Origin of the sequence: Anaerolinea thermolimosa, from assembly GCF_001050195.2 — a bacterium.
Lineage (GTDB): Bacteria > Chloroflexota > Anaerolineae > Anaerolineales > Anaerolineaceae > Anaerolinea > Anaerolinea thermolimosa.
In genome coordinates, this window is sequence record NZ_DF967965.1 from 2,602,069 (window position 1) to 2,659,739 (window position 57,671).

Annotated in this window: 48 protein-coding genes; 25 read left to right on the plus strand and 23 right to left on the minus strand. The window is 53.2% G+C overall.

Translation table 11 applies throughout. From position 1 onward, the window contains the following. Nucleotides 1–150: 150 nt before the first annotated feature. From ATHL_RS11890 to ATHL_RS11925, 8 genes are all read left to right on the plus strand, one after another. Nucleotides 151–1,284, plus strand: a complete 1,134-nt coding sequence (locus tag ATHL_RS11890; RefSeq protein ID WP_062193918.1) for a glycosyltransferase family 4 protein — start codon at nt 151–153, stop codon at nt 1,282–1,284. Continuing rightward, nucleotides 1,281–2,402, plus strand: coding sequence for a glycosyltransferase family 4 protein (locus ATHL_RS11895; RefSeq protein ID WP_084001397.1), 1,122 nt, complete (start codon nt 1,281–1,283; stop codon nt 2,400–2,402). The genes ATHL_RS11890 and ATHL_RS11895 overlap by 4 nt, the downstream gene beginning before the upstream one ends. Continuing rightward, nucleotides 2,399–3,592 (plus strand): glycosyltransferase, encoded by a 1,194-nt coding sequence (locus ATHL_RS11900; protein ID WP_062193921.1) that lies wholly within the window; start codon nt 2,399–2,401, stop codon nt 3,590–3,592. Before ATHL_RS11895 ends, ATHL_RS11900 begins: the two co-directional genes overlap by 4 nt. Before the next feature lie 186 nt (nt 3,593–3,778). Continuing rightward, complete coding sequence (locus ATHL_RS11905; protein ID WP_162787690.1) at nt 3,779–4,612, plus strand: ABC transporter permease; 834 nt, start codon at nt 3,779–3,781, stop codon at nt 4,610–4,612. Beyond that, on the plus strand, nt 4,609–5,880 hold the full coding sequence (locus ATHL_RS11910) for an ABC transporter ATP-binding protein (RefSeq protein WP_062193926.1): 1,272 nt from the start codon (nt 4,609–4,611) through the stop codon (nt 5,878–5,880). The genes ATHL_RS11905 and ATHL_RS11910 overlap by 4 nt, the downstream gene beginning before the upstream one ends. 9 nt (nt 5,881–5,889) lie before the next feature. Then, nucleotides 5,890–8,178 carry a glycosyltransferase family 4 protein gene (locus tag ATHL_RS11915; protein ID WP_062193928.1) on the plus strand — a complete coding sequence of 763 codons (2,289 nt, stop codon included), beginning with the start codon at nt 5,890–5,892 and terminating at the stop codon, nt 8,176–8,178. A gap of 15 nt (nt 8,179–8,193) precedes the next feature. Further along, complete coding sequence (locus ATHL_RS11920) at nt 8,194–9,864, plus strand: hypothetical protein (protein WP_062193931.1); 1,671 nt, start codon at nt 8,194–8,196, stop codon at nt 9,862–9,864. After that, entirely contained in the window at nt 9,861–10,832 is a 972-nt protein-coding gene (locus ATHL_RS11925) for a hypothetical protein (RefSeq protein ID WP_162787691.1), read from the plus strand. The genes ATHL_RS11920 and ATHL_RS11925 overlap by 4 nt, the downstream gene beginning before the upstream one ends. 124 nt (nt 10,833–10,956) lie before the next feature. Here the strand turns inward: ATHL_RS11925 and ATHL_RS11930 are convergent, their stop codons facing one another. The 6 genes from ATHL_RS11930 to ATHL_RS11955 form a co-directional block, all read right to left on the minus strand. After that, nucleotides 10,957–12,366, minus strand: a complete 1,410-nt coding sequence (locus tag ATHL_RS11930) for a sugar transferase (RefSeq protein WP_062193937.1) — start codon at nt 12,364–12,366, stop codon at nt 10,957–10,959. A gap of 1 nt (nt 12,367) precedes the next feature. Beyond that, entirely contained in the window at nt 12,368–13,024 is a 657-nt protein-coding gene (locus tag ATHL_RS11935; protein ID WP_201797968.1) for a WecB/TagA/CpsF family glycosyltransferase, read from the minus strand. 143 nt (nt 13,025–13,167) lie between these two features. Next, nucleotides 13,168–14,127 (minus strand): glycosyltransferase family 2 protein, encoded by a 960-nt coding sequence (locus ATHL_RS11940; RefSeq protein ID WP_062193942.1) that lies wholly within the window; start codon nt 14,125–14,127, stop codon nt 13,168–13,170. A gap of 4 nt (nt 14,128–14,131) precedes the next feature. Continuing rightward, entirely contained in the window at nt 14,132–15,313 is a 1,182-nt protein-coding gene (locus tag ATHL_RS11945) for a glycosyltransferase (RefSeq protein WP_084001399.1), read from the minus strand. 13 nt (nt 15,314–15,326) lie between these two features. Continuing rightward, nucleotides 15,327–16,817 carry an oligosaccharide flippase family protein gene (locus ATHL_RS11950; RefSeq protein WP_062193948.1) on the minus strand — a complete coding sequence of 497 codons (1,491 nt, stop codon included), beginning with the start codon at nt 16,815–16,817 and terminating at the stop codon, nt 15,327–15,329. Then, nucleotides 16,814–19,096: an O-antigen ligase family protein gene (locus ATHL_RS11955; RefSeq protein ID WP_062193951.1), complete on the minus strand. Its 2,283-nt coding sequence runs from the start codon at nt 19,094–19,096 to the stop codon at nt 16,814–16,816. The genes ATHL_RS11950 and ATHL_RS11955 overlap by 4 nt, the downstream gene beginning before the upstream one ends. 145 nt (nt 19,097–19,241) lie before the next feature. On the opposite strand from ATHL_RS11955, the gene ATHL_RS11960 reads away from it, so the two are divergent. The 6 genes from ATHL_RS11960 (at nt 19,242) to ATHL_RS11985 (ending at nt 26,893) form a co-directional block, all read left to right on the plus strand. Continuing rightward, entirely contained in the window at nt 19,242–21,383 is a 2,142-nt protein-coding gene (locus ATHL_RS11960; protein WP_062193953.1) for a bi-domain-containing oxidoreductase, read from the plus strand. A gap of 23 nt (nt 21,384–21,406) precedes the next feature. Then, nucleotides 21,407–23,395, plus strand: a complete 1,989-nt coding sequence (locus ATHL_RS11965; RefSeq protein WP_062193956.1) for an alginate lyase family protein — start codon at nt 21,407–21,409, stop codon at nt 23,393–23,395. 72 nt (nt 23,396–23,467) lie between these two features. Continuing rightward, nucleotides 23,468–24,025: a D-glycero-alpha-D-manno-heptose-1,7-bisphosphate 7-phosphatase gene (locus ATHL_RS11970; RefSeq protein ID WP_062193958.1), complete on the plus strand. Its 558-nt coding sequence runs from the start codon at nt 23,468–23,470 to the stop codon at nt 24,023–24,025. 232 nt (nt 24,026–24,257) lie between these two features. Beyond that, entirely contained in the window at nt 24,258–25,709 is a 1,452-nt protein-coding gene (locus tag ATHL_RS11975; RefSeq protein ID WP_062193961.1) for a DNRLRE domain-containing protein, read from the plus strand. A gap of 63 nt (nt 25,710–25,772) precedes the next feature. Further along, nucleotides 25,773–26,324 carry a YbhB/YbcL family Raf kinase inhibitor-like protein gene (locus ATHL_RS11980; RefSeq protein WP_084001401.1) on the plus strand — a complete coding sequence of 184 codons (552 nt, stop codon included), beginning with the start codon at nt 25,773–25,775 and terminating at the stop codon, nt 26,322–26,324. Further along, on the plus strand, nt 26,321–26,893 hold the full coding sequence (locus ATHL_RS11985) for an NUDIX hydrolase (protein ID WP_062193964.1): 573 nt from the start codon (nt 26,321–26,323) through the stop codon (nt 26,891–26,893). The genes ATHL_RS11980 and ATHL_RS11985 overlap by 4 nt, the downstream gene beginning before the upstream one ends. 27 nt (nt 26,894–26,920) lie before the next feature. On the opposite strand, the gene ATHL_RS11990 is transcribed toward ATHL_RS11985, so the two are convergent. Next, nucleotides 26,921–28,102 carry an aminotransferase class V-fold PLP-dependent enzyme gene (locus ATHL_RS11990; RefSeq protein WP_062193966.1) on the minus strand — a complete coding sequence of 394 codons (1,182 nt, stop codon included), beginning with the start codon at nt 28,100–28,102 and terminating at the stop codon, nt 26,921–26,923. Between the two features lie 275 nt (nt 28,103–28,377). Between ATHL_RS11990 and ATHL_RS11995 the strand changes: the two genes are divergently transcribed. From ATHL_RS11995 to arsB, 3 genes are all read left to right on the plus strand, one after another. After that, on the plus strand, nt 28,378–29,772 hold the full coding sequence (locus ATHL_RS11995) for a sodium-dependent transporter (protein ID WP_062193969.1): 1,395 nt from the start codon (nt 28,378–28,380) through the stop codon (nt 29,770–29,772). Between the two features lie 184 nt (nt 29,773–29,956). Next, the gene (locus ATHL_RS12000) at nt 29,957–30,388 is read left to right on the plus strand and encodes an ArsR/SmtB family transcription factor (protein WP_162787692.1); all 432 of its coding nucleotides are present in this window, start codon (nt 29,957–29,959) and stop codon (nt 30,386–30,388) included. A 55-nt stretch (nt 30,389–30,443) separates the two neighbouring features. After that, the gene (arsB, locus tag ATHL_RS12005) at nt 30,444–31,535 is read left to right on the plus strand and encodes an ACR3 family arsenite efflux transporter (protein ID WP_062193974.1); all 1,092 of its coding nucleotides are present in this window, start codon (nt 30,444–30,446) and stop codon (nt 31,533–31,535) included. Nucleotides 31,536–31,665: 130 nt separating this feature from the next. Here the strand turns inward: arsB and ATHL_RS12010 are convergent, their stop codons facing one another. The 3 genes from ATHL_RS12010 to ATHL_RS12020 form a co-directional block, all read right to left on the minus strand. Further along, the gene (locus ATHL_RS12010) at nt 31,666–31,869 is read right to left on the minus strand and encodes a 4Fe-4S dicluster domain-containing protein (RefSeq protein ID WP_062193977.1); all 204 of its coding nucleotides are present in this window, start codon (nt 31,867–31,869) and stop codon (nt 31,666–31,668) included. A 48-nt stretch (nt 31,870–31,917) separates the two neighbouring features. Continuing rightward, nucleotides 31,918–33,249 carry a permease gene (locus ATHL_RS12015; RefSeq protein ID WP_062194110.1) on the minus strand — a complete coding sequence of 444 codons (1,332 nt, stop codon included), beginning with the start codon at nt 33,247–33,249 and terminating at the stop codon, nt 31,918–31,920. 92 nt (nt 33,250–33,341) lie between these two features. Next, nucleotides 33,342–33,584 carry a thioredoxin family protein gene (locus tag ATHL_RS12020; protein WP_062193980.1) on the minus strand — a complete coding sequence of 81 codons (243 nt, stop codon included), beginning with the start codon at nt 33,582–33,584 and terminating at the stop codon, nt 33,342–33,344. A gap of 357 nt (nt 33,585–33,941) precedes the next feature. Here ATHL_RS12020 and ATHL_RS12025 point away from each other — a divergent pair, with 357 nt between their 5' ends. From ATHL_RS12025 to pgmB, 4 genes are all read left to right on the plus strand, one after another. Further along, complete coding sequence (locus ATHL_RS12025) at nt 33,942–36,854, plus strand: insulinase family protein (RefSeq protein WP_201797970.1); 2,913 nt, start codon at nt 33,942–33,944, stop codon at nt 36,852–36,854. Nucleotides 36,855–36,953: 99 nt separating this feature from the next. Then, on the plus strand, nt 36,954–38,000 hold the full coding sequence (locus ATHL_RS12030) for a LacI family DNA-binding transcriptional regulator (RefSeq protein ID WP_062193986.1): 1,047 nt from the start codon (nt 36,954–36,956) through the stop codon (nt 37,998–38,000). A 37-nt stretch (nt 38,001–38,037) separates the two neighbouring features. Next, nucleotides 38,038–40,260 (plus strand): glycoside hydrolase family 65 protein, encoded by a 2,223-nt coding sequence (locus ATHL_RS12035; RefSeq protein WP_062193989.1) that lies wholly within the window; start codon nt 38,038–38,040, stop codon nt 40,258–40,260. Then, on the plus strand, nt 40,238–40,882 hold the full coding sequence (gene pgmB, locus ATHL_RS12040; RefSeq protein ID WP_062193992.1) for a beta-phosphoglucomutase: 645 nt from the start codon (nt 40,238–40,240) through the stop codon (nt 40,880–40,882). Before ATHL_RS12035 ends, pgmB begins: the two co-directional genes overlap by 23 nt. Nucleotides 40,883–40,962: 80 nt before the next feature. Here pgmB and ATHL_RS12045 read toward each other — a convergent pair whose 3' ends face one another. From ATHL_RS12045 to ATHL_RS12095, 11 genes are all read right to left on the minus strand, one after another. Next, on the minus strand, nt 40,963–43,518 hold the full coding sequence (locus tag ATHL_RS12045; protein WP_062193995.1) for an ABC transporter permease: 2,556 nt from the start codon (nt 43,516–43,518) through the stop codon (nt 40,963–40,965). After that, entirely contained in the window at nt 43,515–44,255 is a 741-nt protein-coding gene (locus ATHL_RS12050; protein WP_201797971.1) for an ABC transporter ATP-binding protein, read from the minus strand. The genes ATHL_RS12045 and ATHL_RS12050 overlap by 4 nt, the downstream gene beginning before the upstream one ends. 48 nt (nt 44,256–44,303) lie before the next feature. Next, nucleotides 44,304–45,032, minus strand: a complete 729-nt coding sequence (locus ATHL_RS12055; protein ID WP_201797972.1) for an ABC transporter ATP-binding protein — start codon at nt 45,030–45,032, stop codon at nt 44,304–44,306. A 65-nt stretch (nt 45,033–45,097) separates the two neighbouring features. Continuing rightward, nucleotides 45,098–45,688 carry a helix-turn-helix transcriptional regulator gene (locus ATHL_RS12060; RefSeq protein ID WP_062194002.1) on the minus strand — a complete coding sequence of 197 codons (591 nt, stop codon included), beginning with the start codon at nt 45,686–45,688 and terminating at the stop codon, nt 45,098–45,100. Between the two features lie 86 nt (nt 45,689–45,774). Continuing rightward, entirely contained in the window at nt 45,775–46,824 is a 1,050-nt protein-coding gene (locus ATHL_RS12065; protein WP_062194005.1) for a phospholipase D-like domain-containing protein, read from the minus strand. A gap of 34 nt (nt 46,825–46,858) precedes the next feature. Next, entirely contained in the window at nt 46,859–47,398 is a 540-nt protein-coding gene (locus ATHL_RS12070; protein ID WP_062194008.1) for a hypothetical protein, read from the minus strand. Continuing rightward, complete coding sequence (locus tag ATHL_RS12075) at nt 47,395–48,429, minus strand: hypothetical protein (protein ID WP_062194011.1); 1,035 nt, start codon at nt 48,427–48,429, stop codon at nt 47,395–47,397. Before ATHL_RS12075 ends, ATHL_RS12070 begins: the two co-directional genes overlap by 4 nt. After that, nucleotides 48,426–49,229 (minus strand): TFIIB-type zinc ribbon-containing protein, encoded by an 804-nt coding sequence (locus tag ATHL_RS12080; RefSeq protein WP_162787693.1) that lies wholly within the window; start codon nt 49,227–49,229, stop codon nt 48,426–48,428. Before ATHL_RS12080 ends, ATHL_RS12075 begins: the two co-directional genes overlap by 4 nt. Before the next feature lie 198 nt (nt 49,230–49,427). Beyond that, nucleotides 49,428–49,937 (minus strand): Hsp20/alpha crystallin family protein, encoded by a 510-nt coding sequence (locus tag ATHL_RS12085; RefSeq protein ID WP_062194016.1) that lies wholly within the window; start codon nt 49,935–49,937, stop codon nt 49,428–49,430. A 58-nt stretch (nt 49,938–49,995) separates the two neighbouring features. Continuing rightward, nucleotides 49,996–50,406, minus strand: a complete 411-nt coding sequence (locus tag ATHL_RS12090) for an Hsp20/alpha crystallin family protein (protein ID WP_062194019.1) — start codon at nt 50,404–50,406, stop codon at nt 49,996–49,998. A 24-nt stretch (nt 50,407–50,430) separates the two neighbouring features. Next, nucleotides 50,431–50,871, minus strand: a complete 441-nt coding sequence (locus tag ATHL_RS12095) for an Hsp20/alpha crystallin family protein (RefSeq protein ID WP_062194022.1) — start codon at nt 50,869–50,871, stop codon at nt 50,431–50,433. A gap of 183 nt (nt 50,872–51,054) precedes the next feature. Between ATHL_RS12095 and ATHL_RS12100 the strand changes: the two genes are divergently transcribed. From ATHL_RS12100 to ATHL_RS12115, 4 genes are all read left to right on the plus strand, one after another. Continuing rightward, nucleotides 51,055–51,759 (plus strand): glycosyltransferase family 2 protein, encoded by a 705-nt coding sequence (locus ATHL_RS12100; RefSeq protein WP_062194026.1) that lies wholly within the window; start codon nt 51,055–51,057, stop codon nt 51,757–51,759. Further along, nucleotides 51,756–52,637: a class I SAM-dependent methyltransferase gene (locus tag ATHL_RS12105; RefSeq protein ID WP_062194027.1), complete on the plus strand. Its 882-nt coding sequence runs from the start codon at nt 51,756–51,758 to the stop codon at nt 52,635–52,637. The genes ATHL_RS12100 and ATHL_RS12105 overlap by 4 nt, the downstream gene beginning before the upstream one ends. A gap of 87 nt (nt 52,638–52,724) precedes the next feature. Beyond that, nucleotides 52,725–53,180: a peptidylprolyl isomerase gene (locus ATHL_RS12110; RefSeq protein WP_062194029.1), complete on the plus strand. Its 456-nt coding sequence runs from the start codon at nt 52,725–52,727 to the stop codon at nt 53,178–53,180. A gap of 34 nt (nt 53,181–53,214) precedes the next feature. Then, entirely contained in the window at nt 53,215–53,730 is a 516-nt protein-coding gene (locus ATHL_RS12115) for a hypothetical protein (RefSeq protein ID WP_062194032.1), read from the plus strand. Between the two features lie 53 nt (nt 53,731–53,783). Here the strand turns inward: ATHL_RS12115 and ATHL_RS12120 are convergent, their stop codons facing one another. Both ATHL_RS12120 and ATHL_RS12125 read right to left on the minus strand, forming a co-directional pair. Beyond that, nucleotides 53,784–54,716: a CPBP family intramembrane glutamic endopeptidase gene (locus tag ATHL_RS12120; RefSeq protein WP_062194034.1), complete on the minus strand. Its 933-nt coding sequence runs from the start codon at nt 54,714–54,716 to the stop codon at nt 53,784–53,786. Nucleotides 54,717–54,821: 105 nt separating this feature from the next. Then, nucleotides 54,822–57,527, minus strand: coding sequence for a valine--tRNA ligase (locus ATHL_RS12125; protein ID WP_062194038.1), 2,706 nt, complete (start codon nt 57,525–57,527; stop codon nt 54,822–54,824). Nucleotides 57,528–57,671 lie beyond the last annotated feature (144 nt).

The window sequence follows — 57,671 nt, forward strand, 5'->3', positions numbered from 1 at the left end:
TGATGGCGTAACCCTGGTAATTCGCCAGGGGGCAGCCCTCATTCCTGTTCCTTCACCATTGTTTTACCAATACTGGAACGATCACAGAAGGTAGTTTATAACAAAAAACCTAACACACATCCCTAACATCTGTTTGATATAATAACTTTTGTGCCTCAGAAAAAGATACTGATTTGTCGTTCTAACCCGGTTGCACCCGATCCTCGAGTAGAAAAAGAAGCAAAAGCATTAGTACATGCTGGCTATTCAGTGGATATTCTGGCATGGGACCGTACTGCTATTCAGCCAATGGTAGAAAAACGCAGCGGGTTTACCATCTATCGAATCCCTATCTGCGCTCGTTATGCTGCAGGAATTTTAAATTTACCCCATTTATTACGCTGGCAGATAGCGCTAACCGGTTGGCTCATTCAACACGCCCGAAATTATACTATTATTCATGCCTGCGATTTCGACACTATATTACCCGTCCTCCGGATAGGACGCCTGTTTAATAAAGTGATCGTTTATGACATTTTTGACTTTTACGCTGATCATCTGCGCCGTACACCCAATTGGATCAAGAACTGGATTCGGCACCAGGACCTGCGCGCCATCGATCAGGCAGATGCAGTCATCTTGTGCGACGACATTCGCCTTGAGCAAATTTCCGGTTCTAAACCACGTCGTTTGGAAGTGATTTACAACAGCCCTGAGGACGAGAAAGCCTTCCTACCAGCCTATCAACCATCCCCAGAGGGGTTATTACATATAAGTTATGTGGGGTTAATGCACCTGGAGCGCATGCTCTTGGAGATGCTGGAAATCCTTCGCCATCACCCCCAATGGACACTGGATATGGCAGGATTTGGCGGGGATGAGCCGGTCATTCTGGAAAAACTGCATACTTTACCTAACGTTGTATGGCATGGGCGAGTATCTTACCGTCAGGCGTTAGAGCTTTCACACCGCGCTGACGTACTATTTGCACTTTATGATCCCATGGTGATCAATAATCGTTATGCGAGCCCGAATAAGCTATTTGAAGCTATGATGCTGGGAAAGCCTATCATTGTAGCAGAAGGCACAAACGTCGATCGAATCGTAAAAGAGTGGGGAATGGGCCTCGTTATTCCCTATGGAGACATGGAAGCGTTAGACAAAGCCCTGACTCGCCTCTCCCAAGATACCCTTTTACGAAACCGCATGGGTAAAGCTGCACGTCGAGCCTACGAAACACATTTTGATTGGAAAATAATGAAACAGCGCCTGATTAAGTTGTATGAGGAATTAAACGGCGCATGAAGATTCTATTGGTCGCCAACACCGATTGGTTTTTATACAACTACCGCTTGAATTTTGCCCGCTTTCTACGCGAGCAGGGACACGAGGTAGCATTGGTCTCGCCCAATGGACAGTACGCATCTGCCTTGCAGGGAGCCGGTTTCCGCTGGGTGTGCTGGGAGGTGGGCAGGCAGTCCCTGACGCCATGGAAGGAACTGGGTGCCTTATTGCGACTGGTGAAAATTTATCGAGAGGAACGCCCGGATGTGGTCAACCACCTGACCATCAAACCCGTTTTATACGGAGGGTTTGCCGCTAAACTGGTGGGTGTGCCGCGGGTGGTGAGTAACATCACTGGCAGGGGGTATGTGCTGGTTTCGGAAGAACGCAAAGCGCGCCTTTTACGCCCATTGGTGTTGACATTGTACCGCTTTATCCTGCAATCCGCCCGTCAGCAGGCTCTGTTCGAAAATGATTCGGATCGTAATTTTTTCATTAAACAGGGCTTGATTCGCCCAGAGCGGGCTCACCTTCTCACGGGGTTGGGTGTAGACATAGAGCGTTTCCACCCCGTGGTTCATAATCACAAAGTGCCATTAGTGCTATTTGCCGGGCGTTTCCTGCGAGAGAAAGGGGTAGAAGAACTGGTGGAGGCAGGAAAGATCCTGCGTCAGCGTGGAGTGTCATTTCGCCTGGTGCTGACAGGCGATGTAGATCCGGGAAATCCGCTTTCACTGGAACAGGAGACAGTGCAAACATGGGTCAATACTGGTCTAGCAGAGTGGTGGGGCTTTCAATCAAAAATGGAAGACATTTATGCTCAAGCGGATGTATTTGTGTTCCCTTCCTTTTACGGTGAAGGCTTGCCCTCTGCCCTGATGGAAGCCGCCGCCTGCGGCTTGCCCATCGTCGCCAGCGACCTACCCGGATGCCGCGCCGCCGTAGAGGATGGCGTGAATGGCTTTATCGTCCCCGTGCGGGATGTTGAGTCACTGGCAAACCGTCTGGAAGACCTGTTGCGCTCCGAAGACCTGCGCCGTGAAATGGGGACTGCCTCTCGGCAAATTGCCCTGCAACGCTTCAATCAGAACGCGGTCAACCGTCAGATTCTGGCAGTGATGGAGGGGGAAGAAGGATGAGCCGTCTCCCTGTGATCGCCGGAGAGTCTTTGGTTTGCCCACCTCTGGTGCTGGTCAAAACTCTGTGGTGGCGCGCCAAACAAACCCTGCACGCCCTGCGTTCCCCCCGGCAGGTACAACATATCCGGCACTACCTGATAGAGTGGGCTGATGAAAAGCGGGTGTGGGTGTTTGCTCCCGGACTTTCCTGGCAAAAGCAACTCTTCCAGCGCCCTCAGCAACTGGCAAAAGCCCTGGCAGATCTGGGCGAACGGGTCATTTACCTGGAACCGGAGTGGGCGTGGCATGGAAAACCTCTGGTGATACCTCTGGGAGAAAATCTTCTGCTGTGCTGTGCGCCGCCGCAGGCGCTTTCTGGACTGGAACGCCCCTGGCTGTACCTCTTACCGTGGAGTTACTCGCCCGCCTTTGCCCTGCGCGGTACCCGACTGATCTATGATATCGTGGACGACTTTTCCACTTTCGAGCAGGTGCATCCCTGCCTTCTGGCGCATCAGCACCGTCAGCGCATTACCCGCGCCGAGGTGGTGCTGGTCACGGCACGGCGTCTGCGGGATGCCTTTCAAGCCGAACGGGACGACCTCATCCTTTGCCCCAACGGAGTGGATGTGGATTTCTTTGCCTGCAAACCGGAGCACCTTGCGCCGGAAATCGAAGTACTTCGTAAAGAGGGCAAGCCCATTATCGGCTACATCGGCGCGCTGGCGGAGTGGTTTGATGACAACCTGCTGGAGTCGGTTGCCCGTCTGCGCGCAGATTTGTCTTTCGTGCTCATCGGACCCCAATTGCACGGCGGGCGGGAAAAACGACCCTGGCAGAAATTGCCTAACGTACACTGGCTGGGGGTGCGTCCCTATGAGAGTTTGCCCGGTTACCTCTACGGCTTCCATGCGGTGATGATACCCTTCCGCCTCAACCCGATTACCCACGCCACCTCGCCGCTGAAACTGTTTGAAGCCCTGACGGCGGGCAAGCCGGTGGTGATTACTCCCATGCAGGAAAGTCTCTACGTTCCGCTGGTCTTCCCTGCCAGCACACCGCAGGAATGGAGCGATCAACTGGATCGTGCGCTGGAGCAGGGAGCACAGGAAACATTTCAAAATGCACTGCGTCAGGAAGCCGCGCGGCATACATGGCACAACCGCGCCCGGCAAATCCTGGAAGCGGTGGAGCGCATTTCCTCTCGCTAAAAAGGCCGTCCTCTCATTCTGTCTATGCCTGAGCCTGCTGACGCGAAGGCACCCCTCAACAAACTCGGCGCGCGCTCAAACGCTGGCCTGCCGAAGCGAGTACTTCTCTGCATTGTTCTGAGCAGGAATGAGAATGGTATAATCGCTCTCAACGACACTTTTGAGAACAGGCTGAGAATTTTTTCGTTGAGTAAAGCCCTGACACTGCTGGCTGATCTGGTGAATGTACCGAAAGCGGTGGCGACACTGATTCGCTACCGCGACGCGATCCGCATCCTCACCTGGCGGGATTTTCGCGCACGTTACCGCGGCTCGATCTTCGGTATTCTCTGGGCAGTAGCCCAGCCTTTGTTGATGATGCTGGCATACACGCTGGTCTTTTCCTACTTCCTCAAGGTGCGTTTTGGCTCCAGTGATTCCCCTTTCATCTTTGCAGTGTACCTGCTGTGCGGTCTGGTGCCATGGAACGCCTTTTCCGAGGGCATCAATGCTTCATGCACGTTGATACGCACAAGCCCTAACCTGGTTAAAAAGGTGGTCTTCCCGGTGGAAGTCTTACCGGTCAACCTGACCCTGGTGATGATGATTCAGCAACTCATCGGACTGGCGCTTTTGCTGATCCTGGTGCTGGCAGTTGGGGGAGGCTTGACTCTGTGGGTTCTGTTTCTGCCGTTCTTCCTGTTCTTACAGTTCATGCTTCAAACGGGGCTTTCATGGTTGCTGGCTTCCTTTTCAGTGTTCATCCCCGATTTTCGCCAGGCAACCAGTCTGCTCACCCTGCTGTTGATGTTCATCACCCCTATCTTCTATCCAGAAACGGTTATCCCCGAGCGCTTTCGCTTTCTGGTGACGCTTAACCCTATGGCGCAGATTATCGGTATGTACCGCCGGGTGCTCATGGAAGGTCTGCCGCCCACACTGGAGCAAATCTTCTGGGCGAGCGGGATAAGTTTGCTGTTCTGGATGACGGGGTTTGTCTGGTTCAGCCGCACCAAACACGCCTTTCCGGATTACCTATGAACACTGACGAAGTCCTGCATCTGGAGAACATATCCAAAGCGTATCGCCTGTACAACCGTCAAATCGAGCGGTTAAAAACGCTCTTCCTTACTCCCTTTACTGGTAAGGAATACGCCCGAATCTTCTGGGCACTGCGTGATATCAATCTCTCGGTGCGGCGTGGAGAAGTACTGGGGGTCATCGGAGTCAACGGAAGCGGAAAAAGCACACTCTTGCAGATCATGGCGGGCACGCTGACGCCAACAACGGGACGCCTGGAGCGTCGCGGACGCCTGACAGCTCTGCTGGAACTGGGAGCCGGTTTTCACCCCGAATTTACCGGCAGAGAAAACGTCTACCTCAGCGGGGTGACCCTGGGCATCTCTGAGCAAGAGATGCGTCACCGCTTTGACGAGATTGTGGCGTTTTCAGGCATTGAGGACTTCATTGACCAGCCGGTCAAACTGTATTCGTCGGGCATGTATGTACGCCTGGCGTTCTCCATTGCCACCTGTGTAGACCCGGAAATCCTCGTCGTAGATGAAGCCCTGGCAGTCGGCGATGCCGGCTTTGTGATGAAATGCATGAATCGTATGCGCGACCTGCATGAGAAGGGCACTGCGATTGTACTCGTAACCCACGATGTGCAGACCGTGCGCACACTGTGCGACCGTGCCATGTGGCTTTCGCACGGGGAAATGCGCATGCTAGGCTCTCCTATGGAGGTGACCTCGCAGTACGTTCAGATGCTGTGGGAGGCACAAACACAATCACCCACTCAAATTGACAATACCAGCCCTTTACAGGCAGACGAAAATGGCTGGGTTAACCTAGAGGGACGTTCCGACTTAATCCGATGGGGTAATGGGAGCATGCGTATTGAAGCGTTTCGTGTTAAGACTAGACGGGGCCCCACTTTTATAATGGAAAATGGGGAATTAGTGGAAATTTCCTTACGTTTGCGGGCTCTGGAGAATATACCTGCTGGAGCTAACGGTGCTGGTATCAATTTGCGTAATTTAAAAGGATTAGAAATTATCACTGCCACTACCTATGACGAAGGACAAACCTTTCCTGCTTTACAAAATGGGCAGGTAATGGAGGTATCTTTCCGCTTCGAAAACATTCTTGCTCCAGGTGATTATGGACTGGGGATAAATTTGGAGAATCGGGCGCATTCGAAACCACAGTATTTTGATTTTGTGGAGAATGCTGCTTTTCTTAAAGTAATATCCCAGAAGACTATATTCTCTATAGCATATCCCGCGATTCAAGTTACGATCCATTAGGAATTATGTATGTTAATTAGAAATCTCTTAAGGACGCTTTTTGTGATTTTACAAAAAATCAAGAATAAACTTTTCCAAAAAATTAAGCAATTAATTTTCCTGCTAGATTTGCGACTGAGAAAGCAAATCCCTTTCCCTCATCAATTTTTGATTTTTCCTTCTGAACGTAAACGTGTGCTATTAATATCTCATAAATTTTTTGGTTTTGATGGGAAAGAAATTTATCTGGGTGGAGCTGAGAGATATTTGATTGAGCTTTCCAAAATAATCCGTGAAATAGGTTATGAGCCTGTCATTGTTCAAGCTGGAGATCATGATTGGATGCATTTCTACCAGGGTATTTGGGTAGTTGGTTTGGATACCCATGTCAACCTTTTGGACCCTACTCTTTTTATTAAAGTATTAGAATATTTACAACCCAAGTCTTCTTTAATCATTTATTCCCCCTTTTCTCTATATACACCCCGCTTATCCACCCCTTCAGTTGGGATCAGCCATGGAATTTACTGGGATAGTTACCAAAACCTGATAGGATTATCGTGGAGATTCAGGAAGTTAATCTCATCTATAAAAGGGGTGAAGATACTCGTTTCGGTGGATACCACTACCATAAATTGGATTCGCACCCTAAGTTATCCTTTAGGTAACAAAGTTCGATATGTCCCTAATTTTGTCGATCTGCAATCCTTCTCTCCCAACGAGGCGAATACCCAAGACGATACAATTACAATTTTATATCCTCGACGTTTATATCCTCCTCGGGGATTCTGGCTTGTAGCTGATTGTCTTCCTAATATCCTACAAAAATACCCTCAAGTCAGGTTTGAGTTCGTTGGGCAAGCAGAATTCGAGGAAAAAGTCAAAGTAAATGAATGGCTTCACACTTACCCTGAACAGGTCAAATGGTATTCTTTACCGCCAGATAAAATGCCGCTCGCTTATCAAAGCGCTCACATTGTACTGATACCGACTCTTCATAGCGAAGGCACTTCACTCTCCTGTCTAGAAGCCATGGCCTGTGGTAAAAGTGTGATAGCCACAAATGTAGGGGGACTTCCCGATTTAATTATTAGTGGTTTTAATGGGATATTGATTGAACCTTCTTCTTCTGAGTTACAAAAAGCAATCGAATGTTTGGTTGAAAATCCGGATCTACGCCGGGAATTGGGGAAGAATGCTCGTTTGGTGGCTGAATATTCCTTTAGCTTATCTAGGTGGCAAGATCATTGGCGCTCTATCCTTCTCTCTATGATTCCCCGCCTTGATCTCCCTTCTCAACATACTGGAATAGTTGTTTTCCCTTATTCAGGAATTCCATGGGACAAGATGACCCAGCGACCTCACCATCTCGCAGCTCAACTAACCTCTCACGGATACATTGTTCTTTGGAGTGATCCAGGTGTGCGGATGCTAGAGCCTATTCCTAATCTATTCGTCCTCCCACATAATGGACCGTATCATTGGACATTGTCCAATCCTATCTTATGGATTTATTATCCTTTTAACCTAGATGAGATCAAAAAATACGAAAATTCGCTAGTTGTTTATGATGTGCTAGACGATATTGATATCTATGAGGAAATCGGCCATGAAGTTGCCCAACAAGCACGAGAGAAACAAAAGCGGTTATTGGAACGAGCCGATATAGTGCTTACTTCCTCTCAGGTGTTATGGAGAAGAATTCGTAGATTTCGATCCGATGCTCTATATATACCAAATGGAATTGATCTTCAACACTTTAACCCACAAAACCCACTCCTCTCTCAAGTAACACTTCCCTATTCTCATCCAATTATTGGGTACCATGGAGCGGTGGCGACTTGGTTTGATGCACAACTTCTTGTTGAAGTCGCCCAAATACGCCCTACTTACTCTTTTGTTGTCATTGGCCCGATTTCTGATGATTCTGCACAACAATTACTGGATGCTGTTCCCAATATTCACCTTGTCAAAAGTCTTCCGTATGAAATTCTTCCGGCTTACCTTCTTCATTTTGATGTCGGAATTATTCCCTTCAAGATAAATAATGTTACCCATGCTGTCCGTCCTTTGAAAGCATTAGAGTATCTTTCTATGAAAATTCCAGTAGTAGCAACACCTCTAGAAGAGCTTCAAGGATGGCATGGTGTTTTGACTGCAGCAAATGCTCAGGAATTTGCGCAAAAAATAGATGAGGCATTAACCAATCGTCTTGTTTTAACAGAAAGCGGAGAAGTAAAAAGACTTCTTATCGAATCGAACTGGTCTTATGTGGTCCAACCCCTTATTGATGTTTTAAAAAAGAAATCGAAATCCTAAAGCATATAAAACTCGATGAAAATTCTGATGCGTTTTTTTTCTTTTTTATTCATTACCCTATTCCTCTTCGTTTTTTACTTTCTTTGGGCCTCTGCATTTTCGAAAGATGTTTTTTGGTCTTTAGATGAAGGGGGAAAATACATCTATCTGCAATCCATTTTGCAATGCGGGCAAATTAATACCCCGCTCATCTACCCGGCGCACGCTTTCGATCCCAACCTGGAGCGCGTCCCACTTTACTTTTACATTCTCCGCGATCATCAAATTCATTCCTGGTGGCCTATCGCCTTGCCACTGGTTTCACTGCCTTTCTACAAAGCCTTTGGCTGGCTGGGGCTGTTCCTTCTCCCTGCCGCCGCGGGGACGCTGACAGCCTGGTTGAGCGGCATCCTGGCGCAAAAACTCAGCGGCTCTGTGCGGGTGTGGCGGCTGGCGATTGTACTCACCGGTTTGGCAACGCCGGTGGCATTTTACGCCACACGTTTCTGGGAGCACACCCTGAGCACCGCCGGAGTGCTGGGCGCTCTACTGAACATGCTGGAAGCGGACGAGCATCAACGAGCCCGCTCCGCTGTGCTTGCGGGTATCAGCGGTTCGCTGGCAGTATTCTTTCGCCCGGACTCCGCCTTCCTGCTCATAGGGTTTGGATTGGTATTGCTGGTGCGACGTCCCCGCCTTGCAATCCATACCGTCCTCAGTGCAGTGCTGACTTCTCTGCCATGGATGGTGTTGAACCTGTGGACGGCGGGACACCCGTTCGGTCCGACTTTTGGCAAACTATTGGAAGCCGATGCCTTTTCCGGCTGGCAAAAAGCCGGAGTAAAACTGCTGGCGTATGCCCTGTTTAACCCGCCCCGGGTTGATGCGTTCATCTTTCCCCGCTGGGCGCTTTGGACGGCAAGCCTCTCCCTCCTGGCAGGAGTGGCGCTCGCGTTTTTCCCGCGCCTGCGCTGGCTCTCGCTGACTGCCTTTGGCGGAGTAATTGGGGTTTGCGGGTGGGTAGCATTTCAACCAACCTGGTATCAGGCGGTGCACGGCGCGGTACTGGCAGCGCCGCAGGTGCTTTTCGGGCTGTACTACCTGTTTCGCAAACAGGCATGGAAATCATCTGCTTTCTCTGCCATGCTGGCGGCAAGCTTACTGGTGTACGGGGCGGTGTATCTCTGGCGGGCGTGGGTGGGGGCGGGCGGTTTGCAGTGGGGACCGCGCTACCTGCTCTCATTCTATCCTTTGCTGGTGATTGCGGCTTTGCTGGAATTGCAAGCCTTGAGGCATGCAGAAAACCGCCGCCTGTACTCTGGTGCGCTGGCTTTGTTTGTAGTGGCGTCCCTTATTGGATTAAGCCTTTCGATCCGCGGCTTGCTCACCGCTCGACAACTCACCGAGTGGTACGCGAGGGGGAAAGAAGTGTTGTTGAATCTGGATGCTCCGCTGGTGTTGGAATGGCAGGGCTACGTTATGGATGTTCCTGATCTGTATCTGAGCGGAAAGGTAGTGACTATCCCCGCTCTGCCCGAGCCGCGCCAGCAGTGGGAGACCTTTCTTCGCGGGCAGGGGTACAATCATTATTACTCCGGCACCTTGTTGACGGTGGATAATGCTCCTCTGGAAGTAATTGCCGAACGCCTGAAAGAGCATCCTTCAGGGGTGGTGATTACCCGCGTGGACCTGACGGGGAGGCCATGACAAAAAGACACTCTTCTTCTGCTATGGGGCTGATTATTCTCTCGCTGGCGCTGGCGCTGGGGTACATGTATTACCTCAATATCGAGAAGAACACCCTGGATATGCGCCTTGATTTGCACCGTCAGATTGTTCAAGGAAGCGCGCCCTCGCCTTACCAGTACCGCGTGCTGGTGCCTTTCCTTGCCGAGGGACTCTTTCGGGTGGAACGGCTCTTCTTTCCCGACTACCGCGCGTTTGCGCTTTCCTACATTGTACTTAACGTTGGGGCGCTTTTCCTGTGGCTGTGGGCGGGTTTTCGTCTGCTGAGGGTCTGGTATTGCACCGAGTACGCACTCATCGGCACACTGTTTGTGGCGGCAGTGACGCCGCTGACCTTCTACGACCATTACTTTCAACCCTGGTCGTTCTGGGAAGCGTTTTTCTATCTTCTGGCACTGTTCCTTATGGTAAAGGGATATTGGGGTTGGCTGGCGGGAGTAGTTTTGCTGGCGTCGCTTAACCGCGAAACGGCGGTGCTGATTCTGCCGGCTTTTGCCCTCACCGTGCTGGCGGGAGAGCGCCTGCTCAACCTGCGCGGATGGCAATGGACATGCACCGGCTGGCTGGTGCTGTACTCCCTGCTCTGGGGCGGGGTGCTTTTATTACTGCGCTGGTTGCGTCCTGGTATGCCTCATGTGGAAACGTTGGCACAGATATGGCAATTCAATATCCAGCCCGCTCATTTGTTCAGGGCGGGGGTCCACTGGGGGCTCTTCCTGGGGGGATTCTGGTTGCTGGCGTTCCTGGCTTACCGCCGCGCGCCGCTGTTTCTTCAACGAGTGGCATGGGTACTAGGCATTCATCTGCCATTGATCCTGGTATGGGGTTACTGGCAGGAAGTACGGATGTTGTTACCCCATATCTTCGTATTTGTCGGTTTGGGGCTGGCAGCGTTCCCTGAGGCGCTCAACCCTTCCCCCAATCTCTAGCACCTGTCGCCGCAACAGAAAGCTCAGTCTGGCCATTACTTGCTCATAAATCAAAACCCATTTATCTCTTCATTTCACGGGCAGCCAATCTATCTTTCCACTCCCATCTTTCAAAAGCCAATATTCAATACGCTCCCTTGCCTTGCAAAACCACCCACACCGTACGGGCCAAAATTTTCAGATCCAACCAGAGGGAATAGTTCTGCACATAATAGAGGTCTTCATCGGTATGCAGGTGCATGGGTTTATCACTGCGCCCGTTGACCTGCCACCAGCCGGTGATTCCCTGAGGAACCGTAAAACGCCGTCTTTGCCAGAGATCATACCGCTCAACCAGTTCCGGCATCTCTGGCCGTGGACCCACCAGACTCATTTCTCCGCGCAACACATTAAACAACTGAGGGAGTTCATCCAGGCTGGATCGCCGCAGGAAGCGCCCCACCCGGGTTACGCGCGGATCATCCGGCCGTTTATGGAGAATATGGCCTTCATCGTCCCTCCAGATTACCTGAGCCTGGAGTTTATCTGCACCTTGAACCATGGTACGGAATTTCATCATCCAGAATATCCGTCCATTCTCTCCTACCCGCCGCGCCCGATACAAGACCGGCCCGGGGCTATCCAATCGGATCAGCAGAGCAATCAGGCCCATCAAGGGTAAAGCGAATAGTAATAATAGAAGCGTTACTCCCAAATCAAAAGCACGCTTCACCATGCGCTGATATTCATTCAAAGCCGGAGCACGTAAATCAAGCATGGGTATTCCCGCAAATTCTTCAACCTTCGCCCGGTGTAACGTCAGCGAAAAATAATCTGGAATGACCCAGACCCTCACAGGCAAATCATGTAAAACATTAACGATCTCAGCCAATCGTTGATGTTCAGATCGGGGAAGGGCGATCACCACATCATCTACTCCATGCTCGATGATCACCCGACGAGACACATCCAGCGAACCAAAAATATCCGCATGATCGGCCTGACGTTGCCAGTCATCATCAAGAAATCCGACTACTCTCAAGCCAAGGGCGCTGTTGTCGCGTATATTCTTCTCCAATTCTCGGCCAGTTTCTCCAGCTCCCAAAATTAATACCTGGCGTATCCGAGAGTGTATGCCATTTTTTCTAAATACCACCCGTGCAAGCAACCGCCAGCTCAACAGCCAGCTATATGCAGTTCCAGTGGCCATCAGGAATAAAAATCTTGAGACCTCACGGTACGTCAGGTAAAGAATTCCGGCCAGAGAAAAAGTAGCCAGTAATGATCCAAGCGTCAGGCCAGCGAATTCATCGGTAAAGCGAAAATTTTTTCGTCCATCATACACAGAAAACAACAGCAAAACACCTGCCCACAACAAAGGAAAAATTCCATAGAGACTCCAGGGCAACCTGACAGGCTCCAGAACTTTGAGGAAAGGTAAATAACCTGTCAGCGGTTCGCGCAACTCAGCAGCCAGAAAAAGCGCCGCATCCACAAGCATCATATCCAGAACGATGGAAAAGAGGGCAAAGTTGACAGAAAAGCGCCGGAACATGTTACAGTCTCTCGTGCCTAAACTCATCTTCCGGGTGTTTTGGGAGAATCCCCAAAATTTGGAGGAGAACCAGAATTGTAAATGAAGGAATGATATAAAAATACCGCTTCCATAATCGCTTAGGTTCGGTTAATAATCTAAACAACCATTCGAGTCCCGAGCGTTGCATCCACAGAGGAGCCTGAGGTTTCACCCCTGCATGGAAATCAAACGCGGCTCCCACTCCTATCATGACTGGAGTTGTAATTTCAGGGCGGTGTGCCGCCATCCACAGATCTTGTTTTGGGGTACCCAATCCAACCCAAAGAATATCCGCATTGGAGGCGTTAATTCGCTCCACAGCCCAATGATCCTCCTCCTCACTTAAAGGTCGAAAAGGCGGGGATTCCATTCCAGCCACTTTAAGTTCCGGAAATCGCCTTTTTAAATTACGAACCAGCCTCTCAGGTACTCCCTCGGCTCCGCCATAAAAATAATGAGACCAACCTGTTTTCATAGAGCGTTCGCACACTGCCAAAAGCAAATCAGGCCCATAAACCCGTGAGACCTGAGAGTATCCCTTGAAGCGCAGAAACCAGACTAATGGCATCCCATCGGGTGTCACTAAACCAGCCTGGTTTAGAGCTTTTTTTACCTCTCGATTCTTCCAGGCTTCCATCACTCCATGCACACCAGTGGCACAAATGTAGTGCGGTTCTCGCTTCTGAATCCAGGTTTCAATTTCATGAAGAGCTATCGCTGGGTTAATCGCACAAACATTGACCCCGAGTAAATCCTCACGAGAAATTCCGGGAGCCGGGTCTAGCGAAACCATTCTAATAACTCCTCCCCAGAAACTCGTCTCCGCCTCATAATTTCATGTCGCCATTGCTTTGCATTAGGAATAAGCTGTCTGATTCTGGTAAAGCCCCTTAAAGAAGTCTGCTCGAATAACAACATATATCCTAAAATCTGTAAATCGTACCATAAGATTGGAAGCCAATCTCTCCTCCAACCTTCCGGTGTTTCATTTTTTAGGAGTAAAAGATATCGGTTTTTAACCGCTTCTTGTCTGATCTCACATGCCATACCCTTCCGCCGTCCTGGCCGAAAAGAGCGCCGATGATATCCAATGGCCTTTGGAGTATACATGGCCCGCCAACCTAACAAACGGGCTCTCCACGCAAGATCTACATCCTCCTTATGGGCGAAAAACGTTTCATCAAAGTATTCTCCAAAAACCTTTATGTCTTCAAGCATATCCCGTCGGTATAAGGGTGCAGCCCCATCAACTCCAAACACCTCTGTTTCCAGGTCATACTGCCCCACATCTACCTGCCGATGCCCGCGAAGGTATTGCCTCCTCCTGCGATCCATAAACAGCCCTGTTGTGTCAATCTTATTCATACTATCCGAGTCAACCAGCATCAATTTTCCCCCTGACATCCCAATATTTTTATCTTTGCTGCACATTTCCAGCATACTTTCGATGTAATTTGCCTCTAATCTCACATCAGGGTTGAGAGGAAGATAATACTCCCCACGAGCAAGACGGATAGCCTGGTTGTGCCCTTTACAAAAACCTTCATTCCTGGAATTGACTATTATTTTAGCTTGCGCAAACCTGCTTCGAATTAAGTCCACAGAACCGTCTGTAGAACCGTTATCTACAATAATCAGCTCAAATGGAACAGTTTGCCTTGCTAACCCATCCAGGCAGTCAGGTAAATCTCGTAAGCTATTCCAGGAAACAATGCCGACAGAAACCAGGGAGTATCCCATCTCTCTATCCCATGAGAGCTTCTACCAGTTGCAGAAGTTTTTGTTGTTCTGTTTCTGCGTTTAAAAATCGCCTGGCTTGCATAGCAGCCTGTTTCATCTGGTTAATCTGATTGACCGATAGAGCATTCAGCGCGGCTGCAACTTTTTCTGGCTCTTCTGTTTCTGCAACCACACCACACGAAAATTGATGGATCAGCCTCGCCATTTCTGGCATAGGCCCAACACATACCGGCAGACAGGCAGATAAGTACTCAAAAAATTTATTTGGTAATGAGTACCGTAAACTGTATCCCTTTGAAGGAATGACAAAAATCCCCATATCATATTGGTTCAGTACCTCAGCCAAATCGCTTGGCGGAACGAAATCTCGAAAGAAAACCCTACCGGGGGCAATCTGTTTTGCGATTTTTTCTAGAAACCGACGATATTGAACATTCCCTCCCAGGAGAAATGTCAAGGTAAATCGCCGATCAAGGTATCCAACAATTTCGATCATTCTTTCAAGCTGTCGCTCCGGTGAGGCATAACCATGATGGACCAATTTCACTTCGTTTTCCAATGTAGGTTTAAAAGAAACACGTTCATTCAGTTTCGGAGCATTCATAACTACAATGGGATTGATACCAAATTCGTTATGATAACGATGAGCAACTGAAGGGTTAACTACAATCGTAGCATCAGCCTCAGATAGGTATCTTTGAAATTGATATTCAATCATAGGTTGATACAGGTGTTTCAGCCAGCCTCGATCTGTAAACTCATCCAGAGCGTACTCATGTAAGTCCAGAATGATTTTTGAGGACCGTTTTGTTTTATACTGTGAGGCAACTGGCATTGACCACCAGTTATTGGCGAGCACCAGATCCACATCGAGACTATTTAAAATTTCGAGGGCTTTTCGATGTCCTGGACGATACCAATACCAATACTCATATCCCCAACGCGGTAAAAATCGGCCAATTGAAAGAAAAAATGCCGTCATTAATACTCTCGGCAACTTTGGAGCCGAAAGAGAGCCGACTATATGGATTGCACTCGCAGGTAAAGCTTCAATTTCTTGTTGCGAACCATAGGCTATCACATGCATAGGAGATCTACATCCGAGTGTCTGAATTTGTCTTAAAACTCGGGAATGAATTTGTAAATCGATACTTCCTAAGGACAAAAAAGCTATCTTTTTTTTCATATTTTCCTGGTTCCTACGGCTTCCGCTCGGTGATATTAAAACGAAACAGCCAGAGAATTCTTTTAATCATCGCTTTCCGGTTTTCTTTACCCAGCAAAAACACCCCAAGAGTGATCATTACAGGAACCCAGATCACAATACTGAAAAAATAAGCCGTTCCTTCCAACCGCAAGAGGAACAAAGCGGTCAACATTATCACCCCTAAAAAATACAGAATAAGGCCTCCTGTTATTCCCGATGATATCCCGCGCTTTTTCATAAAAAAGCCCATCATTCCAGCCAGAAGTGTAAAGGAAAGAATATAAGCATACATTGCACCTTCAATCTCCCACCAGGGTATAAACAGGCGAGAAAGCCCGGTAAAAATAAAACCCCAGAGAAGGTTGAATACCGTCAGAGACCAAATATATCCCTTTCCGGTTAGAATAGCCGAAAAAATCGACGTAGTCATTGCCATTGGAATAGAAGCAATGGAATAAAGGAAAACAGCATAAGCTGCCGCGAGGTAATGGGTTCCAAAAAGAGCAGGAATCAAAGCTCTAGCTATCACACCTATTACCATTCCAACCACAAAACTCAGAAACCAGCTTATTTGAAGGTAGTTTTGGAATTCCTCTCTTTTTCCCTCAGATTCGGAAGACATGATTGGCAAGAGAGGAACACTCATGGCTACCGGAATAAACAAAACCACCTGTCCCAGTGAGCGAGCAATGTACATCCACCCTACCTGCTCAAGGTGAGACGAATATTTTTTAAGAAGAATATCTCCTACCCAATAAAAACCATACACTGAAATTACAGTCAGAAATAAAGGGAATGCAAATTTTAAAATTTCCTTAATGGTTTCTGCATTTAGTGAAGCCATTTTCTTTCTGAATCCACCAAACCCGATCACTTTCCAGAGTACAAGGAATGAAATGATAAAGGAGATGACTCCTTCTACAAAAAACGCCATAGCAACCCCAATCACTGAAAAGCGATTCACCAAAAGAACCATTAAGCCCAATCCAAGCAACGAATCTATGATTTCCAGCGCGCTTCGTTGATAATAAAGGGAAAATCCTTGAAGCAAAGACATATTAATCGCAAACAGAGATTGAAAAAAAACAGCTCCCCCCATCCAGCGAATGGGTTGGCCAAGCAACGGCTCTTGATAAACCCGGGAAGCAATAAAGTGAGCCAGTAGATACACTCCCGCACCCACCATTAAAGCAAAACAACCCACCAAGAAATAAAGGTTTACAACAAATTTTGTTATATCACTATGCCTGCTCCGTAACGAAGCGATATACTTTGCAGAAGTTGCCGGAAAACCAAAAATCGCTAGATTCAATACAAAATAAAAAAAAGAAAATAACAGTGAAAATAAACCAAAATCCAGGGCAGAGAGCAATCTTGCCACAAGAATAGTGCGAAATAAATTGAGCCCTTTGGCAAAAACAAGGCTAAATAAGGAGATTAATGTCCCGTTGATCATCTGGGATGCAAAGGTTTTGGTGTTCACCGATCCTTCCCCAACTCTTGCCATAAGGTCTCTATAGGTAAATATGGCACCGGTAAATTTTCCCTCTGAAAATATCCTTGGCTGAAATCATCATAGCCAAAAGACAACCACGTTGTAATAAACGCAAGGGCTTTCTCATCACAGCCAGAAGCCTGAGAGAACTTCCCTTCAGCCTCATATACTTTACCAAGAGCTTTATACATTTCTACGGATGGAGGTCCAATAAACAACGCCGTTTGGAGTGCTTTCTCCGCCTTTGTCCATTGACCAAGTCTCATAAAAGCTATTCCCAGGCCAAAATAACCCTGTGCATCATTCAAACCAATGGTCTTTTGAAAATACTCCACTGCGCCAGCCGCATCCCCTGCCTCAATCATCCGCCACCCTTCCCCTTCATAAGGGAACCTCTGGGATTCGCTCTCCACGATCTGATTCCACATCGGAGAAGCAGGCAATACTTCCCATAATGATAAGGAAGGCTGTAAGAGTAAGGCCTGACGATATGCTTTCTGTGCCTCGTCAATCTCGCCCTGGGCTTCGTATAAAGAGCCGACAAGCAACTGAAGCCCTGCCGATCCAGGGGCACGCTTAACAGCCTCATCAAGGCTGGCAAACGCCTCCCGACGGTCACCCGCCCACCATTGCAATACCGCCAGGTTTGCCCAGCCCAATGCAAATTCAGGCTGAGCATAAACCATCTGTTGGACGTCCTGTATCGCTGCCTCCAGCAGAGACGAATTCACAACCGCACCCTGGGCATCAATGGCCAGCTTTGCTTCTGCAATTCCCTTCTGGAAACGATAAAAGCTCAACCCCGGATCTTTTTCCACTGCCTCAGTAAGCTCCTCCTGAGCCAGCGACCAGTGATCAACCCGGACAGCGTCCATAGCTGTCTGATAATGGCTCCAGCCCCTGAGCATATAGATACCCCATCCTGCCGCAATGCCCCAACCTGCCAGCAGTAGCACACCTTGCCAGCATAATTTCTTCCGCGTGTTTCCACTCTGATTATTTGAAGGGGGCATCAGGCTCACCAAAAGCGCGGCCGTCAGATGGTTAATCAAGAAGGTATCCTGAGGTACATCAAACTGACTATGCACAGCTAACCCGACCAGGGCCGCCAGCGCTCCGGCGAGCATGGTTCGTTCTCCCTTTTTCCCGGTTCTCCAGCGGCGCCAGCCACTCCAGACCACCACCATCCCCAAACCCAGAAGGATAAGCAGGCTCAGGAACCCGCTCTCACCCAAAACATCTAAAAAGTACTGGTGGGCATGAGATAACAAAACGCCAGGTGGAATTGAAAAAAATTGCATAAAATATCTTGGAAAGGTTCCCGGCCCCGTGCCCAACCATGGGCGTTGAGCGAACATCTCAATGGCCACATGCCAGATGTAAAAACGCGGGTTCCCCGGTGGGTGGGTTGGATGTTGAGACTGGCGCAGAAAAAGCCCGCCAGCCACACCAGCAAGAGCCATTATTACAATCACCCTGGCCATAAGCTTCCAGCCTGTAATCCTTAATTGCTGCCATGCCCTGGAAATCTTTTCTCGCCGGTCTACTGCGAGAAGTATGCCCAGGGTGATCGTTGCCGCCAGAGCACTCAACCACCCTCCCCGCGAGGATGTAAAATACAGCAAGGCCAGGCACAGGCCAGTATAAACCCCGAGAATCCACCTCAGCCATTTTCTGGGGCTTGCCAGCAGGCGTACCGCCGCCAACGGCCAGAGACAGTTTAAATAAGCCGCAAGAATATTGGCATGCCTAATAGTTGCCTGTATACGAACCGTAGCCGGAGGGATGGGTTGCTCCCACCCCCCGATGGAAAACCATTGCCTGTACCATTCCAGTAATTCCTTAAAACCAAAGACAAGGAAAATCCCCCCTGCTGCAATCGTCATTTGGAGCCAGATTTCTACTCTTTTACCCGCCCTCTCCAGATCGACCATCATATAAAATACAAGCACGCATACCAGCTCATATCCCCAACGTTCCAGACTCACCCGTGGATCTATGGAGGCCAGAGCACTGAAAAGGCATACAATCACCCAGAGAAGTAATGGCCAATCAAGGGGAGTGGATGGAAAAGGTCTCCTTCGTAGAAATCGCCAGACCATCCAGCCCAGCCCCCCCAGAACAATCAGCCAGGTATTGATCCACACCAGGGGATAAAGAATTCTCCCGGAATATTTTCCCCCTGCGAAGGCAAGATAAAATGCAAGAAGGAGTAAACCTGATCGAGTGAGTACCCGGTCCCAGGAAACTTGAGATAGATGCTTCAACGTATTCTCCCGATAACCTCTAGATTAATTCCCATTTTATAGGATTTTCACCTCAGCGCACCTTGCGGTTGGCTTGCACCTCTCCGAATCATGGTCAAATTCTGGCTATAATAGCCATAACCTTGATGGAGGGTAACCCTTTTTCATGAAACAATTAATTCAGAACATTCGCAACGGAAAGGCTGAGGTTGCTGAAGTGCCCTGCCCTGCACCGCGGCGTGGAACTGCCCTGGTGCGTACCGCTGTTTCCCTGGTCTCGGCAGGAACGGAACGTATGGTCGTGGAATTTGCCGAAAAAAACCTCCTGGAAAAAGCACGTTCCCGCCCCGACCTGGTGCGCCAGGCCCTGGAGAAAGCCCGCCGCGAAGGGTTCCTTTCCACCGTGCAATCCATTTTTAATCGCCTTGACCAGCCAATGGCGTTAGGCTATTCCGCCGCCGGTACCATCCTTGCGATCGGTGAAGGGTTGCAGGGCTTCCAGCCCGGCGATCGAGTGGCCTGCGCTGGCGGAGGTTATGCCGTCCATGCTGAATATATCGTTGTTCCGCAAAACTTAATGGTAAAGCTCCCCGACCATGTAGGTTTCGAGTCCGCCGCGTTTACCACCCTTGGAGCCATCGCCCTGCATGGTTTCCGGCTGGCTTCTCCCCAGGTTGGAGAGTCGATCGCCGTCATTGGGCTCGGGTTGCTCGGTCTGCTGACTTGCAGCATTGCCCGTGCCGCTGGCTGCCAGGTGTTCGGGGTAGATCGGGCCTCAGAGCGCGTGGCCCTGGCAGAAAAGCTCGGAACTCCCGCCTCCCTGCGTGAAAACGCCGAAGCCACCGCAAGGACTTTCACCAGAGGACGCGGTTTCGACGTCGTGCTCATCTGCGCGGATACTCCTTCCAGCGATCCTGTCGAGCTGGCCGGTGAGATTGCCCGTGACCGGGGGAGAGTGGTAGCCATTGGGAATGTGGGCCTGAATATTCCCCGAAAATTGTATTACCAGCGAGAACTCACCTTTCAGGTTTCTCGATCGTATGGGCCGGGGCGGTACGACCCCGTCTACGAAGAGAAAGGGCAGGATTATCCCATCGGCTATGTGCGTTGGAGTGAGGGACGTAACCTGGAAGCCATTGTCGATCTCATGTCCACAGGCCGCCTCGACCCGCACCCGCTGATCACCCATCGCTTTCCCATCGATGAAGCCCCCGCAGCTTACGAACTGATCACCGGCCGGAAGCGCGAACCTTTTCTGGGGGTACTGCTCACCTACCCGACCGCTGAGGGCACTCACCCGCAACGAAGGGTGGATCTCCGGCCAGGCTCATCGCTTCCCGTAGCACGTCCAACAGTGGGCGTACTGGGGGCGGGGAATTATGCCATGGCCGTCTTTTTACCGATCCTTCAAAAAGCGGGAGGCATCGAATTGGCCGGCATTGCCTCGGCCTCAGGCCTTTCTGCACGTCATGCAGCTCAAAAGTTCGGCTTCCGGTTTGCCGCCTCTGACGAAAGCGAAATCCTCGATCGCCCTGAAATCAATACCGTGGTTGTGCTCACCCCGCATCATCGCCATGCCGATCAGGTGCTTCACGCTCTCCGCGCCGGGAAACACGTTTACTGTGAAAAACCCCTCGCATTAAGGCAGCAAGCGCTGGACGAAATTGAAACTGTATTACAGGCAGATGGAACCCCTCGATTAATGGTTGGCTTCAACCGGCGTTTTGCTCCACTCGCAGGGCAACTCCACGCCGCCCTGCAGCGCCGGAGCGAACCCCTTATGGCCCATTATCGGGTCAATGCTGGCTTCCTCCCCGCCACCCATTGGACACAGGACCCGGAAACAGGCGGTGGACGCATGGTCGGTGAAGGGTGCCACTTTATCGACTTCCTCACCTTCCTCGTCGGTCAGCCTCCGGTCAGCCTTGAAGTTCGCGCCTTGCCCGATGCCGGAGTGTATCATCAAGACAACGCATTGGTTACCCTGACTTTTCCTGATGGTTCTATTGGAACACTGGCCTACCTGGCCAATGGAGACCGCGCTGTTCCCAAAGAGCGCCTTGAAGTCTTTTGCGGTGGCATGGTCGCCATTCTGGACGATTTTCGCCAGCTTGAAATCACCTCCAAGGGCAAACGTACCGTTACCCGTTTACCCTTCGGCCAGGACAAGGGGCATCGAGCTGCCTGGAGCGCATTTATGGAGAGTATCCGCACCGGTGGCCTCCCTCCCATTCCTTACGATCAACTCCTGGCGGTTAGCCGTGCCGCCATTCAGGCACAGTCAAAGTTATCCGGAGCGCAGAACTGATTTTTCCTCAGAGAGTACCCTCCGTGAATGGATTTCAGTCCGCGGTGAAATACCTTAAGGTTGCCCGTGTACTCGGGCTCCGCGCAATTGGATGGTACCTGGTTTATCAGGCCGGGCTGCGCAGTGGGCATTATCGCCGTTCTACTCCCTCAAAGAGGGAGACTCGTACTCTCTCCCTGCGTCCGGCCTGGCCTCTTCCGCCTGTTGAACTGGTTAAAGGGGTCCTGGGAGACGCTGGCTGTTCCGATCTCCTGGCCGAAGCGGACGAAATTACAGAGGGGCGCATACGGCTCTTTGGAGGGCCATCCGTGAACATAGACCTCGCCCCACCCTCTCCTCTGCACCACTGGACGGATTACGAACAGCGAAAGGCCTCTCCCGGCGCTGAAGACGTGAAGCTCATCTGGGAGCCCGCCCGATTCGGTTTTGCCTACACCCTTGGGAGGGCCTACCATATCACTCATGATGAGCGTTATGCTGAAGCCTTCTGGACCTTTTTTGAAGCTTTCGATCAGGCTAACCCGCCCAACCTGGGGCCGAATTGGGTTTCGGCCCAGGAAGTGGCCTTACGGCTGCTGGCCCTGGCATTTGCCAGCACAGTGTTTTCTACCTCACCCCACAGCACCTCTGCCCGGCAAGTACGGCTTGCCCAGTCGGTAGCCGAACACGCCAGCCGCATCCCTCATACCCTTCCCTATGCGCGCGCTCAGCAGAACAACCATCACCTGAGCGAAGCCCTTGGCCTCTATATGGCAGGGGTAGTTCTTCTAGACCATCCTCTGGCCGCTCGCTGTCGAGAACTGGGCTGGCGTGAGCTCAACCAGGCTTTGCAGAGTCAGATCGAACCTGACGGCACCTACACGCAACATTCTACCAATTACCACCGCCTGATGCTCCAGGCAGCCCTGCTGGCAGATACCATCCGGCGTTCGCAACAGCGAGCCTGGCCTTCTCTGACTCTCCAACGCCTGCAGGCAGCCTCTGGCTGGCTGTACCATCATCTCGACCTTCTCAGCGGGCGCGTGCCTAATCTGGGGCACAACGATGGCGCATACATCCTCCCGCTTGCCTCTGGCGGCTTCTCGGACTTTCGTCCGACGATCCAGGCGTGCGCCCGGGCTTTCGGTTCCCCACTGCTCCTCCCCCCTGGCCCCTGGGACGAGCTTTCCCTCTGGCTTGGTTTAGAGAATGCCCACCCGGCAGAGCCAGCCACCCCATATGTTTCCCCGCCCTCGCCCATGCCCAGGCTCACCCATCCCGGTGGGAAGGGCTGGGCCAGCCTGCGTGCAGTGCACCTGAAAAACCGTCCATCTCATGCCGATCAGCTCCATGTAGAGATCTGGTTTGAAGGCGAAAACCTGGCCATGGATGCCGGAACGTACCGCTATAACGCCCTCCCACCCTGGGACAACGCCCTGGCCTGTACAGCTGTCCACAACACCGTCACCGTGGATGACATTGATCAGATGACCCGCGCCGGTAAATTCCTCTGGGTCGATCTGGCTCAGGCAAAATATACCGCTCTTTCTCCGCAATCCATCTGTGCCGAACAGGACGGCTATCACCGGCTGGGAATCCGGCATCGTCGTGAAATCTTCAGCACAGAAGGGGGATGGATGATTCATGATGACCTTCTGCCATCCCCTTCTGGAACCCCCCATCGGCACCGCTTTACCCTGCACTGGTTGTTACCTGACTGGCCCTGTGAAATGCCTTCTCAGAATGCGCTTACCCTGTATGGAAAATCCTTTCTTTTGACCGTGCAGGTCACAGTCACCTCCCCCGTGCAAAATCCCGGAGAAGAACCTTTACTGCAACTGATTCGCGCCAGCGAAAGCCTGGTCGGCCCACCCTCTCCAGCACCCATCTTTGGCTGGGTTTCGCCAACGTACAATCTGCGCCAGCCAGCCCTCAGCTTACGATTAAGCCTGAATGCTATGGCTCCGGTGCATTTCACCACCTCCTTCATCATCCAGAATCAACCCACGGCCTCTGCCCGGAGGTCAGGATGAAACCATCGAGACCGCGTGCAACAGAAAGTGGGATTTTCTATCCGCCCCATATGAATACGATATAATGTTTTTATGCACAGGGGATTGTTCCTTGATCGTGATGGGGTCATTATCGAAAACCGTGAAGAGTATGTGCGTTCCTGGGAAGATGTTGAAATTTACCCCCAGGCTCTGGAGGCCCTTGCAAGCCTCTCATCCACTCCCCTCAAAGTCGTCATCGTCACCAACCAGGCCGCCATCGGCAAAGGCCTGCTCACAATCCACAAAGCGGAAGAGATTAATCACCGGTTGATTGAGATTATTCGCGCTGCGGGCGGCGTGGTAGATGGCCTGTATCTTTGCCCGCACACCGCAGAAGACCACTGTACCTGTCGAAAACCACAACCTGGGCTCATCCTCCAGGCCGCCCGCGAATTGGGAATTGATCTGAGCCGCTCGGCGCTCATTGGAGATGCGCTCACCGATCTTCAGGCTGGCCAGGCGGCCGGCATTCCACAGTTAGCGCTCGTACGCACCGGACGCGGCGCCGCACAGGAGCCACTGGTACGCTCCAATGGATTCCCAAACGTCTCAGTCTTTGACCACCTTAAAGCGGCGGTGCATTTTTTACTTCCAACCCTGAGCGATTAATCCCCCCTCTCTCCTTTCCAGGCCGCAACTTTTCCACCCCTTTTTCGACCAAGAGAATAGAACTCACTTAACGGGTGAAGCTTTCTGAGATTTTCCGAGATAGCCGGACGAAATCCTTAATCGGTACCCAATAATTGCTTGCGCAACGGTTGTTTTTCCCTGTGCCATAACCAACCGCATCCCTCCCAGCCACAGGAAAGCATCCTGAGGTTCAAGCCTGGAGTGTTTGCGGATGTTCAAAAGAAGGAAATCTCTGTTCTGGTGCCTGCTGGCAGCTCTCTTTATTCCCTCTCAAATTGTGCTGGCCGTTGCCGGGCAGCAAGGGAGCGGCGGGTACTACAATTACCTGCCGGCTATCATGAATCGCTACGTGCAACCCTATTCGGTGCGCGTCAACGTACCCTATTTTTCAGGCAACGCCTCTGATCATTTTTCAGAAGCCGCAATCTTCTGGTTTGGCAAAGTCACACCATCGGAAAATTATGCCGATATCCGTTTTGCCTATGATCAAACCAAACTTTGGGTTTACGTGGCCGTTTTCGATCAGTATCTCTGGTACAACCCCTCTCAATCGAACCCTTCTACCCTCACCGACTGGGACGCCATCACCCTCTTAATCAATCTGAACGGCAACACGGGGAACTTTCCTGATACCAGCTCCTACCGCTTCATTGGCGCAATGAGCTGGACGAGCGATTATTCCGAACCCCGCTACCAGGCCGCTTATCAGGGAAACGGAACGGGATGGTCTCTGGCCTCGATTATTTTCAAAACCCGCCCTGGCTATCGAAGCCCCTTCAATGACAATACTAAGAGCGGGCGCGGATGGGCCATGACTTTTGAAATTCCCTTCTCCAGTCTGGGCTTTCCCGGGAAGCCCCCCGATGGCACCCTGTGGGGCGTGGGTGTGCAAATGCACGATCGAGACTCTCAGGCCGGGCCACCTCAACCCGTCAAGAACTGGCCCGATTTCATGCAACGAGACACCCCCTCAACCTGGGCGCAGCTCCGCTTTGGCCTGCCAGCGTACGGCGCCCAGCCCGGCAGTCCCGCCGGTACAACCCTCATTCGCGAAGACGCATCCAGAGGCATTAACGTTCCAGATGCCGGTGTAGGAGGAACGCTCGGTAACCTTTGCCCGGGGGATGACAACTTTATCTGGAATCAATGGGGGAACCTCAATTTTGGATCGGGAACGGGCGTCAACATCCAGAACCAGTCAGACGTAGCCGACTGGCCCTGCTTTTCAAAGTATTACATCACCTTCCCCCTTAACGCCGTTCCATCGGGGAAGACCATCCTCTCAGCAAAACTGATCCTGCATCAATGGGGAGGGTCGGATGGAACACCCAAACCGGTAGCCTCGTTGATTCAGGTATTTACGGTTAAAGATGACTGGGGCGAGGGAAGTATCACCTGGAACAATGCCCCCCCTCCGCTTGAAAACGTGAGCCAGGCCTGGGTTGATGTGTATTTCATGCCAACCAACGCCTGGCCCGGGGCTGCCCGCGTGTGGGATGTAACCTACGCCGCCTCCCGTGCTTATGATACCGGGCAACCCCTGCGGCTAGCTCTCTATGAGGCCGACAGTAACTACCATTCGGGGAAACACTTCACCACCTCCGATGCAGAGAGCTGGAACATTGAAGGCCGGCCAGCACTGGAAATTAAATGGGGGAACTGATACACTGGAATATAATCAAAATCAATCGGTGCAGAAACGAGCGACCTTTCTGCCCTGGCACTTATGGTGAAACTGTTCCTCTCGCTTATCCTCGTGCTTGGCATCACGGGCTGTAGTGCAATGGAGACCAGCTCCACAACGCTGCCGTCCATTGAGCTCTCATCGCCTGCTTTTCAGGCGGAGCAGCCCATCCCTCCCCGCTATACCTGTGATGGCGAAGACAGCTCCCCTCCTCTGCAGTGGGGCGATCCTCCCGAAGGCACGCGCTCGTTTGCATTAATCATGGATGACCCCGATGCCCCAGCTGGCACCTGGGTACACTGGGTGGTATACAACCTGCCCGGCGAAGTTCGAGAACTTCCTGAGGGGGCTTCACGCGCACGGGCCAGTGAGTTCTCCCTCCCTCAAGGGGCTGTTCAGGGTAAAACCAGTTTCAACCGCACCGATTACGGCGGCCCTTGCCCTCCTTCCGGGCAGCACCGATATTTCTTCCGTCTTTACGCACTCGATACCACCATAGAGGACGGCATCCTGGATAAAAAAGCCCTCCTGAAGGCCATGGAAGGCCACATCCTGGCTCAGGGAGAACTCATGGGAGTATACCAACGCCAATGATTCCCTGGAAAACCCTTCAAATTCAACCTGTTTTTTCTTCAGACCGCTGGCTTACGGTAGAAGACCGCACCGTTCAGACGCCTGACGGCCAGGTCATTGAGCACTGGCCCTGGGTGATCACTCCAGACTACATCAATGTGCTGGCGGTAACCCCTGATGGCCGGTACCTGGTGTTTCGCCAGGGCAAGTATGGCCTGGAAGGGGATTCCCTGGCCCCCGTCGGAGGGTACCTTGAACCGGGAGAAGACCCGCTCGCCGCGGCACAGCGCGAGTTGCTTGAAGAAACCGGTTACACCGCCCGGCAATGGCACCACCTGGGCCATTTTCTCGTCGATCCAAACCGCGGTGTGGCACGCGGAGACCTCTTCCTGGCCAGCGACGCCTTCCAGGTGGCTCAACCGGTGCCGGATGATCTGGAAGAACAGGAACTCCTTTTACTAAGCCGCGCTGAATTAGAAACCGCCCTGCGCCGGGGGCAATTCAAAGTGCTGGCATGGGCGGCAACGGTGGCTTTTGCCTTGCTGAGCAACCCGCAGGATGAGCAGAGTTTCACCACCAGCCCCGGGTGACCCATTCAACGCGCCAGCCCCGCCTCCTCAGCGCCCCTGTTGCACCTGAGGAAGAAGCTCCTCCAGCCCCCGGCAGAGAGCTTCCACATCTTCCCGGGTGTTATAACCCTGCACCGAAACCCGTACAAACTTATTCCCATTCCACTCAATGAATGGCACTTCTACCTGAAACTCATCGTAAAGGCGATCCTTCAACACCTGGAGGTCAGTTGTTTCAGGCAGGGGGGCAATGGCCATCTGGTAATAAAGATCAGAATCCAGGGGGTAGAGCGGGCTCTTGCCGACCAGAGCGCAAAGGTGTTCCACCGTCCATCTTAACCGATCGTGGCAGGTTTTTCGCACTTCGCCCCAGCGATATTCTTCCATAAAACGAATCGCTGCCGGAACCGCAAGAGCAGCCGCCGGATCATGAGTGCCTGTCCATTGCAGGTAATCGACCAGCGGTGAACCTGTCCTGTTCCGATAGCCCCAGCTCACCACCAGCGGCTCGATCAACCTCTGCATTTCCGGGCGAGCGTAAAGGAATCCCGCACCTTTCGGGCTGAGCATCCATTTGTGACAGTTCCCGGTGTAAAAATCTGCTCCAATGGCCTCCAGGTCGAGGTCTATCTGCCCGGGTGCATGAGCTCCATCCACGATGGTTAAAACCCCTTGCTGCCGGGCACGGGCACAAATTTCTTTCACCGGCAGGGTAAGCGCAGTGGGAGAGGTGATGTGACTGAGGAAAATTACCCGCGTGCGCGGGGTTACCCCCTCCCAGAACTGATCCAGAAGTTCATCTTTCGAGGCGACTGGAAGACGAAGGGGTTGTCGCACGTACTTCGCCCCCATCCTCTGACAGTAGAACTCCCACGTTGCCTCACAGGCACCGTACTCATGGTCTGTGGCCAGCACCTCATCTCCTGGAGCGAGGTGGAGAGAATGCGCCAGAATATTCACCCCGTGCGTGGCGTTTGGAACCAGAGCCAGGTTATCGGCCCGGGTATGCAGGGCTTCTGCCAGCACCTCTCGAACCTGGCGATCCAGAGCGGGATAATTCCGCCCCAGGAAAAGCACCGGTTGCCGTTCCAATTCTCGCTGCCAGGATTGATAATCCTCAAAAACCGGGCGCGGGCAGGCACCGAAAGAACCATGGTTGAGAAAATGGATGTGAGGATCCAGCAAAAAAAGGGTACGAAGCTGTTCCGGGTCACAGGAAGATGTCATCATAGAACCTCAAGTCATCGGCAAAGATCCATTCAATGATACCAGCCGGAAGCGGGTATTTTCACCTTTGGTGACTTATAACGCCCGCTCAGGTGAAATTTATCCGTTGACTGAGCCACGTCTATTCGATATAACTACCGCGCCTGATGGGGCCTTACCGGTCAATGCCCCATGTCCTGTTGTATTGGCACAGGGAGCGCAAGAAATCCCCGGCAAATGTACCGGGGTTTTTTCTGGCTTCACCAGGGATCAATTTTTCTATGAATAAGGATAGCTTGATGGATACCCTGAAAAACGATAAAAACCTTTCTTCACCTGCCCGGCGCATCGGTTTTACCACCGCACTGGGTACGCTGTTTGCCACCCTCGGATCGGCCATTGGCCTCGGGAATATCTGGAAGTTCCCCTACCTCACCGGTGCCAACGGCGGTGCTGCCTTTATCCTGGTTTATATCATCAGCACACTCCTGGTTGGATTGCCCGTCATGATCGCAGAAATTATGCTGGGACGGTCTGCCCGCGCCGACGCTATCAATACCCTGCGAAAACTCTCTCCGAGCCCTCGTCAGCCCTGGTGGCTGATTGGTGCCGGTGGAGCACTTGCAGCCTTTTTGATTATGGCGTTTTATTCTGAAGTGGCCGGATGGGTGCTGGCATATATCTTCAAAGCCGCCTCCGGTAGCATTCTTTCTACCGATCCGTCTGTGACCTCGCAGGCTTTCCAGTCGCTGGTGACCAACCCATGGCAGGCGCTTCTCTGGCAATGGATCACCCTTGCCCTGGTTGCCGTCATCCTCATCCGCGGTGTTTCCAGAGGGATCGAAGCCACCACCAAACGGCTCATTCCCCTGCTTTTTGCCCTCCTGATCCTGGTCGATATTCGCAGTCTCACCCTTCCTGGCGCATCACAGGGTCTGGCCTTCCTGTTCACTCCCGATTTTTCTCGCCTTACTGCAGCCAGTGTGCTCACGGCCATGGGGCTGGCTTTCTTTAAGCTTTCCATCGGCATGGGCACCATGATCACTTATGGGAGTTATTATGGAGAGGAAGAAAACATTCCTTCCAACACAGCGCGGGTAATGCTCTCTGACCTGGTGGTTTCTATCCTGGCCGGACTGGCGATCTTCCCGGCGGTGTTTGCCTTTGGCTTCAAACCAGAGGCCGGGCCTTCCCTGCTGTTCATTACCATCCCGGCAGTATTCTCAGCCATGCCGCTGGGAAACATCTTCATGGTGCTCTTTTTCATCCTGGCCGCCATCGCAGCCACTGGCGCCATGCTCTCACTGGTCGAGGTACCGGTAGCATTTCTTCATGAACAGGTTGGGCTTTCACGCCGCAATGCCACTTTGCTTACCACCCTTCTGCTGGCACTCGTCGGGGCTACAGCTGCTCTCTCCAACTCAACCCTGGCTCACTGGACTTTCTTCGGAAAAAACCTCTTTGATCTGTATGACTTTATTACCTCAAACCTCCTCATGCCCATTGGGGGTTTCTTCGTGGCCATTTTTGCCGGTTGGGTCTGGGGCACGGGGAAAATCCGCGAAGCACTCAGCAACCACTCCCGGCTTTCCAACCGCTGGGTGGTTAACGCCTTCATCTTTGTCCTTCGGTATATCACACCACTGCTGGTATTGATCATCCTTCTGCGTGGACTGGGTCTCCTTCCAGCCTGAATCCTTGCCTTTCGCCCTGAAAGCCCCCAAAGGATAGCTTGTCCTTCGGGGGCTTTTTAATTTCGCCAGACCTCACTTACCTGGGGTTCCCTGAGGGCTGCTCTTTGTGACGTCTGACAATCCATACCCCAGAAGATGACTTTTCTCGCTTGCTTTATTTCCGTTTTCCTTTATGATTACATTCATGGACGCGAATATATCGTTAGAACCGGTTGCAATTTCTACACTGTCTGTCTTTTTCGATGCCATTGGCCAGCCCACCCGCCTGAAAATCCTCCTCGCCATCGGGAAAGGGGAAGCCTGTGTCTGCCATCTGGAAAGTCGCCTGGGGATACGGCAGGCTGTAATATCTCAGCACCTCATGGTTCTGCGGGATGTTCAGCTTGTCGAAGCTGAACGGAGTGGGCGCAACATTTTTTATCACCTGACCCACCCCGAAATAATCGAACCCATCATCCGCCTCGGAGAAATCCTTGGCATACCGGCCGAAGAATTATTATCGCTCTCCCAGAAGCCCTTCCCGGGCTGTCCATGCCCGCAATGCAACCCTTCTGAGAATCCGCTTCTCTCCTGTGCCAGAAAACCTTCTGAACCAAACCATACCCATTCAAGTTGAGGCCTCTCTTCATTCTTTGACCCGATTTTCCGCTATGAGGAGTAATAAACCAGCTATGGAAGACATCAGTGTAACCAAACGTTTATCCTTTCTGGATCGCTTCCTGACTCTATGGATTTTTCTCGCCATGACGGTCGGGGTAGGATTGGGATACTTCTTGCCAGGGGTAGAAAACTTCATCAATCGCTTTGCCGTAGGAACCACCAACATCCCCATTGCTATCGGCCTGATCCTGATGATGTACCCCCCGCTGGCCAAAGTACACTACGACGAGCTGGGGGATGTTTTTCGAAACTGGAAGGTCCTGGGGCTTTCTCTGCTTCAGAACTGGATTGCAGGCCCTATTCTCATGTTTATCCTGGCCATTCTCTTCTTGCGGGCGTATCCCAGTTATATGGTGGGGCTGATCATGATCGGCCTGGCACGTTGTATTGCCATGGTCATTGTGTGGAACGAGCTGGCCAAAGGCGATACCGAATACGCCGCCGGACTGGTGGCCTTCAACAGCATTTTTCAGGTGCTGTTCTACAGTGTGTACGCTTACGTCTTTATCACTGTGCTCCCGCCGCTCTTCGGGTTGCAGGGGAGCATCGTCGATGTCACCATTGGTGAAATTGCGCGCAGTGTGTTCATTTACCTGGGTATTCCTTTCATTGCAGGCTTTCTGACCAACAGGGTGCTCATTCGCACCATGGGGAAGGACTGGTATTATCAAAGGTTTATTCCGCGCATCAGCCCCATCACACTGGCGGCTCTCCTTTTCACCATTGTGGTAATGTTCAGCCTGAAAGGAAACCTGATCGTTACCATTCCCATGGATGTAGTGCGGATTGCCATCCCACTGCTCCTCTACTTTGTCATCATGTTCCTGATCAGCTTTGTGATGGGCAAGGTGGTTGGAGCCAACTACAAACAGACCACCACCCTGGCCTTTACCGCCGCCAGCAACAACTTTGAGCTGGCCATTGCTGTAGCGGTGGCCGTGTTTGGCATCAATTCTGGTGAGGCCTTTACCGCTGTCATCGGCCCGCTGGTCGAAGTACCGGTGATGATCGGGCTGGTCAATGTTGCCTTCTGGCTCCAGCGGAAATACTTTGGGGTGGAGCGAGCACCTGCCACCGCACCGGCCAGGATTACTCCGGATTAAGCACCATTCACACCTTCAAATCCAGGAGAGGGGCGGCTGACCGCCCCTCTCCTGAATTCTCTATCCTGAGTTTATTCGATCATCCCTCTGCTTTCGCCGGGATCTTTTTCCACTCATGATCCCAACTGCGTCAGGAATATTCAATCGCCTGCCCACAGCAGGCCTGCACACAGGCGCCACACTCATCACATCGTTGCTCATCGATCACAATCTTCCCTCCCAACGGCGCGTCTTCATCCACCTCATAACGAATAGCACCGTTCGGGCAGGCCGGAATTGCCCTGCAGATCTGCTCCTGCGCCGGGCATTTACGTTGATTCACCTTCACAGGCATCTGACACCTCCAAAACCAATCCTTCTCCAGTCCTTCGGGCAGGCAGATTTACAGGCCGGCAACCACCAAACCAAAGATATATCCGGCCAGGGTACTCAAAACTGCCACCAGAGAAACATAGACGGCTGTTTTCTTCCTTCCCATCACCCCGTTCAATACCAGAATGGACTGAAGCGAAAGCTCAGGATCAGCAAGCAAATACGCCAGTAATGGTCCTCGCGCCATCCCCAAATCGAGGAACATACGGGCTACGGGCACCTCTACCAGTGTGGGGAAGTACATGAAAACTCCAAAGAGCACCCCAACCAGGTTTGCCCAGAGGGTATTCTGCCCGGCAATGGTGCGTACCCAGGATTCGGGAAGAATGCCTTTTACCACCCCCGCGGTAAATACACCCACAATCAACAGCGGGAAAATCTGTTTGATAAATTTCCACGTCTCCCAGATCCATCCCGCCAACTCGTCCCGGCTGAAAAAGCGCCTCCCTACCACGCCGATCGCCCCCAGCAGCACCATTTCACCGATCAACCGCCCATTGATCCCGATCATTAATGAGCCGGGCTGTTCACTCGGAGCGGCGATTAAAATGGTGAGCCCAACCAGAATGATCGCCGCATAAGCCCAGGATGAAAACCGTTCAAAGATGGTTTCAAAACCTTTCCACGCCGTTACTGCGATCGCCACCAGCATCACAATGAGCAGAGCGCCCTGCACACTCAGATTCATCGAAGAAAGAGCAGATTTCACGCCCTCCGAAAGGTCAATCGGCAACCGTACACTGGCATAGACATGGGTAAGCAGGCTAACCTGTAACGTGCCCACAATCAACACCCCCACCAGCAACACAAACAGCACCCAAACCGCCGGTCTGACGTGCGCTTCCTGGTCAAAAACCCCGCTTTCCACCATTTCTACCGTTCGAGCCGCTTCTTCTTTACGGAACACCCGGGCCATAATCATTCCAATGACAATCCCAAAACCAATAGAAAGCACCAGCCGTGAAACAGCCACGTCAAAACCAATCGCCGCTCCGGTATAGGTGATCGCCAGGATGTTGATCGCCGGGCCAACAAAAAGAAACGTGATTGCCGGCCCAAGCCCTGCACCGCGTTTCCAGATCCCCGCAAACAGGGGCAAGATGGTGCAGGAACACACCGCCAGGATAAACCCCCCAAAAGCCGAAGCCGGATAACTGATCCATTTTGAAGCCTTTGGCCCAAGGAACCGGGTAACAGCCTCTTTAGGGATCATGGAACTCATAAACCCGGCGAGGATAAAAGCCGGTACCAGACACAGGAGAACATGGGCCGCAAGATAATCTAACAGGCCTGTCCAACCGGACCAGAGCAGGCTTCCCAGATAACTTAAAAAATTGACCATTGACGAAGCTCTCTCATAATAGTTTTGATATCCAAAATCAACCAGCATAAAAAAGAAAGGCGGTGAACCTCCGCCCTTCTGGAACAGCAGGATTAACTGGCCTGCTTAAGCCAGCCTTCAATCTCAACCAGCGCGGGAATCCGTCCGGAAGAAACTACTTTTTCGTTGATCACCAGACCGGGGGTCGCCAGGATAGGGTATTTCATGATCTCCTGGTAATCGGTCACCTTCTCAAACTCCGCCTCCACACCAAGCTTCTCTACCACCTGACGGGTGATGGCTTCCAGACGTTTACAATTGGCACATCCACTCCCAAGAATTTTAATTTTTAACATGCGTCATTTCTCCTTCAATGAATTTTCGTCTCGGATAATGGCTTCTTCCTGCCATCCCGAAGCGCACAAACATATTCGCCGACACGAATATATTATATCCTCCTCCCAATCCCTCCCAAGGCCAGATGTCACTGGTTTTCAATGCATAAAGTAATCATCCCCCTCTTCTGGTCTCTCACGTTCTGGAAACGGTTGAAAATGACTTTCTGTGTACAATCTTCCAGATGAACAGGGCATCTCGTTTTTAAATCGGAGGGAAGGACGGGTACAGACCACCGATACCCGTATTGAGAACTGGTACAATCCATACGCGAGCATTGCATACCATTTGAGCGATTAGAATCCTTACAGGAGTTCATGATGGAAAGAACACATGGTTTTGAATTGATCAAAGAAGAACGCCTGCCCGAAGTCAACAGCCTCGCCCGGCTCTACCGGCACATTCCGACCGGGGCTGAGGTGTTCTCTCTGATCAACGATGATGAGAACAAAGTATTCGGAGTCACCTTCCGCACCCCGCCCCCTGATTCCACCGGCCTACCGCACATCATGGAACATTCGGTGCTGTGCGGATCGAGAAAATACCCCGTCAAAGAGCCCTTCATCGAACTGGCAAAGGGTTCTCTCAATACGTTTCTCAACGCCATGACCTATCCCGATAAAACCTGCTACCCGGTCGCCAGCCAGAATCTGCAGGATTTTTACAACCTGGTTGATGTATACCTCGATGCTGTCTTCCATCCCCTTCTTGATCCGTTTACCCTGCAACAGGAAGGATGGCACATCGAACTGAACACCCCGGACGGGGAAATGACCTACAAAGGGGTGGTATTCAACGAGATGAAAGGCGCCTATTCTTCGCCAGAAGACCTGCTCAACCGTGAAAGCCAGATGCACCTTTACCCGCAATCACCCTACGGGTTAGATTCGGGCGGCGACCCCCGCCACATCCCCGACCTCACCTACGAACAATGGGTTGCCTTCCACCGTCAGATGTATCATCCATCCAACGCTCGCTTTTATTTCTACGGCAACGACGACCCCGAAAAAAGGCTGGAAATTCTGGCGGCTTACCTGAAAGATTACTCCCGTGCTGAGGTCAACACCCAGATTCCGCTCCAGCCGCGCATTGAGCAACCCCGCCGAACAGTGGTCCCTTATGCGGCCTCGGTTGACGAAGAACGTCACCTTCTCACAGTATCCTGGATGCTCCCTCCAAGACCTGACCCGCGGCTTTCCATTGCCTTGATGACCCTGGAACACATCCTCATCGGCACTCCCGCTTCGCCCCTGCGTAAAGCCTTGATCGAATCTGGCCTGGGAGAAGACCTCACCGGCCGCGGCCTCGACCTGAGCCTGCTTCAGCCGCTTTTCTCGGTAGGAATGAAAGGTGTTCCCCGGGAAAACCTCGAGAAAGTGGAGCACCTCATTCTTGAGACCCTCACTACCCTGACCCGCGATGGAATTGATCCCGATACTGTTGCCGCCTCATTGAACACGGTGGAATTTCGCCTGCGCGAATTGAACACCGGACGTTTCCCGCGCGGACTGGCGATCATGCTCGGTGCTCTGGATGCCTGGCTTTACGATGGCGATCCTTTCAGTGCTCTGCGTATTGACCCACCCTTGAAGAAGATCAAAGAAGAACTGGCACAGGGTGCACTTCTCTTTGAAAACCTCATCGATGAGCATCTGGTGAAAAACCTACATCGGGTTACCGTCATTTTACAGCCCGATCCCTCCCTGGCGTCCGGGCTGGAGGCTGCAGAACGGGAACGACTTGCCCGCATACGCGAGGGCCTCTCTCAGGCTGAACTCGCCAGGCTGGTAGAAAATACCCTTGAGCTGCAACGCCGTCAGGAAACCCCCGATCCGCCTGAAGCCCTGGCGTCCATTCCATCTCTCCGGCTGGAAGACCTGGAGCGGCCAGTGAAAACTGTTCCCGGTGAATGGATGGAAGGCACACCTGCCCCCGTCTTTTACCATGACCTCTTCACCAACGGCATCGTTTATCTTGATCTTGCCTTTGATCTTCATACCCTCTCACAGGATCTGCTCCCCCTGGTTCCTCTCTTTGGTCGTGCTCTTACCGAGACCGGTGCTCATGACCAGAGCTTCGTTCAGCTGCTTCAACGCATCGGACGCGCCACGGGTGGAATTCACGCCTACCCCTTTGTATCTGCGGCACAAGGGCGCCCTCAGGCTGAGGCCTGGCTGATGGTACGCGGCAAGGCGATGCTTCCTCAGGCGGGTGAGCTTTTCTCCATTCTCAAAGATATCCTCACAGGTGCTCACCTCGATGACCGTGAGCGCTTCAGACAAATGGTGCTGGAAGAAAAAGCTTCTCTCGAAGCCGGGTTAATACGCGCCGGGCACCGACTGGTGAATACCCGCCTGCGCGCACACTTTGACGAAGCCGGATGGGTGAATGAACAAATGGGTGGAGTGAGTTACCTTCAGTTCCTGCGCGATCTCAGCCAGCAAATCGATCGTGACTGGGCAGAGGTGCAGGCCAGGCTTGAACGCATTCGCCAGCTTCTTGTAAAGCAGGGCGGCGTGGTGGCCAATGTAACCCTCGATGCCGGTGGCTGGCAGCAGGTGCGCCCGGCTCTGATAGACTTTCTGGCTGCTCTCCCCCCCGGCAAAACCCGGCGTGAGGCGTGGCAACAGAGTAACTTTCCTGCCGTTGAAGGCCTGGCCGTTCCCTCACAGGTCAACTTCGTGGGTAAAGCCGGTAATCTGTACACCACCGGCTACCAGTTGGATGGCTCGATTCTGGCCATCCTCAACTACCTCAATGCCACCTGGCTCTGGGAGCGGCTCCGTGTGCGCGGCGGTGCTTATGGTGGGTTTGCTACCTTCGACCATCATTCCGGATACTTCTCATTCCTCTCTTACCGCGACCCCAACCTGCTAGAAACGCTGGTGAATTATGACCAGACGGCTCACTTCCTGAAGGAGCTTTCGCTCTCCGAGGCCGAACTCACCAAGGCCATCATCGGAGCGATTGGCGAACTGGATGCCTATCAGCTTCCTGATGCAAAGGGCTTCACCGCCATCGTGCGGCACCTGCTCGGTGTGACCGATTCGTGGAGACAGGAATTTCGCAATCAGTTGCTCGAAACACGTCCTCAGCACTTCCGGCAACTGGCAGAAGCCCTGGAGATACTCAATCCGAACGGACACATTGCTATTCTGGCCGCGCAGGAGGTGTTACAAAAAGCTTCGGTTGAACATCTGAAGGGGATGCGTATCGCACAAATCCTGTAATAAAGGTGCCAGCCTCTCTTGACAGATGGTGATTAATTCAATACAATCAATGCGAACGTTCGCACGAACGTTCGCATTGACGGATTCATGAGGCACCTCATGCCCTCCTCCCGCCGCGTCACCCTTAAAGAAGTTGCCCGCCAGGCAGGTGTCAGTTATCAGACCGTTTCTAAATTATTGAACGGGCAGGTACGCCTTTTGCCCGAGACAGAAGCTCGGATCCGTGAAGCCGTGGACCGCCTGGGATACCGCCCTCTCTATCCTGCCCGCAGCTTGCGGTCACGCACCAGCCGCACCCTCGGCTACTCCTGGACACCTGCCACCCCTGATTCCCCCAACCAGATTCTCGATCTCTTGCTCCAATCCATGCTCTCGGCAGCCGAAGCAAGTGATTATCACCTTCTCTGCTTCGCTCACCATTTTGATGTGCGGCGTGAACTGGAAACTTATCTGACTCTCTATGAGACTCGTCGAGTAGATGGGTTCATCCTCTCCAGCGTCGAATATGACGACCCGCGTATTCTGTTTCTCCTTGAGCGAGAAATTCCTTTCGTGGCTTTTGGGCGCTCCAACCCGGAACTCCAGTTCCCCTGCATTGATGTCGATGGTTGCGAAGGGTTGCGCATGGTTGTCAATCACCTTTTGGAATCAGGTCACCGTCGTATTGCCGTCCTGGCCTGGCCAGAAACCTCACGGGTTGGCAACAACCGCCTTGAGGGATACCTTCAGGCCATGCATTCAGCCGGTCTTGAACCCGACTCGCTCTGGATCCAACGGGGAGAAGGGCAGGTTGCCTTTGGCGAAGAAGCCACCCGGCGGCTTCTAAACCTCCCTCCAGAAAGACGCCCCACAGCCATTGCCGCGCTGAACGACCTCATGGCCTTTGGCGCTCTGAGAGCCGCACAGCAATCAGGACTCCACGTGGGAAGTGATATTGCCATCGCCGGGTTTGACGATACCCCTGCGGCACGCTATGTCCATCCCCCCTTAACTTCTGTCCGGCAACCCATCTGGCAAATTGGGCAACAATTGATCGCCATGCTTCTGGAGGTTTTAAACCATGCGTATACCTCTCCACCTGAATGTGTCCTCCTGGCTCCCGAATTGATCGTTCGCGCATCCACCTCACCCGAAGCCAGCGAGTAGTCCGATCCATCTCATAGAAATGATGAGGAAACAGAAAATGCAATTGCCTGACCCCGCCTGGTGTATTACGCAAAATTCATGGGAACCTGCCCATCAGCGCCACAGCGAGACCATCTTCACCATCGGAAACGGCTATCTGAGCACACGCGGTGTGTTTGAGGAAGGGTATCCGCGCGAAAGCCGCGCCACATTCCTGCATGGCGTGTTCGACGACGTCCCCATTGTCTTCACCGAGCTTGCCAACATACCTGACTGGCTGGAGCTAACCATTCTGTTAGACGGCGAGCACTATTGCCTCAATATGGGGGAAGTCCTCTTTTTTGAGCGTTCCCTTGACCTGCGCAACGGTTTGCTTACAAGGCGGGTACGCTGGCGCAGTCCTCAGGGGAATATCACCCTGCTGGAGTTTGAACGCTTTGCCTCGCTGGCTGACTCCCATTCCACACTCCTTCGGGTAAAGATTACTCCTGAAAACTACTCTGGCACGGTTGAAATCCACGCCGGGATTAATGGCGAGGCCGATAACGAAGGGTATAAACACTGGGAATGGCTGGGGCAGGCCGCTCACAATGGTAGTCTCTGGTTACACACACGCACCCGGGCTTCTCAGATTGAGCTGGCCGCAGCCGCCCGCCTCTCCCTGAAAAGTCAATCCGATATTCAGATGGAATCGTGGAACGTCCACAACCACCCGACCCTCGTACGTCGCACGGCTCTGAGAGCAGGAGAGTCCATCGAGATCGAAAAAGTGGTGGTTTATTACACTTCACGAGATACTTCCCATCCACTGGATGCTGCCCGTCAGCATCTGGCGGAGCTTCCCAACCCGGCCTGGGATTCTCTCTGGCGGCCTCATCAGGAAAACTGGGAAAAGGAATGGCAGACCTGTGACGTAGAAATCGAGGGCGACCCCGAAGCCCAGATCGCAGTTCGCTTCAGCCTCTTCCAGCTTCTCATTGCCGCACCCCGCCAGGACGAACACGTCAGTATTGGGGCAAAAACTTTAAGCGGGTATGGGTATCGCGGGCATGTCTTCTGGGACACCGAAATCTTCATGCTCCCCTTTTTCACCTACACTCAGCCAGCCATTGCTCGCAACCTTCTTTCTTACCGCTACCACAACCTCGATGGCGCCAGGCGTAAAGCACGTGCTAATGGGTTTGAGGGTGCCCAGTACCCCTGGGAAAGCGCCGCTACTGGCGACGAAGTGACCCCCACCTGGGTGCCTCATTTTGCCGATCGAACCAAGATGGTACGTATTTGGACTGGCGACATTGAGATTCACATATCCGCCATGATCTGTTACGCTCTCTGTCAGTACTGGAAAGCCACCGGAGACGATCATTTTATCCTCCACCGTGGCGCTGAGATTTTCTTCGAGGTAGCCCGCTTCTGGGCCAGCCGCGCCGAATGGAATAAAGAGCACTCCCGTTATGAATTCCATGACGTTATTGGCCCGGATGAATACCACGATCATGTGGATAACAACGCCTTTACCAACGCTTTCGCCCGCTGGACTCTCCAGAACGCCATCCGGCTCTATTCCTGGTTAACCCGGAATCACCCCGATATTGCTGCAACTTACTGTGAAAAGCTCCATCTCATGCCCGCGGAATTACAGCAGTGGCAGGATGTGGCCGAGAAGATTTACTTCCCTTACGATCCACAGACCGGCCTGATCGAGCAGTTTGACGGATACTTCCAGAGGCGAGATGTAGACTTACAGGCTCTGGAACCCCGCAGCGAGTCAATCCAGTCCATTTTTGGCATTGAAGGCGCAAACCTCACCCAGGTGCTCAAACAGCCCGACGTGCTCATGCTGGCCTATCTCTTACCCGAATTACTCGACGAGCGCAGCCTGCAAGCCAATTATGACTACTATACTCCCCGAACCGATCACACATACGGCTCCTCCCTTGGGCCTTCCATTCAGGCAATTATGGCCTGTCGGTTAGGAAAACAGGAAGATGCCTACGAACATTTCATGCGCGCCGCCCGGGCTGACCTGCGCGATGTGCGCGGCAATGCCGGTGATGGTATCCATGGCGCTTCCGCGGGAGGCGTCTGGCAGGCGGTGGTCTTCGGCTTCGGTGGACTTCACATGGATCAACATGGCTGGCACATTGTGCCTCGCCTGCCTTCCCACTGGAAGCGCCTGAAGTTCCACTTCACCTGGCGCGGACACCCCTACCTCATTGACCTGCCCAACCATGGGCCATTTTCTTCAGAGGCACAGGATGATTCGCGGGTTTCTCTTTGATCTGGATGGGGTGTTAACCGACACCTCAGAGTATCATTACCTGGCCTGGAAACGCCTGGCCGATGAACTGGGAATTCCCTTCAACCGGCAAGAAAACGAAGCCCTGCGCGGTGTCTCCAGACGCGAATCGCTCCTTTTGCTCCTCAAAGGCCGGCCTGCCAGCGAAGAACAGATGAACGCCTGGATGGAACTCAAGAATCAGTTTTACATTCAATTCATCCAGCAGATGACGCCCACCAGTCTGCTCCCCGGTGCCCGCGAACTGCTGGAAGAATTGCGCCAGGGAGGGTATCTCTCTGCCATTGTTTCATCCAGTAAAAATACACCTCTGGTTCTGGAGCGGTTGCAAATTGCGCCGCTTTTCGATGCCATCGTGGACGGGAACACCCCCGTTCGCAGTAAACCTGCGCCCGATCTTTTTCTCCTGGCCGCCCGGAAGTTAAGCCTCCTCCCGGCGGAATGTGTGGTTGTCGAAGACGCCGCCGCCGGGATTGACGCTGGAAAAGCCGCCGGTATGCGAACGATCGGGTTAGGGCCACGTGAACGCGTGGGTCATGCCGACCTGGTGCTTCCAGACCTGCAACAGGTTCACCTCGCCGAGATTCTCACCAGGCTGGGTTGACCCTCTCAATATGGCCAGCTTAACGTTAAGGCTCCGCCCGTGACCGAGCGGAGCCTTCATTCTCCCGGCAGATGTTCAGATTATTCGTAGCGCAGAGCCTCCACTACATCCAGCCGGGTAGCCTGGCGGGCGGGAGCCATGGCCGCCAGAGCGCCAAAGATGATACCGATGGCCACAGTGGATAAGATGCCCGAGGCCGGGAAGATGTAAGTCATCGGGAAGCCCAGGGCTTCAAAAGTCTTGACTGCCATATAACCCATATACAACCCGGCCAGGATGCCAAACGCCGTACCAATGGCCGAAAGGATCAGCGCTTCAGAGAGAATGACAGTTCGCACCTGTCTGCGGGTTGCCCCAACCGCACGCAACATACCAATCTCACGTGTGCGTTCAAGCACCCCGATCGCCAGGGTGTTTACCATCGCAATGAGAGACGGGATCGCCAGGAAAGCGGCCATTGCATACATGCTGAAAAAGACCGCATCAAACATCTTACGGTTTTCTTCAACGTAAGCCTTCCCGTTGAGAAGTTTAAATTGCGGATAATTTTTAAGCAACCGGGTAAAAGCTGCCTCTACCTCAGCGCGATCGGCGCCGGGCTTCAGGTTGATCTGGTAGAACACGTCCTCATCACGACCAAAATCGGCGGCTATGTTTTTCTGCGATATATAGCCCGTGGTCGTCTTGGCATTCAAGTAGTCCGTAGCGATCCCCACCACCCGGTAGGTTTGCTCACCGGTAGGGGTCACAAGCGTCACCTCATCACCAAGATGGATGCCTGCTGCTGAAGAAAGCACCCCGTTGACAATGATGGCGCGTTCCTGCTCCAGCGCCGTGAACGCACTATCGGGGTCTCCAGAGGTGAAAGTCAACCCGTCCAATTGCCGGTAGGCTTGCGGGTCAATCCCCAGCACTCCTACAGCCACATCTTTAATTTGCGAGCCAGCAAAACGCAGCGTACTCACCAGCGCCACCCCGGGGATTTCGCGCAGTTTCTGAGCCAGATCAGGCGCCGCCCCGGTGTTCGAGCCCCATACTGCCAGGGTAGGCGGCATGAGCAAATAATCGCTTCCCAGGCTCTTTTCCATAATATTCACAAATGTAAGGGAAAGCGAAGTAAGCACTGAGGCCATCATCACCACCACAGCCATTGCGATCATCGTCGTCGAGGCAGTCACCGTGGCACGGCCAGGTTGGCGGCTCAGGTTCCCTTCCGCAAGCTGGGCTGTTCCGTTGCGGGCAAAGATCAGCGCCAGCAGATAACCAAACAGGTTGGCAATCGGGTTAATCAGTGCCGGGGCCATCAGGATAAGCGCCACCGACATCAAAATCGCACCCAGCCCAAGCAGAGCGGCCTGCCGACTGACGAGAATACCCGCCGCCAGTGCCAGCAGCACCACCCCTGCCCAGAAAGAAAAGCCCGCAATCCGCCTGAAGGAAACCCCGCCTACCGAAGGTCGGAGGGCTTCAAGGGGTGTCACCCGCGAGGCAGATTGCGCCGGCAACAAACCGGCCAGAACCGTAACCCCTACTCCCAGAATAATGGATGTAACTACCAGGCTGGGAGATACCTCGGGGGCGCCCACTTTAATGTTGAGATACTGCTGGCCGATGGGCACAATCAGTTGCAAGATGAGATAACCGAATACATAGCCCAGTACCAGGCCCGCCGCAGTTCCCACAATACCCTGGATCAGTCCTTCAGCCAGGATCATCCATCGAATGGTTGAACGGCTGGCGCCCAGCGCGCGTAACATGCCAATATCCCGGCGGCGTTCTGCCACAATGGTGCGGAAGGTGTTAAAGATGATGAACCCTCCCATCAGCAATGCCAGGAAGCCCATCAGGTTAAAGATCATCTGAGCATTGCGAATGTTGGTGAGAATCTCTGAACCGCTTTCCAGAGCCCCAACCTTATAATTGCTCCCCACAGCTTCGATAATCCGCTGTTGAATTTCTGCCCGTCGAGCTTCATCCATGGTATTGAGGTTGGCATCGATAATGTTGATCTTTCCAGGCATATTGAGGAGCTGTTGTGCCTCCGAAAGCGTAACCAGCACCTCTTCATTTCCGGGCATCATCCGTTCGGGAAGAATCCCAACCACCTTCAGGTCAACCACACCAATGGCGGTCGGCAAAGAAAGGGTACCCCCCAGTTGTACACCGACCTCTCGCGCCAGCGAACGGGTAATCACAGCCGCATGGGTATCTCCAGGCTCAAGAAAACGCCCTTCGACAATGTTATAGGCAATCATTTGCCGGGCAACCTCGGGGTCAATTCCCTTGAGCACCACCGCACTGATGCGGTCCACAGCATTCGGATCGCGGTCAAAATAATCGGCTGGCAGGTTAATCACCCGTTCCAGAGAACCCGCGGCCACTTCCACACCATCTACTGCGCGCACCTTCTCTAAAACCGATGGGTCGAACGCCTCACCAATTTTATGCGTCAGCGTCACATCAACCTGACCGGCAGCAGCCATCACCTGCGTCTGAAAAGCTTTCACAAAGGTGGGCATGAAAGTGTTCATGCCAAAAATGACCAGCACCCCAAAGACAATCGCCAGGGTAGTCAAAATGGTGCGCTGTTTCCGGCCCATTAAATAACGCCAGGCAAGAAGCCACTGGAAAGTCATAGCACCTCCATTTTTTCCCGCACTGTCCGGGTATCTTCCTGAGCATTGCCGTTCAAATGGGTCTGATCGACGATTTTTCCGTCCTTGAGGAAGACGATTCGGTCGGCATAGGCAGCAATGCGCGGGTCATGGGTAACCATAAGAATCGTGCGCCCCCACTCGCTGGAAATCTGCCGCAGCAGGGTAGCAATTTCGTCTCCGGCGCGCGAATCGAGGTTGCCGGTTGGTTCATCGGCCAGAATGATCAGCGGTTCGTGAGCCAGCGCCCGGGCAATGGCCACTCGTTGTTGCTGGCCTCCCGAAAGCTCGGCCGGGCGATGATCCAGCCGATCGCTCAAACCCACTCTTTCCAACCATAATCGTGCTCGTTCATGTGCCCTGGCCACAGGCACACCATCCAGAATCATCGGTAAGGCGGCATTTTCAAGCGCACTGAGAACAGGGATAAGATTGTAAAACTGGAACACGAACCCCATTTTGCGGCGGCGGATTTCAGTCACCTGATTATCGGTGAGGGTGCTCAATTCCTGCCCATCCAGATATACCTTCCCCTCAGTGGGGCGGTCAAGCCCGCCGATTAAATACAACAGGGTTGACTTTCCACACCCGCTGGGGCCCATGACAGCCACAAACTCGCCCTGGCCAATCGAGAGATTAATGCCCTTAAGAGCGGTGACCGCCGTTTCGCCTTTCCCGTAAACTTTGGTCAGATTTTCTGTGACGACCATTGATTCCATGCTTTCCTCCATCGAATAATCCATCCTTCGCAATCAGCTGTTTATGAGTCAGCTGTCAGCTTCATTTATCCTGCCTTCCTGAGCATTGCCGTTCAAATGGGTCTGATCGACGATTTTTCCGTCCTTGAGGAAGACGATTCGGTCGGCATAGGCAGCAATGCGCGGGTCATGGGTAACCATAAGAATCGTGCGCCCCCACTCGCTGGAAATCTGCCGCAGCAGGGTAGCAATTTCGTCTCCGGCGCGCGAATCGAGGTTGCCGGTTGGTTCATCGGCCAGAATGATCAGCGGTTCGTGAGCCAGCGCCCGGGCAATGGCCACTCGTTGTTGCTGGCCTCCCGAAAGCTCGGCCGGGCGATGATCCAGCCGATCGCTCAAACCCACTCTTTCCAACCATAATCGTGCTCGTTCATGTGCCCTGGCCACAGGCACACCATCCAGAATCATCGGTAAGGCGGCATTTTCAAGCGCACTGAGAACAGGGATAAGATTGTAAAACTGGAACACGAACCCCATTTTGCGGCGGCGGATTTCAGTCACCTGATTATCGGTGAGGGTGCTCAATTCCTGCCCATCCAGATATACCTTCCCCTCAGTGGGGCGGTCAAGCCCGCCGATTAAATACAACAGGGTTGACTTTCCACACCCGCTGGGGCCCATGACAGCCACAAACTCGCCCTGGCCAATCGAGAGATTAATGCCCTTAAGAGCGGTGACCGCCGTTTCGCCTTTCCCGTAAACTTTGGTCAGATTTTCTGTGACGACCATTGATTCCATGCTTTCCTCCATCGAATAATCCATCCTTCGCAATCAGCTGTTTATGAGTCAGCTGTCAGCTTCATTTATCCTGCCCGTTTTCCAGGCGGACGGCCCCGCGGGCGCATTTCTGGCTCCGGCAGAGGCTGACGGGCAACCTCATCCAAACGCGCTTCGATCATATCCATCCAGCGTAAATCGGCCTCGATATGCATGATGGCCTGATCGAGCAGCAAAATATGCGCCAGGTCCCGGCGCGGGTCAAGCGTCATACGGCGTTCAGTCAAGTCGTGTAATTCCTGATACAGGCTCGAACGCTGGGCATAAATGACCTCTCGCGGGTCAACATATCCGGTGGCCACCGCCAGCATCAATTTGATGAAAAACTCATCCCGCTGGCGTTCACTGCGTACGGGTTGCTCAAACCACGACTTTAACTCATCCCGCCCGGCAGGGGTGAGAGCATACATCTGCCGTTCGTTTCCGTTCTCATCCCCCGAGGGAACCTCAACGATCAGACCATTTTCTTTGAGCCGCGCCAGCGTAGTATAGACCTGGGCAGGTTTGACCTCCCAAACCTCCCGTCCCCCGGCCATGGTTTCAAAAGCTTGCAAAAGCTCATACCCATGACGGGGACGCTGACTGAGTAAGCCTAACAGAGCATTACGAACGCTCATAATAAAAAAATATTAACTCGTTTTCTAATTTCTGTAATAATATAAAACGAGTTAATATTTTTTGTCAAGGGGATTCGGAAGCCGATTTATTGAGCAGCTTCGTAAATACGCTGAACTTCTTCCTCGAATTGCCGGGCCAGTTTTGCATCCCGAATGATTAATAAATTCTCATCGTTGGTCTCATCCGCGCTTCGGGTGAAATTATATGAACCCGTAACCACCGTTTCACCATCGATCACCAGGACTTTTTCATGCATTAACCCCGGGTTGCCATCCAGGCGCACATCCAGCCCGGCACGGCGCAAAGCAGTATAATCACTCCCGGCGGCATCCGACTGATCCGCGTCGAAAACCCCGCGAACCTGCACCCCCCGCCGGGCCGCCTCGATCATTGCATCGCGCAGATCATCACGGGTGAAGGTATAGGCCAGAAAGTCAATCCTCTCTCTGGCCCCCTGAACGCGCTCCACAAGGGTACGTCCCGGGCGGTCATCCGGCGCAAAACAGACCTCCACCTCCATTCCATCCACATTCACCTGTCGGTCTTTCAACGGGAGAGCCTGACCTCCTCCAAACAGGTGCGCCGTAAACATTTCCTCAAATTCTGCCCGGTAAAGCGCAACCAGTTTACCCGAACGGATGCGAAGGAACACGTTGTGGTCTTGATCCAGGCTGGCCGGCGTGAGGTTGAGCGACCCACTCCACAGAATCTCATCATCGATGAGAATGAACTTGTTATGCATCAACCCTTCTCGACGATCTCCTATCAGCGGAATCTTTCCCTGTTGCAGTCGTTGAACCGCCCTGTTATCGAGCGCATCACTGTCAATCACCATCCTTACTGCCACCCCCCGCTCCGCTGCCGCAAGAAGCGCGTTGGCAGCTTCCAGCCAGGAGAAATTGTACATGGCAACGTCGATGCGAACCCTGGCACTGGCAATTGAATCCAGCAACGCCTCACGCAAAGCCTGAGAACCATCTGGTTTTCCCGGTGAGGTAAAAAACACTGCAACAGGTTCTGCCTCCGCGCTTTCTTGAAGGGTGGGCTGATCCCCGGAAAGTGAAATGAACTCACAACCTGTCAGGAATGAGAGCAAGAGAACCAGAGCAATGGCCTGGCAAAGCCCTTTGTTCAAAGATCGCTCCCGTGCTTCATGGAATGTTTTTACTTCAGGGGAGTATCCACAACTGCGGCGAGTCGAGCCCGATTTCAAACCGAAATTCTCGAAGGGCATCCTTGCGTTCCGCTTCGATGTTCATCACCATAAATTCAGCCAGCGGCACAAGATCTTCAGGTGAGACCACCACCGGTTTGAAAGGCACCGGGCTGCCCACTTCCATGCGCACTGGCTGAAGCAGATACTTCACCCCCAATGCCACACTTTCTTCAATTTTCAGGCGGAATGCCGGGATGAAAAACAGCCGGGGCACCGCCCACCAGGTATGCATCTCCTGGCTCGCATCGCCCTGATACGTCTGTCGAACCAGAGGGCGTACCACCCCCCGTGCCACCCAGAAGGGATTTCCCACCTTTCCCGAAGGAACCGCACTGGAGAAAAAAACATCCAGCCGCTGTACACCCTCTTCATCCGACAGGAGCATTCCCTGCCCGCATTGGGCACACACCCACGCCACTTCATCGGGCTGGGCAGCCACCGGCGTAGAGCAACGCGGGCATTGCAACGGGATCAACCGCACTCGCTCGCTCATTCGATGAACCTCTGAACTTCTCGCACAATATCCTTCACGTCCAGCAAATCACCACCCAAACCCGATGCCGATTCCTGGTTTGCCTTATACCGATGGTATTCCACCTGCTCACCATAACGGAATTTTTGCCAGCCAGCAACCATTAACCCGATCCCTGCTGCCAGGCTGATCAGAGCTATACCGAGAATGTCGCTGTCATCCGAGAGGGATACGATCAACGCCGGAACATCCACCGCCACAAAAGCCCCCACTGCCATTCCGCCAACCAGCATAGCGGCCCGGTACAGAACATTCCCCGGCGCTTTACCATACAGAACCTGGCCATCAAAACCATCAATCACCACCTGAAAGGCCCGTCCGCGATAGAGGTAGCGCAACACCCAGACCGGATAATAGACCAGCCCCAGCCTCGCGCCAAGAATACGTGTAAAAAGTTGAGAGGTTCGGCTGAGCTTTACTCTGGAGGCTACCCACTCCTCAAAGGATTTGCGGGCCGATTCCAGGGCTCTCTCAGGTGAGCCTACCGGTTCAAAAACCATGCCGCTGTAATGGAGCTGATCACTATTGAAAGGCTCCAGAGGGCGCCCCTCCAGAGAGATGCGCCGCACCCCGAACTCGCCCACATCACAGGCCACTTCGTTCCAGCTCACCTCGCTGAGTGCACGCTTCTCCCGCGGAACGTACCGCTTGTTCTCACCACTTCCAACCCGTTCCTGGCCGAAAGCCCAGGCCACCCCTTGCCCCCATGCCGCCCAGAAGGGTATGTGCACTAAAAAAGCCTCACTGATTTCCGCCCTGCGTAAAGTATCTCTTGCAATGGCCACACCACGGGTAAGAAACTGGCGCAAAGACTCCAGCGCCTGTTCTCGCTTCACCCGCAGAGGAACCTGATACCGGCGTACTCCCCTTTCACCGCTGACGACGGAGCGCATCTCACAAAAAGGGCAAATGACCAGTGCCTGCCCTTCGGGAACGGGCACCGTACCCCCGCAGCGCGGGCAGGTAAGGCCGAGTAAACCTTTTTCGCTCATACTCTTGCCGCCACCCATCCTGCCCAGGCCATAAGAATCGGGGCAGCGATCAATCCAAGGCCCGAACAGAGCAAGAAACCAGCTATGGCACCACCATCATGATCAGCGAGCCCCCCAATTACCGGAAAGCTGGCCAGGCAGAGAAACACCACCGCCGCCACCCCACCCACCAAGCGGTAAGGAAGTTCCGCCTTGGCCGGGTAAACATTGGCCAGCACTGACCCCGTCGCCGCATCCACCACCGCGGTGTACGTCTCTCCGCGATAGAGGTACTTGAATTCAAAAATGGGTACATGCACCAGAGCCATCTCCTCTACCTTCGCCCCGGCATGACTCTGACGGAACCAGTCCAGGCCTGCCTCAAGGGGCACGCTGGGCGGCTCAGAATCGCCTTCCAGGGAGGGGGCATACGGCCGCAGATCGCCCGCCAGCAGGCTAAGGTGTGCCAGCTCGGTTACTGAGGTAGCGGCTGCCGGTTCCAGAGCAACACGCTCCTGACCATCGCTCTTCCAGCGAAAATACCACAGAGGGAAATACCGAAACGAACGGTTGACAATCTGGGATTTCTGATCCAGGTCTTTCACCGTCTCACTGCCCGACATCCAGCGCTTTAATGCCGCTTCTGCCTGTTCCCCATTCAGGGTGGGGGTCAGAACCCAGTGAAACACCGTTCGCGATTTATCCACAAAGACCGTGGCTCCGCAATAAGGACAGATGATAAAAATCTGTCCCTCGTCGGGGTGGAGTTCTCCCCCACACTGCGGACACGATAAAACAGAAAGTGTGTTTGGAGTATTCACGCCCTTTATTATAGCGGAAGCCGCCCGGTTTCTTACACGGATCAGGTAAAGGATTAATCAAAATTATCGGAAAGATCTCAGATGCAACACCCACGGGAATGGAATGAATCCGGGTCACCTGTCTGTGAACCCGCGATACCCAATCAACTCCAATAAAAAAGTGGGCGGCTGCAAGGAGCCGCCCACTCTGTCGATGGATCAACCGCGTGTCACCGTGATACGCTTGCCAGTGACCTCCGGACGGGTGGACTTGGGCAAAACGACCGTCAAGACCCCCTTCTTAAAGGTCGCCGTGATCTTGTCCTCATCCACTTCAGTCGGCATCACAATTTCACGCCGGAACGAGCCATAGCTGCGCTCAACCCGATGATAACGGCGGTCTTTTTCTTCTTTTTCGGCGCGTTTTTCACCCTGGATGACCAGAACGCCCTTGTTGAAAGTCACCTGGATGTCGTTCTCGTCCATTCCAGGCACCTCCGCCGTAACGATGACTTCTTTGTCATTCTCACTCACGTCCACCGACGGTAAGAAGGAGCCACCATAGAAGTTAAGCATGCGCGAGGGCAGCAGGCGGAAAGGATCGGTGAAGAAGTCCTCAAACATCCGGTTCATTTCCTCCTGCATGGCCAGGAAGGGATCTTCCCGCCGGCGAACTACCAGGTCACGCTCTTCATTGCGTCTCCAGGGCAGTAAATCGGTAATGGGCATATCGATCCACCTCCTTTGCTATAGAATAACGCTTACAAAAGCCTCCGAAAGCCAGTGATCACCCGGCTTTCACATCAATTTTGGTCGGTTTAGCAGCGCCAGCCTTGGGCAAGCGCAGATATAACACGCCATTCTTGACTTTCGCTTCGATGTGCTCGCGATCCACCTCGTCTGAAAGGGCAAAGGATCGCTTGAAATCACCCTCGCCGTATTCAGCGTATGCCAGGGTGAACCCCTCAGGGCGCTCGAAAGTCGGCATGGCGTTAATCGTCAGTACGTTTTTCTCCAGCACCACATCCACATTCTTCTCATCCGCTCCGGGCAGGTCTACCACCAGCACCAGCTCGTTGCTGGTTTCGTAGATATCGGTGCGCGGAGTATAAACCCGCCGATCGCGGATACGTTCGGTCTGTTGTTCGGCCAGAGGAGCTTCCTGTTTCACTTCAATGGTCTTGGTTTCTTCGGCCATACTACCACCTCCATTCCGGCAATGTCACGAAGCTTTCACACTGATCTTCCGCGGTTTATCAGCTTCAGCGCGCGGTAATACAACCTTGAGAATGCCATTCTCGTAACTGGCGGTTACCTTGTCGCTATCCACAGGGAACGCCAGCTGGATGCTCCGGTTGAACTTACCACATACGCGCTCGCGCCGATGATACCGAATGTCTTCCGCCGGATCTACCGGTTTGCGCTCACCGCTGATCGTGAGCACATCATTGACAATGGACAGATCAATATCCTTGGGATCCACCCCCGGCAATTCGGCAGTGACGATTTCCTCCTCATCATTCGTCCAGGCATTGATCGCCGGGAAAGTGGAAGTGACCCGTCCACGCTCCGGCATGAAGGCATTCATCAATCGATCCAGTTCTCGCTGCATACGATCCATCTCTTCCCAGATGCTCGGTAGCGTATATCTGCGATAAATCATATCAACCTCCTTCCAAATCTCCATCGGTGTACCAGAGATGGGTATTTGTTGTTTTTTTCAGGTACGCCCTAAGTGTATGCGGATCGTGTTAACACAAAATAAGTGGTTTATTGGAGATGTATAAGAAATGGTCATCAATCTTGATATAATCCAGGCACCGAAGCTCACCTTCCACCTGCCCTTATGACTTCTTCTCCCTCGCCTCGCGCCATCCTTGCCATTATTCCGGCTTATAACGAAGCCAGCCGCATTGCGCCTGTCATCCATGCCGCGCTTAAGCATCTTCCCGTTCTCGTGGTCGACGACGGATCTTCCGATGGCACAGCTCAGGTAGCCGAAGAAGCAGGTGCAACTGTAGTTCGGCAAACCCCCAACCAGGGCAAGGGGGCCGCCCTGAAGGCAGGGTTCCGTTATGCTCTTGAACACGGCTTCGAAGCCATGCTCACGCTTGACGCCGACGGTCAGCACGATCCCGCTGAAATACCCCTCTTTCTTGATGCGTATGCACAAAGCCAGGCCGATTTAATAATCGGAGCAAGGGATTTCAGCCAGATGCCTTTTTCTCGCCGCCTGGCCAACACACTGGGTCGGGTACTCTTCTCCCGGGCAGTCGGGCAACCTGTCCGCGATAACCAGTCGGGCTACCGGCTGGTGAGCCGTCGCATGGCCGAGGCTGCGCTGGAAAGCCCGGTTGGGGGTTTTGAATTTGAAGTAGAGATGATCGTTCTCTGCCTCAGGCAGGGCTATCGCCTGGGCTGGGTACCCATCCGCACCATTTACGCCGGAGAGAACAGCCACATCAGTCCGTTGCAACATGTGCGGCGTTTCATCCAGATGGTGCACCGCGCACGCCGTATCATCCGTACCAGAGAAAGAAGAATCCAATGACCGAATCTCAGAACTCCGACGCAGGCCAGGAACGCATCGAACCCTTCGCACACAGCCCCGAAGAGGTCCGCGCCCGGCACGAATCCAACCGTCGCGGCTGGAATGAAGGTGCTGCCGCTGGCTACACCCCTGAGATTGAGAACACGATCCGTTTCATTCGTGAGGGGCAAAGCAACCTTCACCCGGTAGAACGTACCTACCTGGCAGAAATTCTTCCCCATTGCGACCTGGCCATTCACCTGCAGTGCGCTTCAGGAAAGGACACCCTATCTTTGCTCAACGAAGGGGTGAAGCGCGTAGTAGGCATCGATATCTCCGACGTCCATATTGAAAACGCCCGCCGCACCAGTGCGGCTCTGAATCTGCCCGCCACCTGGATACGCTGTGATGTGCTCGATGCCCCCCATGAACTGGATGATTCAGCCGACCTGATCTATACTGGCCGGGGTGCGCTCTGCTGGCTTCACGACCTGGACGCCTGGGCGCGCGTCATCTTCCGACTGCTCAAACCCGGTGGCTATGCCTCCATCTTCGATGACCACCCCATTACCTGGTTATTTGATCCGCAGGTCAGCACACTTCAGTATTCAGGATACGATTATTTCCATTCCTGTGTCTCAGAAGTGGGATGGCCCGACACCTATATTGGGGATATTGGTATTCCGGTAGATCAACAGAGTCGTAAGTACGAATGTCTGTGGCCCATTTCACGGGTCTTCCAGGCTCTCACAAAGGCCGGACTGGTAGTGGTGCACCTGGGTGAACACCCCGATCCTTTCTGGGAGCAATTCCCCCATCTGCCAGAGGAAATTCGTCGGAAGATTCCCAACACTTTTTCCATGCTTGCTCGAAAGCCCCGGTCAGAAGTGCCCGGCTAAAGCAGACCGCAACAGGTATAATAATCCCATCTCGTCTATATTTTCCAAGGAGTATTTCTCGTGAAACAGTGGAAAACACCCCCTCCCATGACCATTGACCCCAAAAAGCGGTACGTTGCCACCATCGAAACCCCGCGTGGAGCCATTGAGGTAGAGCTCTATCCTGAACACGCCCCTGTCACCGTTAACAATTTCGTCTTCCTTGCCAGAGAAGGTTTCTACGATGGGATTAAGTTCCATCGGGTTATTGCTAATTTTGTGATTCAGGGCGGTGACCCCACCGGTACCGGTGCTGGCGGACCTGGATACCGCTTCGAAGATGAAGTCAAGAACAACCCGCTCAAACACGAGCGAGGGGTCATTTCCATGGCCAATGCCGGCCCCAACACCAACGGAAGCCAGTTTTTCATCACCCATTCGCCCCAGCCCCATTTGAATGGAAGGCACACCGTATTTGGAAAGGTGATCAAGGGAATGGAAGTGGTGGATGCCATCCAGCAGGGAGACGTAATGACCCGGGTGACCATTGCCGAGAGCGAATAGGCCGGCTCTTACCTGAATCACGGTTCTCTCCACCATGAGCAAGGCACCCGATTCGCCCGACTATCCGGGCCAGATCGAGCCACCTCTCCTCATCCTGGCAGTGGTATTCGTCGGGGCGGGGCTGTTGTTCACCTACCTGTTTGGACAGCAAACCACCCTCACCTGCACCCGCCTCAACACCCTTGAGCAATGCACCCTGCAAACCAGCTGGATGAACCTGGTGCCGCTTCACCACCGTTCCATTGAGGGCATTCGCTCGGCCTCTGTAGAAGAAAGCTGTGATGAGGATGGTTGCACCTACCGGGTGCTCATTCGCACCGAACAGGATGAAATTCCGCTCGGTCAGGCCTTCTCTTCGGGGATGGCTCCCAAGCAGCGCAAAGCAGACCAGATTAACGCCTTTGCCAGCCAGCAGAAAAATGAGCTGAAGGTCAGTGAAGGAGGCGGATGGTGGGTCCTGTTTCCCCTCATTTTCGTGATCATCGGGATTGGGATCATCTACCGCCCCCTGTGGGCAACACTCCGGCCCATGCTCCAGCGACCCTCTTGAATTGAAAAGGGTGGGGAGTTCTGTTTTACTCCCCACCCTGGTTGATTCAGGCGCTATCCATTTTTATCTGAGAGGCTTTCAACCCCCGGCAGAGCCCCCGGCCAGAGAAAGAGGATAAGCCCGGCGAGGGTGAAACCAATTCCCCCAACCAGTCCGGCGGCCGTTGGGCCAATGAGAAGGTTGGGTTGTCCGCTAACCCAGATCATCCCCAGACCTGCCACCGCGTTGACAATGGCATGACCGATCACTGCGGGCCAAACACTGCCCCCTCGCAACACCAGCCAGGAGAAAAACACCCCCAGCCACAGGGTAAACCAGGTCATGACCAGAATTCCCAGCCAGGGTGCACCGGCATAATTCAGGCCATAATTGTGCCCCATCGCGATCATGGGCCAGTGCCAGAGTCCCCAGATCACTCCACTAATCACCACTGCCCAACGAGGCCCCAGAGGAAGGAGTTTCTGCAGCAAATAGGCCCGCCAGCCAAATTCCTCTCCAAAAGTGAAGAAACTGTTTATCACCAGCCCCACCAACAAGACATTCGGAAGTTGAAGCAGTCCATATACCCATGAGGGAATGTTCAACGTCACCCCGCTGGCTTCCAGCTGCTCACGAACGAGAGGCATCGTAGCATCATAATGTTCAGGGAACACTACGAAGTAAACCACCACACCTGCCACTGTCAGCACCACCGGTCCCAGCCAGGCAATGAGCCAGTAGGGCCACCCCCGCCGAAAATTCGGGCGCAGAAAGGCGCCGCTCCACCCCTCACGGGTGAGTATGCGGGTGAGGATATTTGCCAGCGCCGGCCCCCACATATACCCGAACCCTACCATCAGGGTAACCACCACCTGCCCTGAGACAGCGCTGAACGCTGTGTTCAACCTTCCCTGCGTGAGGTAAAGCCCCAAAGCCACCAGCCACGAAATACCACAGGCTATCGCCAGGAAGATGAAAAGACGCTTTCGCTCCAATGAAGTATGCATTCCAACCCTGCCTTTCTATGGTTCTTGATTTCCTCTTGATTGTATCATTGTATCACAACGGTTGAGGTCAAGAATCCATCAAGAGAGCCGCCTGAACGGTTCCTCTTACAGAAGGGCCTCCAGCTGTCCCTTCAACCGCGCGGCGGTTTCCTGCCACACGGCCAGCTTCTGGCGCTCTTTTTCCACCACCGCCGGAGGGGCTTTCTCGGCGAAGGAACTGTTCAGCAACTTCTCCAGCCGTTCGATCTGCCCCTGTGCCTCGGCAAGCTCCTTTTCCAGGCGGGCACGTTCTTCGTCCCGGTCAACCAGACCGGCCAGCGGCAGATACAGCTCCACTCCGGCAACCACCAGCGAGATAGCCGGGTTGGGTTTCTCTTCCAGGGTGTGTTCAAAGATCAGCTGCGCCGGGTCGAGTACAGCCAGATGGGCAACCACTGCCGCCTGAGCTTTCAGCACATCCAGGCGCTCGCCGCAAACAATCACAGCCGGAATGCGCCGCGAAGGGGGAACCTTCTTTTCGGTGCGCAGATTACGAATACCACGGATGATCTCCTGCACCAGGGCAAAGTCTTCCAGAGTCTGGGCTTCCCACTCTTCTGGTTCGCGAGGCTCCGGGAAATGTGCCACCATGAGCGCCTCTTCCCAGCCTCCTCTGGGGGAGAAAGCGATCGACTTCGCCATGCAGGCCTGCTTCAGATACCCCCACAGTTCTTCCGTTACAAACGGTGTGAAGGGGTGAAGCAACCTCAGGCTCATATCCAGCACCCGTGTGAGGGTATAAGCCGTCCAGAAGGCACGGTCGCCGCCCTCGGCCAATTGTTGCTTGGCAATTTCAACATACCAGTCGGCGAAATCTCCCCAGATAAACTCATAAATTTGCCGCCCGGCTTCACCATATTGATAGGCATTGAACAACCGGTCCACCTGACGCACCAGGTCTTGCAGGCGCGCCCAGATCCACGAATCAGGTAGCGTCCAGATCGGTTCACGAAGGGGTGTATCAGGAGCCTGCTCCAGCGCCCCCAGGACAAAACGCCCGATATTCCAGAGCTTATTGGCGAAATTCCGGTTGGCCTCTACCTTCTTCAGACTCAGGTTGACGTCATTACCCGGGGTAGAACCCACCAGCAGAGTAAAACGCAGGGCATCGGTGCCCATCTGGTTCATCACTTCCAGTGGGTCAACCACGTTGCCTTTCGATTTGCTCATCTTTTGCCCGTGTTCATCGCGGATCAATCCATGCAGGTACACTGTATGGAAGGGAACCTGGCCGGTAAACTCCAGCCCCATCATGATCATGCGAGTCACCCAGAAGAAGAGAATATCATAGCCGGTTTCCAGAACCGAGGTGGGATAAAAATACGCCAGGTCAGGGGTTGGGTCGGGCCACCCGAGCGTGGAAAATGGCCACAACCCTGAAGAAAACCATGTATCGAGCACATCCGGGTCCTGTTCAATCCGCGGACTGCCGCAATGGGCACACCGGGTCGGATCCACCCGCGAGACGGTCATTTCCCCACAATCGCCGCAGTACCACACCGGGATGCGATGCCCCCACCAGAGCTGTCGGCTGATGCACCAGTCCTGAATGTTCTCCAGCCAGTTGTAATAGACTTTGACAAACCGCTCGGGGATAATCTTGATCCTTCCATCGCGCACGGCTTCCAGGGCCGCTTCTGCCATGGATTGAATCCGCACGAACCACTGGGTAGAGATCATCGGCTCAATGGGTTCACCACCCCGCTGGCTGCGCGGCACCGACATCATGTACGGCTCGGTTTTAATCGTCAACCCCGCGGCTTCCATGTCTGCCCAGATCTTCTTGCGGCACTCAAAGCGGTCCATCCCGGCATACGGCCCCCCATTTTGATTAATCCGGGCGGCTTCATCCATGATGCTGATGAACTCCAGGCCGTGCCGTTGACCGAGCTGATAATCATTCGGATCGTGCGCGGGAGTCACCTTCAGGCCACCCGAACCAAAGCTTCGATCCACATACGGGTCAGCAATGACCGGAATCTCCCGTCCGAGAATGGGCACAATGACCTTTTTGCCAATAAAGCGCTGATAACGTTCGTCTTCCGGGTGCACTGCCACTGCCGAATCACCCAGGATGGTTTCCGGGCGGGTGGTGGCCACCGGAATATATTCACCACTCCCGTCAGCCAGCATATATTTGAAATAATAAAGCGTGCCCTGCTCCTGAGAGTACTCTACCTCCAGATCAGAAACCGCCGTGCGTAACCCTGGCGACCAGTTGATCATCCGGGGGCCACGGTAGATCATCCCTTTCTCATACAGGCGCACGAATGCTTCACGCACAGCCTTCGAAAGCCCCTCGTCCAGCGTAAAGCGCTCCCGCTCCCAGTCGCAGGAAGCTCCCAGGCGGCGAATCTGACGGGTGATGATGCCTCCGTACTTGTTTTTCCATTCCCAGGCACGCCGCACAAATTCTTCGCGCCCGATCTGATCCCGGGTAAGCCCCTCTCGAGCCAGCATCTTTTCCACCTGTAATTGCGTGGCAATACCGGCATGGTCGGTGCCGGGCACCCAGAGCGTGGGAACTCCTTTCATGCGATGGTAACGGATCATCAGGTCTTCCATTGAAACGAACATCGCGTGCCCAAGGTGCAGCTCGCCGGTCACATTCGGCGGTGGAATAGAAATCACAAACGGCTTCCGGGAAGGATCAAAACCGGGTTTGTTCGGGTCATTGGACGGTTTAAAAAAGCCGCTTTTCTCCCACCAGGCATAAATCCGTTCTTCGACGGCAGAAAAATCATAGGTTTTTGGCAAAGAAATCTCAGGCATGGTTCTCCTCATTCATTCCAGCATCAGGATTCCGGTAAACGATCCGTTCGTGTCATCATTGCTGTAGCCCTCTCCAAAATAAAAAACCCTCTCATCCATTGAGGACGAAAGGGAACCTTCCGCGGTACCACCTCACTTCGCCTG

Coding starts and splice junctions, on each gene's coding strand:
- ATHL_RS12120 (WP_062194034.1), bottom strand. CDS start 54,716: ATGCATACTTCATTGGAGCGAAAGCGTCTTTTCATCTTCCTGGCGATA.
- ATHL_RS11990 (WP_062193966.1), bottom strand. CDS start 28,102: ATGATGACATCTTCCTGTGACCCGGAACAGCTTCGTACCCTTTTTTTG.
- ATHL_RS12125 (WP_062194038.1), bottom strand. CDS start 57,527: ATGCCTGAGATTTCTTTGCCAAAAACCTATGATTTTTCTGCCGTCGAA.
- ATHL_RS12090 (WP_062194019.1), bottom strand. CDS start 50,406: ATGGCCGAAGAAACCAAGACCATTGAAGTGAAACAGGAAGCTCCTCTG.
- ATHL_RS12070 (WP_062194008.1), bottom strand. CDS start 47,398: ATGAGCGAGCGAGTGCGGTTGATCCCGTTGCAATGCCCGCGTTGCTCT.
- ATHL_RS11975 (WP_062193961.1), top strand. CDS start 24,258: ATGTTCAAAAGAAGGAAATCTCTGTTCTGGTGCCTGCTGGCAGCTCTC.
- ATHL_RS12020 (WP_062193980.1), bottom strand. CDS start 33,584: ATGTTAAAAATTAAAATTCTTGGGAGTGGATGTGCCAATTGTAAACGT.
- ATHL_RS12055 (WP_201797972.1), bottom strand. CDS start 45,032: ATGGAATCAATGGTCGTCACAGAAAATCTGACCAAAGTTTACGGGAAA.
- ATHL_RS12085 (WP_062194016.1), bottom strand. CDS start 49,937: ATGCCCATTACCGATTTACTGCCCTGGAGACGCAATGAAGAGCGTGAC.
- ATHL_RS11995 (WP_062193969.1), top strand. CDS start 28,378: ATGGATACCCTGAAAAACGATAAAAACCTTTCTTCACCTGCCCGGCGC.
- ATHL_RS12000 (WP_162787692.1), top strand. CDS start 29,957: ATGGACGCGAATATATCGTTAGAACCGGTTGCAATTTCTACACTGTCT.
- ATHL_RS12095 (WP_062194022.1), bottom strand. CDS start 50,871: ATGATTTATCGCAGATATACGCTACCGAGCATCTGGGAAGAGATGGAT.
- ATHL_RS11985 (WP_062193964.1), top strand. CDS start 26,321: ATGATTCCCTGGAAAACCCTTCAAATTCAACCTGTTTTTTCTTCAGAC.
- ATHL_RS12010 (WP_062193977.1), bottom strand. CDS start 31,869: ATGCCTGTGAAGGTGAATCAACGTAAATGCCCGGCGCAGGAGCAGATC.
- arsB (WP_062193974.1), top strand. CDS start 30,444: ATGGAAGACATCAGTGTAACCAAACGTTTATCCTTTCTGGATCGCTTC.
- ATHL_RS11910 (WP_062193926.1), top strand. CDS start 4,609: ATGAACACTGACGAAGTCCTGCATCTGGAGAACATATCCAAAGCGTAT.
- ATHL_RS11935 (WP_201797968.1), bottom strand. CDS start 13,024: ATGGAAGCCTGGAAGAATCGAGAGGTAAAAAAAGCTCTAAACCAGGCT.
- ATHL_RS12015 (WP_062194110.1), bottom strand. CDS start 33,249: ATGGTCAATTTTTTAAGTTATCTGGGAAGCCTGCTCTGGTCCGGTTGG.
- ATHL_RS11930 (WP_062193937.1), bottom strand. CDS start 12,366: ATGTTCCGGCGCTTTTCTGTCAACTTTGCCCTCTTTTCCATCGTTCTG.
- ATHL_RS12110 (WP_062194029.1), top strand. CDS start 52,725: ATGACCATTGACCCCAAAAAGCGGTACGTTGCCACCATCGAAACCCCG.
- ATHL_RS12035 (WP_062193989.1), top strand. CDS start 38,038: ATGCAATTGCCTGACCCCGCCTGGTGTATTACGCAAAATTCATGGGAA.
- ATHL_RS12025 (WP_201797970.1), top strand. CDS start 33,942: ATGATGGAAAGAACACATGGTTTTGAATTGATCAAAGAAGAACGCCTG.
- ATHL_RS11970 (WP_062193958.1), top strand. CDS start 23,468: ATGCACAGGGGATTGTTCCTTGATCGTGATGGGGTCATTATCGAAAAC.
- ATHL_RS12045 (WP_062193995.1), bottom strand. CDS start 43,518: ATGACTTTCCAGTGGCTTCTTGCCTGGCGTTATTTAATGGGCCGGAAA.
- ATHL_RS12030 (WP_062193986.1), top strand. CDS start 36,954: ATGCCCTCCTCCCGCCGCGTCACCCTTAAAGAAGTTGCCCGCCAGGCA.
- ATHL_RS12050 (WP_201797971.1), bottom strand. CDS start 44,255: ATGGAATCAATGGTCGTCACAGAAAATCTGACCAAAGTTTACGGGAAA.
- ATHL_RS12105 (WP_062194027.1), top strand. CDS start 51,756: ATGACCGAATCTCAGAACTCCGACGCAGGCCAGGAACGCATCGAACCC.
- ATHL_RS11925 (WP_162787691.1), top strand. CDS start 9,861: ATGACAAAAAGACACTCTTCTTCTGCTATGGGGCTGATTATTCTCTCG.
- ATHL_RS12060 (WP_062194002.1), bottom strand. CDS start 45,688: ATGAGCGTTCGTAATGCTCTGTTAGGCTTACTCAGTCAGCGTCCCCGT.
- ATHL_RS11980 (WP_084001401.1), top strand. CDS start 25,773: ATGGTGAAACTGTTCCTCTCGCTTATCCTCGTGCTTGGCATCACGGGC.
- ATHL_RS12115 (WP_062194032.1), top strand. CDS start 53,215: ATGAGCAAGGCACCCGATTCGCCCGACTATCCGGGCCAGATCGAGCCA.
- pgmB (WP_062193992.1), top strand. CDS start 40,238: ATGATTCGCGGGTTTCTCTTTGATCTGGATGGGGTGTTAACCGACACC.
- ATHL_RS12100 (WP_062194026.1), top strand. CDS start 51,055: ATGACTTCTTCTCCCTCGCCTCGCGCCATCCTTGCCATTATTCCGGCT.
- ATHL_RS11920 (WP_062193931.1), top strand. CDS start 8,194: ATGAAAATTCTGATGCGTTTTTTTTCTTTTTTATTCATTACCCTATTC.
- ATHL_RS11960 (WP_062193953.1), top strand. CDS start 19,242: ATGAAACAATTAATTCAGAACATTCGCAACGGAAAGGCTGAGGTTGCT.
- ATHL_RS11895 (WP_084001397.1), top strand. CDS start 1,281: ATGAAGATTCTATTGGTCGCCAACACCGATTGGTTTTTATACAACTAC.
- ATHL_RS12075 (WP_062194011.1), bottom strand. CDS start 48,429: ATGAGCGAAAAAGGTTTACTCGGCCTTACCTGCCCGCGCTGCGGGGGT.
- ATHL_RS11940 (WP_062193942.1), bottom strand. CDS start 14,127: ATGGGATACTCCCTGGTTTCTGTCGGCATTGTTTCCTGGAATAGCTTA.
- ATHL_RS11900 (WP_062193921.1), top strand. CDS start 2,399: ATGAGCCGTCTCCCTGTGATCGCCGGAGAGTCTTTGGTTTGCCCACCT.
- ATHL_RS11945 (WP_084001399.1), bottom strand. CDS start 15,313: ATGAAAAAAAAGATAGCTTTTTTGTCCTTAGGAAGTATCGATTTACAA.
- ATHL_RS11915 (WP_062193928.1), top strand. CDS start 5,890: ATGTTAATTAGAAATCTCTTAAGGACGCTTTTTGTGATTTTACAAAAA.